This window comes from Mycobacterium sp. ELW1 (genome assembly GCF_008329905.1).
Lineage (GTDB): Bacteria > Actinomycetota > Actinomycetes > Mycobacteriales > Mycobacteriaceae > Mycobacterium.
The window spans coordinates 4685110-4742780 of record NZ_CP032155.1; the positions used below are offsets into that span (position 1 = coordinate 4685110).

54 protein-coding genes, 4 pseudogenes and 1 riboswitch (2 of these 59 only partly in view) are annotated in these 57671 nt (G+C 67.1%); of the genes and pseudogenes, 24 read left to right on the forward strand and 34 right to left on the reverse strand.

The window, feature by feature from the left end; all coding sequences use genetic code 11:
- The 7 genes in view from fadD1 to D3H54_RS22330 are tightly spaced (at most 1 nt apart) and all read right to left on the reverse strand, a layout consistent with a single transcriptional unit that may run on beyond the window.
- Positions 1–1403 carry the 5' portion of a fatty-acid--CoA ligase FadD1 gene (gene fadD1 / locus D3H54_RS22300; RefSeq protein WP_149381248.1) on the reverse strand. 190 nt of this gene lie to the left of the window's left edge, so the window shows 1403 of its 1593 coding nt (coding positions 1–1403); it begins with the start codon at positions 1401–1403; the stop codon falls past the left edge of the window.
- Positions 1400–1813: a Zn-ribbon domain-containing OB-fold protein gene (locus D3H54_RS22305; protein ID WP_149381250.1), complete on the reverse strand. Its 414-nt coding sequence runs from the start codon at positions 1811–1813 to the stop codon at positions 1400–1402. The genes fadD1 and D3H54_RS22305 overlap by 4 nt, the downstream gene beginning before the upstream one ends.
- Positions 1813–3015: a thiolase family protein gene (locus D3H54_RS22310; RefSeq protein ID WP_149381252.1), complete on the reverse strand. Its 1203-nt coding sequence runs from the start codon at positions 3013–3015 to the stop codon at positions 1813–1815. The genes D3H54_RS22305 and D3H54_RS22310 overlap by 1 nt, the downstream gene beginning before the upstream one ends.
- A complete protein-coding gene (locus D3H54_RS22315; protein WP_149381254.1) occupies positions 2996–3448 on the reverse strand; it encodes a MaoC family dehydratase in 453 nt (150 codons plus the stop codon). The genes D3H54_RS22310 and D3H54_RS22315 overlap by 20 nt, the downstream gene beginning before the upstream one ends.
- Positions 3445–3942 (reverse strand): MaoC family dehydratase, encoded by a 498-nt coding sequence (locus D3H54_RS22320; protein ID WP_286198972.1) that lies wholly within the window; start codon positions 3940–3942, stop codon positions 3445–3447. The genes D3H54_RS22315 and D3H54_RS22320 overlap by 4 nt, the downstream gene beginning before the upstream one ends.
- The gene (locus D3H54_RS22325; RefSeq protein ID WP_149381256.1) at positions 3939–5045 is read right to left on the reverse strand and encodes an acyl-CoA dehydrogenase family protein; all 1107 of its coding nucleotides are present in this window, start codon (positions 5043–5045) and stop codon (positions 3939–3941) included. Before D3H54_RS22325 ends, D3H54_RS22320 begins: the two co-directional genes overlap by 4 nt.
- Position 5046: 1 nt before the next feature.
- Positions 5047–6225 carry an acyl-CoA dehydrogenase family protein gene (locus tag D3H54_RS22330; RefSeq protein WP_115316768.1) on the reverse strand — a complete coding sequence of 393 codons (1179 nt, stop codon included), beginning with the start codon at positions 6223–6225 and terminating at the stop codon, positions 5047–5049.
- A 93-nt stretch (positions 6226–6318) separates the two neighbouring features.
- Here D3H54_RS22330 and D3H54_RS22335 point away from each other — a divergent pair, with 93 nt between their 5' ends.
- Entirely contained in the window at positions 6319–6897 is a 579-nt protein-coding gene (locus tag D3H54_RS22335) for a carboxymuconolactone decarboxylase family protein (RefSeq protein ID WP_149381258.1), read from the forward strand.
- 126 nt (positions 6898–7023) lie between these two features.
- The gene (locus D3H54_RS22340; RefSeq protein ID WP_149381260.1) at positions 7024–8763 is read left to right on the forward strand and encodes an APC family permease; all 1740 of its coding nucleotides are present in this window, start codon (positions 7024–7026) and stop codon (positions 8761–8763) included.
- Here D3H54_RS22340 and D3H54_RS22345 read toward each other — a convergent pair.
- From D3H54_RS22345 to D3H54_RS22365, 5 genes and pseudogenes are all read right to left on the reverse strand, one after another.
- Positions 8760–9440: a YoaK family protein gene (locus D3H54_RS22345; protein WP_286198973.1), complete on the reverse strand. Its 681-nt coding sequence runs from the start codon at positions 9438–9440 to the stop codon at positions 8760–8762. The genes D3H54_RS22340 and D3H54_RS22345 overlap by 4 nt on opposite strands.
- Complete coding sequence (locus D3H54_RS22350; protein ID WP_286198974.1) at positions 9437–10999, reverse strand: gamma-glutamyltransferase family protein; 1563 nt, start codon at positions 10997–10999, stop codon at positions 9437–9439. Before D3H54_RS22350 ends, D3H54_RS22345 begins: the two co-directional genes overlap by 4 nt.
- 16 nt (positions 11000–11015) lie before the next feature.
- Positions 11016–11528: pseudogene (locus D3H54_RS22355) on the reverse strand (amino acid ABC transporter ATP-binding protein); the annotation flags it as partial.
- Between the two features lie 92 nt (positions 11529–11620).
- On the reverse strand, positions 11621–12295 hold the full coding sequence (locus D3H54_RS22360; RefSeq protein WP_149381262.1) for a TetR/AcrR family transcriptional regulator: 675 nt from the start codon (positions 12293–12295) through the stop codon (positions 11621–11623).
- A 45-nt stretch (positions 12296–12340) separates the two neighbouring features.
- A complete protein-coding gene (locus D3H54_RS22365; protein WP_149381264.1) occupies positions 12341–13843 on the reverse strand; it encodes a gamma-aminobutyraldehyde dehydrogenase in 1503 nt (500 codons plus the stop codon).
- Positions 13844–14049: 206 nt separating this feature from the next.
- On the opposite strand from D3H54_RS22365, the gene D3H54_RS22370 reads away from it, so the two are divergent.
- The 4 genes from D3H54_RS22370 (at position 14050) to D3H54_RS22385 (ending at position 18149) form a co-directional block, all read left to right on the forward strand.
- The gene (locus D3H54_RS22370; RefSeq protein WP_109751181.1) at positions 14050–14481 is read left to right on the forward strand and encodes an Lrp/AsnC family transcriptional regulator; all 432 of its coding nucleotides are present in this window, start codon (positions 14050–14052) and stop codon (positions 14479–14481) included.
- Entirely contained in the window at positions 14478–15857 is a 1380-nt protein-coding gene (locus D3H54_RS22375) for an aspartate aminotransferase family protein (protein ID WP_149381266.1), read from the forward strand. The genes D3H54_RS22370 and D3H54_RS22375 overlap by 4 nt, the downstream gene beginning before the upstream one ends.
- Entirely contained in the window at positions 15854–16846 is a 993-nt protein-coding gene (locus D3H54_RS22380; RefSeq protein WP_149381268.1) for an SMP-30/gluconolactonase/LRE family protein, read from the forward strand. Before D3H54_RS22375 ends, D3H54_RS22380 begins: the two co-directional genes overlap by 4 nt.
- A gap of 67 nt (positions 16847–16913) precedes the next feature.
- On the forward strand, positions 16914–18149 hold the full coding sequence (locus tag D3H54_RS22385) for a D-alanyl-D-alanine carboxypeptidase family protein (protein WP_149381270.1): 1236 nt from the start codon (positions 16914–16916) through the stop codon (positions 18147–18149).
- An 8-nt stretch (positions 18150–18157) separates the two neighbouring features.
- Here D3H54_RS22385 and yhjD read toward each other — a convergent pair whose 3' ends face one another.
- The gene (yhjD, locus tag D3H54_RS22390) at positions 18158–19186 is read right to left on the reverse strand and encodes an inner membrane protein YhjD (protein WP_149381272.1); all 1029 of its coding nucleotides are present in this window, start codon (positions 19184–19186) and stop codon (positions 18158–18160) included.
- A gap of 18 nt (positions 19187–19204) precedes the next feature.
- Positions 19205–20221 carry a tryptophan--tRNA ligase gene (trpS, locus tag D3H54_RS22395; RefSeq protein ID WP_149381275.1) on the reverse strand — a complete coding sequence of 339 codons (1017 nt, stop codon included), beginning with the start codon at positions 20219–20221 and terminating at the stop codon, positions 19205–19207.
- Between the two features lie 62 nt (positions 20222–20283).
- On the opposite strand from trpS, the gene D3H54_RS22400 reads away from it, so the two are divergent.
- The 3 genes from D3H54_RS22400 (at position 20284) to D3H54_RS22410 (ending at position 22720) form a co-directional block, all read left to right on the forward strand.
- Positions 20284–21345 carry an alpha/beta hydrolase gene (locus D3H54_RS22400; protein ID WP_353620033.1) on the forward strand — a complete coding sequence of 354 codons (1062 nt, stop codon included), beginning with the start codon at positions 20284–20286 and terminating at the stop codon, positions 21343–21345.
- Entirely contained in the window at positions 21345–22370 is a 1026-nt protein-coding gene (locus D3H54_RS22405) for an esterase/lipase family protein (RefSeq protein WP_149381277.1), read from the forward strand. The genes D3H54_RS22400 and D3H54_RS22405 overlap by 1 nt, the downstream gene beginning before the upstream one ends.
- A 119-nt stretch (positions 22371–22489) precedes the next feature.
- Entirely contained in the window at positions 22490–22720 is a 231-nt protein-coding gene (locus D3H54_RS22410; RefSeq protein WP_149381278.1) for a hypothetical protein, read from the forward strand.
- Between the two features lie 62 nt (positions 22721–22782).
- On the opposite strand, the gene D3H54_RS22415 is transcribed toward D3H54_RS22410, so the two are convergent.
- A complete protein-coding gene (locus tag D3H54_RS22415; RefSeq protein ID WP_149381280.1) occupies positions 22783–23586 on the reverse strand; it encodes an exodeoxyribonuclease III in 804 nt (267 codons plus the stop codon).
- A 51-nt stretch (positions 23587–23637) separates the two neighbouring features.
- Between D3H54_RS22415 and ephH the strand changes: the two genes are divergently transcribed.
- Entirely contained in the window at positions 23638–24510 is an 873-nt protein-coding gene (gene ephH, locus D3H54_RS22420; protein WP_149381282.1) for an epoxide hydrolase EphH, read from the forward strand.
- Between the two features lie 86 nt (positions 24511–24596).
- Positions 24597–25586: an IS481 family transposase gene (locus D3H54_RS22425; protein ID WP_149381284.1), complete on the forward strand. Its 990-nt coding sequence runs from the start codon at positions 24597–24599 to the stop codon at positions 25584–25586.
- Here the strand turns inward: D3H54_RS22425 and D3H54_RS22430 are convergent.
- Positions 25583–27808 carry an NADP-dependent isocitrate dehydrogenase gene (locus D3H54_RS22430; RefSeq protein WP_149381286.1) on the reverse strand — a complete coding sequence of 742 codons (2226 nt, stop codon included), beginning with the start codon at positions 27806–27808 and terminating at the stop codon, positions 25583–25585. The genes D3H54_RS22425 and D3H54_RS22430 overlap by 4 nt on opposite strands.
- A gap of 177 nt (positions 27809–27985) precedes the next feature.
- A riboswitch (SAM riboswitch) is annotated at positions 27986–28105 on the forward strand.
- A gap of 44 nt (positions 28106–28149) precedes the next feature.
- Between D3H54_RS22430 and D3H54_RS22435 the strand changes: the two are divergent.
- From D3H54_RS22435 to D3H54_RS22455, 5 genes and pseudogenes are all read left to right on the forward strand, one after another.
- A pseudogene (locus tag D3H54_RS22435) lies at positions 28150–29500 on the forward strand (bifunctional o-acetylhomoserine/o-acetylserine sulfhydrylase).
- A gap of 11 nt (positions 29501–29511) precedes the next feature.
- Positions 29512–30651 (forward strand): homoserine O-acetyltransferase MetX, encoded by a 1140-nt coding sequence (metX, locus tag D3H54_RS22440; RefSeq protein WP_149381289.1) that lies wholly within the window; start codon positions 29512–29514, stop codon positions 30649–30651.
- Complete coding sequence (locus D3H54_RS22445; RefSeq protein ID WP_149381291.1) at positions 30648–31382, forward strand: class I SAM-dependent methyltransferase; 735 nt, start codon at positions 30648–30650, stop codon at positions 31380–31382. The genes metX and D3H54_RS22445 overlap by 4 nt, the downstream gene beginning before the upstream one ends.
- An 11-nt stretch (positions 31383–31393) precedes the next feature.
- Positions 31394–32563, forward strand: a complete 1170-nt coding sequence (locus tag D3H54_RS22450; protein WP_149381293.1) for a GGDEF domain-containing protein — start codon at positions 31394–31396, stop codon at positions 32561–32563.
- On the forward strand, positions 32556–33722 hold the full coding sequence (locus D3H54_RS22455) for a sensor domain-containing diguanylate cyclase (RefSeq protein ID WP_149381295.1): 1167 nt from the start codon (positions 32556–32558) through the stop codon (positions 33720–33722). Before D3H54_RS22450 ends, D3H54_RS22455 begins: the two co-directional genes overlap by 8 nt.
- Here the strand turns inward: D3H54_RS22455 and D3H54_RS22460 are convergent.
- From D3H54_RS22460 to D3H54_RS22475, 4 genes are read right to left on the reverse strand one after another with little or no spacing between them, the layout of a single operon-like run.
- Positions 33719–35230, reverse strand: coding sequence for an FAD-dependent monooxygenase (locus D3H54_RS22460; RefSeq protein ID WP_149381298.1), 1512 nt, complete (start codon positions 35228–35230; stop codon positions 33719–33721). The genes D3H54_RS22455 and D3H54_RS22460 overlap by 4 nt on opposite strands.
- Complete coding sequence (locus tag D3H54_RS22465) at positions 35223–35837, reverse strand: TetR/AcrR family transcriptional regulator (protein WP_286198975.1); 615 nt, start codon at positions 35835–35837, stop codon at positions 35223–35225. The genes D3H54_RS22460 and D3H54_RS22465 overlap by 8 nt, the downstream gene beginning before the upstream one ends.
- A 59-nt stretch (positions 35838–35896) precedes the next feature.
- Positions 35897–36202, reverse strand: coding sequence for a DUF3017 domain-containing protein (locus D3H54_RS22470; protein ID WP_149383685.1), 306 nt, complete (start codon positions 36200–36202; stop codon positions 35897–35899).
- A gap of 20 nt (positions 36203–36222) precedes the next feature.
- A complete protein-coding gene (locus D3H54_RS22475) occupies positions 36223–37071 on the reverse strand; it encodes a bifunctional methylenetetrahydrofolate dehydrogenase/methenyltetrahydrofolate cyclohydrolase (RefSeq protein ID WP_149381302.1) in 849 nt (282 codons plus the stop codon).
- A 68-nt stretch (positions 37072–37139) separates the two neighbouring features.
- On the opposite strand from D3H54_RS22475, the gene D3H54_RS22480 reads away from it, so the two are divergent.
- The 4 genes from D3H54_RS22480 to D3H54_RS22495 all read left to right on the forward strand — a co-directional run bounded on the left by D3H54_RS22480 (position 37140) and on the right by D3H54_RS22495 (position 42052).
- A complete protein-coding gene (locus D3H54_RS22480; protein ID WP_149381304.1) occupies positions 37140–38339 on the forward strand; it encodes an NADH:flavin oxidoreductase in 1200 nt (399 codons plus the stop codon).
- A 37-nt stretch (positions 38340–38376) separates the two neighbouring features.
- Positions 38377–40953, forward strand: a complete 2577-nt coding sequence (locus D3H54_RS22485) for an ATP-binding cassette domain-containing protein (protein ID WP_149381306.1) — start codon at positions 38377–38379, stop codon at positions 40951–40953.
- 93 nt (positions 40954–41046) lie between these two features.
- Positions 41047–41502, forward strand: coding sequence for an MPT63 family protein (locus tag D3H54_RS22490; protein ID WP_149381309.1), 456 nt, complete (start codon positions 41047–41049; stop codon positions 41500–41502).
- Positions 41503–41593: 91 nt separating this feature from the next.
- On the forward strand, positions 41594–42052 hold the full coding sequence (locus D3H54_RS22495; RefSeq protein ID WP_149381311.1) for a hypothetical protein: 459 nt from the start codon (positions 41594–41596) through the stop codon (positions 42050–42052).
- A gap of 20 nt (positions 42053–42072) precedes the next feature.
- Here the strand turns inward: D3H54_RS22495 and D3H54_RS22500 are convergent, their stop codons facing one another.
- From D3H54_RS22500 to D3H54_RS22550, 11 genes and pseudogenes are all read right to left on the reverse strand, one after another.
- Positions 42073–43392 (reverse strand): LLM class flavin-dependent oxidoreductase, encoded by a 1320-nt coding sequence (locus tag D3H54_RS22500; RefSeq protein WP_149381314.1) that lies wholly within the window; start codon positions 43390–43392, stop codon positions 42073–42075.
- Positions 43389–43730, reverse strand: coding sequence for a hypothetical protein (locus D3H54_RS22505; protein WP_149381316.1), 342 nt, complete (start codon positions 43728–43730; stop codon positions 43389–43391). The genes D3H54_RS22500 and D3H54_RS22505 overlap by 4 nt, the downstream gene beginning before the upstream one ends.
- 27 nt (positions 43731–43757) lie before the next feature.
- Positions 43758–45296 (reverse strand): sodium:solute symporter family protein, encoded by a 1539-nt coding sequence (locus tag D3H54_RS22510; RefSeq protein ID WP_149381317.1) that lies wholly within the window; start codon positions 45294–45296, stop codon positions 43758–43760.
- A gap of 35 nt (positions 45297–45331) precedes the next feature.
- The gene (locus D3H54_RS22515) at positions 45332–46495 is read right to left on the reverse strand and encodes an LLM class flavin-dependent oxidoreductase (RefSeq protein WP_168214945.1); all 1164 of its coding nucleotides are present in this window, start codon (positions 46493–46495) and stop codon (positions 45332–45334) included.
- Positions 46488–47468, reverse strand: coding sequence for a PLP-dependent cysteine synthase family protein (locus D3H54_RS22520; protein ID WP_149381322.1), 981 nt, complete (start codon positions 47466–47468; stop codon positions 46488–46490). Before D3H54_RS22520 ends, D3H54_RS22515 begins: the two co-directional genes overlap by 8 nt.
- Before the next feature lie 164 nt (positions 47469–47632).
- Positions 47633–48184 carry a pentapeptide repeat-containing protein gene (locus D3H54_RS22525; protein WP_149381324.1) on the reverse strand — a complete coding sequence of 184 codons (552 nt, stop codon included), beginning with the start codon at positions 48182–48184 and terminating at the stop codon, positions 47633–47635.
- Positions 48184–48750, reverse strand: coding sequence for a GTP-binding protein (locus D3H54_RS22530; protein WP_149381326.1), 567 nt, complete (start codon positions 48748–48750; stop codon positions 48184–48186). The genes D3H54_RS22525 and D3H54_RS22530 overlap by 1 nt, the downstream gene beginning before the upstream one ends.
- A complete protein-coding gene (locus tag D3H54_RS22535) occupies positions 48731–49087 on the reverse strand; it encodes a DUF742 domain-containing protein (RefSeq protein ID WP_149381328.1) in 357 nt (118 codons plus the stop codon). Before D3H54_RS22535 ends, D3H54_RS22530 begins: the two co-directional genes overlap by 20 nt.
- Positions 49084–49496: pseudogene (locus D3H54_RS22540) on the reverse strand (roadblock/LC7 domain-containing protein). Before D3H54_RS22540 ends, D3H54_RS22535 begins: the two are co-directional and overlap by 4 nt.
- Positions 49493–52048, reverse strand: a complete 2556-nt coding sequence (locus tag D3H54_RS22545; RefSeq protein ID WP_149381330.1) for an ATP-binding protein — start codon at positions 52046–52048, stop codon at positions 49493–49495. Before D3H54_RS22545 ends, D3H54_RS22540 begins: the two are co-directional and overlap by 4 nt.
- Before the next feature lie 210 nt (positions 52049–52258).
- On the reverse strand, positions 52259–52864 hold the full coding sequence (locus tag D3H54_RS22550) for a class I SAM-dependent methyltransferase (protein WP_149381332.1): 606 nt from the start codon (positions 52862–52864) through the stop codon (positions 52259–52261).
- A 120-nt stretch (positions 52865–52984) separates the two neighbouring features.
- Between D3H54_RS22550 and D3H54_RS22555 the strand changes: the two genes are divergently transcribed.
- On the forward strand, positions 52985–53437 hold the full coding sequence (locus tag D3H54_RS22555) for a nitroreductase/quinone reductase family protein (protein WP_149381334.1): 453 nt from the start codon (positions 52985–52987) through the stop codon (positions 53435–53437).
- A gap of 7 nt (positions 53438–53444) precedes the next feature.
- Positions 53445–53909: a tRNA (cytidine(34)-2'-O)-methyltransferase gene (locus D3H54_RS22560; RefSeq protein ID WP_149381336.1), complete on the forward strand. Its 465-nt coding sequence runs from the start codon at positions 53445–53447 to the stop codon at positions 53907–53909.
- On the opposite strand, the gene D3H54_RS22565 is transcribed toward D3H54_RS22560, so the two are convergent.
- Positions 53906–54892 (reverse strand): IS481 family transposase, encoded by a 987-nt coding sequence (locus tag D3H54_RS22565; RefSeq protein WP_149378248.1) that lies wholly within the window; start codon positions 54890–54892, stop codon positions 53906–53908. The genes D3H54_RS22560 and D3H54_RS22565 overlap by 4 nt on opposite strands.
- Positions 54893–55051: 159 nt before the next feature.
- A complete protein-coding gene (locus tag D3H54_RS22570; RefSeq protein WP_149381338.1) occupies positions 55052–55693 on the reverse strand; it encodes a nitroreductase family protein in 642 nt (213 codons plus the stop codon).
- A 23-nt stretch (positions 55694–55716) separates the two neighbouring features.
- Between D3H54_RS22570 and D3H54_RS22575 the strand changes: the two genes are divergently transcribed.
- Together D3H54_RS22575 and D3H54_RS22580 are read left to right on the forward strand one after the other, a co-directional pair.
- The gene (locus D3H54_RS22575; RefSeq protein WP_149381340.1) at positions 55717–56127 is read left to right on the forward strand and encodes a TIGR03667 family PPOX class F420-dependent oxidoreductase; all 411 of its coding nucleotides are present in this window, start codon (positions 55717–55719) and stop codon (positions 56125–56127) included.
- A 103-nt stretch (positions 56128–56230) separates the two neighbouring features.
- A pseudogene (locus tag D3H54_RS22580) lies at positions 56231–57531 on the forward strand (HNH endonuclease signature motif containing protein).
- Between the two features lies 1 nt (position 57532).
- Here the strand turns inward: D3H54_RS22580 and D3H54_RS22585 are convergent.
- A protein-coding gene (locus tag D3H54_RS22585) for an error-prone DNA polymerase (protein WP_149381341.1) crosses the window boundary here: on the reverse strand, positions 57533–57671 show its 3' end. Its footprint extends 3155 nt past the window's final position; 139 of the gene's 3294 nt are visible here — the last part of the coding sequence; the start codon falls outside the window, past its right edge — the gene reads right to left on this strand; its stop codon occupies positions 57533–57535.

Sequence of the window (57671 nt, forward strand, 5' to 3'; positions counted from 1 at the left end):
GGCTGGGCGGCCAGAAACTCCTCGAACCGCCCGGGCGTCAGTGATTCACCGTGGCGCAGAACAACTGCCGCCATCACCTGATCGCCCACCCGCTCGTCGGGCACGGCGTACACCGCCACCTGGTTGAGTTGCGGCAGCCGCAGCATGATCCGCTCGATAGGGGCGGCGGCCATGTTCTCCCCGTCGACCCGCATCCAGTCCGACGTCCGGCCGGCGAGATAGATCCAGCCGTCGGCGTCGCGGTAGGCGAGGTCACCGGTCCAGTACATGCCGTGCCGGAGCCGCTCGGAGGTGGCCGCCGGGTCGTTGTAGTAGCCGGTGAACGGCCCGGAGCCGGTGGTGTTGACCAATTCCCCCACCGCGTCGTCGGCATTGACCAGGGCGCCGTTGTCGTCGAAAACCGCGGTGGCGCACTCGGTCACGGTGTCGGGATCATAGATCGACACTCCACCCCAGCCTTTGCCGATCGAGCCGGGCGGGGTGCCGTCCTCGCGCACCACGACGACGGCGAACTCGCTGGAGCCGAAGCCGTCGATGATGCGGCAGCCGAAACGCCGTGAGAATTCCGCGATATCGCGTTCGGTGGCCTCGTTGCCGTACATGATGCGCAGCGGGTTGTCGGCGTCGTCGGGCTGCTCGGGGGTGGCCAGCACCAGCGCCAGCGGCTTACCCACGTAGTTCATGAATGTCACGCCGTAGCGGCGTAGGTCCGGCAGCAGCCGTGACACCGAGAACTTCACCGGCACCATCGCCGCTCCGGCGGTGACCGCCACCGAGAACCCGACGGCCACCCCGTTGGAGTGGAACAGCGGCATCGCGAGGTAGCACACGTCCTCGGCGGTGATGTCCATCTGAGCCACCAGACTCAGACCGCACATCACGCTCATCGTGTGGACGAAGGGCACCGCCTTGGGGTTGCCGCTCGTGCCGGAGGTGAAGATCATCATGAACGGGTCGGTACCGATGACCTCGTGCGGCACAAGCGGTTTCGCAGTCGCGACGGCTTCGGTGTAGCGCGGGCCTGCCACGTTCAGCACGGTGACGCCCGAGAGGTTCAGTCCTTCGATCAACGGCGCATGGTCGTCGTCGACCAGCAACAGCTGACAATCCGAGCGCGTGATGTCCGATATCAGGCCCTCGCCGCGGCGGGTGGTGTTGATGCCGCACAGCACATAGCCGCCGAGCGCGGCGGCTGCCATCGCCCGCACGTAGGCCGGCGAATTCGTCATCAGCGCACCGACGTGTCTCGGCCGTGCCGGATCCAGCCGAGCCAACAACGCGGAGGCTTCCGCTGTTGCCTCGGTAAGGTATTCACGCCAGGTCCAGGTACGTTCGGGTGAGATCACCGCGACGGACTCATCGTCCACGCGGGTGCGCAACAGCTTCTGGACGGTGTCGATCATGCGTCGGCCGGGCGGTAGCGCAGCAGGGTCATCCCGGTGCCGGGAAGGTCGCAGAACACCGGGGTGAGCCGCATCCCGATCCGGATGTTCTCGGGGTCGACATCCACCAGCTCGGTGGAGAACCGCGGCCCGGCATCCCACTGCACAACGGCGGGAAGCTGCGGCAGCGCCTCGGCCCACGGCGGGCCGGTCGGGCGGCGGGCCACCGTATAGGTGTACAGCGTTGCGGCGCCGTCGATCTCGCGCCACTCCAGGTCGTCGGCCAGGGTCCCCGGCGCAAGCGTCCGCGGATAGAACACGTAGCGGCCGGCCGACGGCGAGTACTGCACCAGGATCCGGTGCTGGGCCAGCGCATCCCAGAACGGCTGCGACACCGGCGTGGGTTCGGGAACAGGCATCGGCTCGGCCATCAGTCGCCCCCCAACACCAATGCCACCTGCTCGCTCATGATCCCGCCGGTCCCGGCGACGAACGCGGTGTTGGCGTCGCGAACCTGCGCCGCGGCCGAGCGGCCCATCAACTGGCGGGCGGCGTCGACCACGTGGTGCATGCCCCCGGACATCCCGGCCTGCCCGTAGGACAGCTGCCCGCCTGCGGTGTTGAGCGGAAAGTCACCGCGGAAGGTGAGATCACGGTCCTTGATCCAGCTCATACCCTGTCCCTTCGGGCAGAACCCGGCGTCCTCCAGGGTCATCAGCACCGTGATCGTGTAGCAGTCGTAGACGGAGGCGATGTCGACGTCGGCCGGTGTGAGCCCGGCCATCGCGAACGCCCGCCCGGCCGAGCGGGCAATCGGCGTGACCATCGGATCCTGTGCGTAGGTGGTGGTCTTGAAGGCGATGTGCTCACCGAAACCCTTGATCCAGACCGGACGATGGCGGCTCCTGCGGGCCACATCGGCATTGGCGATCAGCACGCCGGTGCCGCCGTGGACGGGCATGACGATCTCCAGCATGCGAATCGGGTCGGCGATCATCGGACTGGCGAGCACGTCCGCTTCGGTGATCGGCTTGCCGTGGAAGACCGCACCGGGATGCGCGCTGGCGTTGGTGCGCTGGTCCACCACGATCTTGGCCAGCGCCGACGGGTCGTAGCCGTACTGCGCGCCGTACCGTTGAGCGATCTGGGCGAACGGGGCGTTCTGCCCGACGTTGCCGTACGGGATCTCGTACTCGGCCTGCGGCGATCCGAAGTTGTTGCTCGACGCCCCAAACCAACTCGGTGCGACCGGCTCCCGCCGAGCCGACCGCGGCAGGGCCCGCGACCCGGGCAGCACGGCCAGCACCGCGTCGCACAGCCCGAGCTCGACGGCGACGGCCGCGCGCCACACCATGGCGGCCGAGGTCGCACCGCCCAGGTCCACCCGCTCACCGAAATCGATGGGCAACCCCAGGTATTCGGACAGCGTCGCCGGTACGAACATGTCCGATTCAGCCAGGCCGTGCGAGATCAGCCCGTTGACCACGCTCGCGTCCAGCCCGGCATCGTCGAGCACCAGCTTCGTCAACGCCGCGTACTGGTCGAGGGTGAACAGTCCGGGCCCGGTCGGCTTGCGTTCGGCGGGCAGCTCGGCGATCCCGACGATCGCCGCCTCACCGGCGAGCTTCATCAGAATCCTCCCGGCGTCGAGGCAATTCCACGGTGGCGGTGCCGGGCATCAGGATGTCGGCGTCGCGTCTGCCCGCGATCTCCAGGTCCACCAGTCCGCGGTCCGCCTCGATCCGCGTGGCGGTGACCGTGCCCCCGAAGGTCAGCGGCTGTCCGGGGAATGCCACCCCGCGGTTCTGCACCGAATAGTTCACCAGCCTGCCGCGGCCGCCGATCCAGTCGGTGATCGCGCGAGCCAGCAGCGCGGCCTGCAACGGTCCCTGCACCAGGACGTCGTCGTAACCCTCTCGGTCGCGGGCCCACTGCTTGTCGTAGTGGATTCGGTGGCCGTTGTAGGTGGCCGCGCTGAAGAAGAACATCTGCGTCTCGTCGACGGTGACGGTGAGCTCCGGTATCCGGTCGCCGGGCTCGACGTCGTCGAAGAACAACTGGCTCATGGGCGCGCGATCATCGAGGTGGACGCCTCGGCGACCAGCTCACCGTGCTGGTTGCGGTAGACGGTGTGCCAGGTGACCAGAACGAAACGTCCTGAGCGCCCTTCCTTTTCCACCACCGATTCGATGGTGCGGACCATCTCGATCTCGTCGCGGTGATAGGCGGGCAGGTGGAAGGTGGTGCTCTCGCCACCGGCCATCCGCCGCGGCGCCTTCGGAAAGGCGAGACTGCCCGACACGGCGCCCGACGACCCGTCCGGGCGAAGGCCGGCCAGCGGGCTGACGCCGAGAATGGCGTACTGCAGGTACAGCGGCGGGCAGATCACGTCGCGGTAGCCGTTAGCGCGGGCGTAGTCCGGGTCGAACCACAGCGGATTGTCATCGCCGACGGCGGCGGCCCAGCGTTGCCAATCCCGGCGGATGACGTCGCCGCGGGCGGTGGCCGCGACGGTGCCGACGCGCGCCGCCGTCTCGGGATCGATCAAACTCTCGATCACCGGCCGTCCTTGCGCCGCAATCGGTCACCGACGGCAGCACGGCTGACCTCGTCCTCGTCCAGCCAGCCTGCCGCGATGTCGGCACCGCCGCCCAGTGTCGAGAGCACCCGGGCCCGTTCCGACCACAGGTAGAGGTCGGTCTCCACGACGTATCCCATGCCGCCGTGCAACTGATGGGCATCCAGGGTGGCCCACTTTGCCGCCGTGGCGGACTGGATGCGGGCGATCGCGGTTTCCCGAACGGCGCTGCGGCCGTTGCTGATCGCGGCTATCGCGGACTGTGCGGCCAGCCGCGCCGCAGCCAGCCCGATGTGCATGTCCGCCACGATGTGCTGGGCGGCCTGGAACGAGGCGATCGGCCTGCCGAACTGGTGGCGCACGGTGGTGTAGCGCACGGTGCGCTCGAGCACCGCCTCGCCGACGCCGACGAGATCCAGCGCCGTCAAGGCCATCGCGGCGTTGGCTGTGCGACGGAGGTCGTCGCGGCCCAGCGCGGCGCCGTCGTTGAGGACATCGTCGACAGGCACATCATCGAAGCGCACCACCGACGCGCGGTGGCCGCCCATCAGTGCCAGCGGACGCAGCGTCACGCCGTCGTTGTGCAACCGGACGACGAAGCCGACGGTGTTGCCGGACCGGTCGAATCCGGACACCACAATGATGTCGGCGGTATCCGCGTCGTTGACGAAATCGGCTGTGCCGGTGAGTCGCCAACTGCCGTCACGATCCTGATCGGCGCGCATGGTGGCGGTCACATCGGCTGCGTCGTTCGGATTCCACAGCGCGGTGGTGGCGGCGGTCCGCCCGGCGGTCAGGTCGGGCAGCCAGGTCACGCAGGACTTCTCACCGCCGAGGATGTGCAGAGCGTGCGCGGCGATCGCGGTGCTGTGCACGCGCATCGGGCACAGGGCCCGGCCCGCTTCGCGGGCGAAGATTCCGAGATCTGACAGGGATCCGCCGGACCCGCCGTAGACTTCCGGCAACCCCAGCCCCATCACTCCGGCAGTGGCGAGGTCACCCCACAGATCGGCGCGCCCGGCGGCCAGCAGACCGCGCAGACTGGCTTCCAGGTCGCGATCGTCTTGCGAGGGAACGAGTTTCATCTCACCGTCCGTAGGAGGGCATGCTGTTGCCGCGCTGGGCGATGACGTCGCGGAGCACCTCGTTGGTGCCGCCGCCGAAGCGCATGAGCGGCGCGAACCGGTACAGCTTCTCGAACCGTCCGCCGGCCGGCGCCTCCGAATTACGATGCGCCAGTAGACCTTCCGCTCCGAGCAGATCGATACCGAGGTCGGCGATGCGCTGTCGCAGTTCGCTGCTGAAGACTTTCTCCACGCTGACCTCGACGGTGGGAATCACCCCGCCGGCCAACAACGACGACGCCTCGTAGCCCATCAGCCCGGCGACCTCGACGTCGGCCTCGGCCTGGGCCAGCCGGCGGCGGAAACCGGGATTGTCGATCGGGACGGTGCCGTCACGGCGCGGCATCCGCGCCAGCACCTGCAACTCGTCGAGTGCACGCCGCAGGTCCCCGGCGTTGGTCAGCGCGCCGCGCTCCAGATCGAGGGCACCGGTGATGTAGGACCAGCCGCGGTTCTCCTCGCCGATCAGGTTTGTCACCGGCACCCGCACGTCGTCGAAGAAGACCTCGTTGGTCCGGTAACCGGACCATGCGATCAGCGGGCGGATCCGGACACCGGGGCTGTCCACCGGGACGACGATCACCGAAATTCCCCGATGCCGCTGGGCTTGCGGATCTGTGCGTACGCACAGCCATTCGTGGGTGGACCGCTGGGCGCCGCTGTTCCAGATCTTGGATCCGTTGATCACCCACTCGTCGCCGTCGCGGACCGCCTTGGTCCGGAGCGATGCCAGGTCGGTACCGGCGTCCGGCTCGGAATACCCCAGCGCGCAGGTCATCTCGCCCCGGGCGATGAGCGGGAGGAACTCGCGCTTGTTCTGCTCGGTGCCGTGCCGCATGATCATCGGCGCGATCGAGGTGACGGTCAGATCCGGGCCCGGCGCACCCCAGTACTCGAACTCCGTCATCAGCAGGTGCAGATGCACCGGGCCCAGCCCGAGGCCGCCGTATTCCGCAGGCCAGTTCAGGCCGAACCAGCCCTTGGCGCCGAGCTTGCGGCGAAACGCCGCGACCTCGCCGCCCGGGTGCTCCAGATTGTGTTCGGCGATCTCGGCACGAAGGGCGTCAGTGACGTTCTCCCGCAGGAATTCCCGCACCTCCGCCAACCACGCGCGCTGTTCGGCGTCGAGGTCGAAATCCACAAGTCAGCACACTAGCCGAATAGTTAGTCCGTCAACTCAATATTGCCCGGTATCGGGGTGTCACATTTCCGGCCCGGAAAGCATCTTGAGGACATGACAACAACAACTCGACTGGAACCCCTCACCCCCGACAAGGCCCCGCTGCTGACCCGGCTGATGTACCGCTGGGCCAAACGACGCTTCGGCGAGGTCCCCGAACCGTTCGCCGTCTACGCCCATCACACCCGCCTGATGGTGGCCAACGCGGTCCACGAGGGGCTGCTGCAGAACGCCTCGACGACGCTGCCCGCCGCCATCCGTGAACTGGCGGTGTTCTGGACGGCCCGCACCGTCGGCTGTTCGTGGTGCGTGGACTTCGGACAGATGCTGATGCGCCTCGAAGGACTCGACCTCGAGCGGCTCTCCCACATCGACGACTATGCGACCTCACCGCTCTACACCGACGACGAGCGGGCCGCGCTCGCCTACGCCGACGCCATGACCAAGGACCCGCATACGATCACCGATGCGCAGGTCGACGACCTGCGCGGGCGCTTCGGCGCCGACGGGGTGATCGAGCTGACCTATCAGGTCGGGATCGAGAACATGCGGGCCCGGATGAACTCGGCGCTCGGCATCACCGAGCAGGGATTCGGGTCCGGCGACAGCTGCCGAGTCCCCTGGGCCACCTAGCTGCAGAAGCCACCGATTCCATTGCTCTGTTACCTCCAGGAAAACAATTCCGCAGAATCTCCGCACGCTGGCGACTGAAACCGTAGTCTCGTCTCGTTTCATTCAGGCGTTTAAGCAGGAGATGCCATGAGTAAAGGTGAGCTCACCCTCGAGCCCGGAGGCCCGGCCTCGTCCACCGTCGAGAGCAAAGGCCTCAAGGGCGGTGCGCTGGGGTTGGTGTCCAGCATCGTCGTCGGCATGGCCTCGACGGCGCCCGCGTATTCCCTGGCGGCGACGCTCGGGCTGATCGTCGCCAGCGGCGGTGCGCTGCTGGCCGGCGTGAAAGCCCCGGCGATCGTGCTGATCGCGTTCATCCCGATGTACATGATCGCCGTCGCCTACCAGGAACTGAACAAGGCCGAGCCGGACTGCGGGACCACGTTCACGTGGGCTTCACGGGCGTTCGGGCCGCTGATCGGCTGGCTCGGCGGCTGGGGCATCATCGCCGCCGACGTCATCGTGATGGCCAACCTGGCCCAGATCGCCGGCGCCTACTCGTTCACGTTCGTCGGCGACCTCGGCTGGCATTCGGCGGCCGATCTGGCCAACAGCACGCTGTGGTCGACGGTGGCCGGTGTCATCTGGATCATCGTGATGACCTACATCTGCTACCGCGGCATCGAGGTGTCGGCACGCATCCAGTACGGCCTGCTCGGCATCGAGCTCGTGGTGTTGGTGGTGTTCTCGATCATCGCGCTGTTCAAGGTGTACACCCATCAGGCCGAGAGCTATTCGCTGATACCGTCGCTGTCCTGGTTCTGGCCTGGCGGCCTCGACTTCGGGACCGTGATCGCCCCGGCCATCCTCACGGCGATCTTCATCTACTGGGGCTGGGACACCGCGGTGGCGTGCAACGAGGAGTCCGAGGACCCGGGCACCACGCCGGGTCGCGCCGCGGTCATCTCGACCTTCCTGCTGTTGGCGACCTACGCGCTCGTCAGCGTTGCGGCGATCGCGTTCGCGGGCACCGGATCCGACGGCATCGGGCTGGGCAACCCGGACAACGCGGCGGACACGTTCGCCGCAATCGGCCCGGACCTGTTCGGCGACAGCGTGCTCGGACACATCGGTCTGCTGCTGTTGTCCGCGTCGATCCTGACCTCGGCGTCGGCGTCCACCCAGACCACGATCCTGCCGACCGCGCGCACCACGCTGTCGATGGGTGTGTACAAAGCGCTGCCGCAGTCGTTCGCCAAGATCCACCGCACCTACCTGACCCCCACCACCTCGACCATCGTCATGGGCGCGGTGTCCATCGGGTTCTACGTGTTGTTCACCTTGATCAGCTCGAACCTGCTGTCGGCGCTGATCGGGTCGGTCGGCCTGATGATCGCCTTCTACTACGGCCTCACCGGTTTCGCCTGCGTGTGGTTCTACCGCAAGGACCTCACCGCCTCGACGCGCGACTTCGTCATGCGCGGATTGGTGCCACTGCTCGGCGGGCTGATCCTGCTGGTGGTGTTCGCCTACGGGCTTATGCAGTACGCCAAGCCGGACTGGCTGACCGACGAAGACGGCAACAACGTCACAATCTTCGGATTCGGCGCGGTGGCGGTCGTGGGCATCGGCGCGCTGGTGCTCGGCGTCATCCTGATGGGCGTCTGGTGGCTGATGTCGCCCGACTTCTTCCGGGGCCGCACCCTGTCGCGGCGCTCGAGTGCCGACCTGGTGCTCACGCCGGCGACCGCGGTGGAGGCGCACTTCGGCCTGCCCGACTCCGGGGACATGCCGACGGTCATCTCCCCGGACCTGTCGAACCTTCCGCCGGGCGAGACCGCCATCAACCCGGAGACCGGCGAGGAGTTCACCCGGGGGCCGCAGGCTTAGGGCAGCTCTGCGCGGGGCCACATCCGGTGGCCGGCCACTGCCACCACCGCGGTGATGACGGCGGCAAGGTAGACCGGGTAGCCGGCGTCGAACCGCAACAGCGAGGCACCGCAGAACGCCCCGGCGATGATCACCTTGACAGCCCACAACCGGCGGTGCGTCAGCCACAGCATGCCGGGGCCGAACAGCGTCTCACTGGCGTAGGCGGTGAGCGTGGAGGTGACCACGACGGTGGTGACGTCGGCGACGGCGAGCATCCGCGCGGTGGCGGCCTGGGCGCCCATCAGTGTCGCCAGGGTGGCGGCGATGCCGACGCCGACCGGGGACTCGCCGTGGACCCGAACGAGCGTCAGCACCGTGGCCGCGGCGGCGAGAACCACCGCGCTGGTGGCGAACACGGCGGTGACGACCGGCCGCCAGCCGCCGGGGTGGCGTTGCAACAGGCGGCCCACCACCGCGGCCCCGACCACGTATGCGCACAGCGCCACCAGCGGCCCTGCGACGGGAAGTTCGTCCTCACCTGCCATGCCCATCCCGAGGATCACCACATTGCCGGTCATGTTGCCGGTGAACACCCGGTCGAGCGCGAGATACCCCACCGCGTCCAGCAATCCGGTGACGAAGGTCAGCGCGAGCATCAGCCACAGCTGCAGATGCGCACGGATGAGGACGCTCACGGTTGCGGGCGCGGGTAGTGCGCCACCACCGCGGCGCCGTCCGAGCGGGGATCCGACGCTGCCGTCATCGAGCCACCCGAATCGACGAAGACCACGTTGGCCTGGCCGAGGGCTTCGGTCCGCGGCGGGACCTCGGTCGGGGTGAAGCCCGCCGCACGGATCGACGCCAGCGCGACCGGGTCCAGGTCGGCCTCGACGGTCACGCTGTCCGGGCCGCCGCCGCACTGGGGGCCGACGATGGCGCGGGGCGCGCCGACAGCGTCGACCGCCGTGGCGCCTCCCAGTGCCCGCAGGAGGATCTGGCCGAGGATCTGCGGCTGACCCTGCCCGCCCATGGTCGACAACACATGGCCGATCCTGCCCTGCCGCAACGTCATCGCCGGCATCAGCGTGTGCGCGGGGCGCTTTCGCGGCGCGATCACATTCGGTGACGCCGGGTCCAGACTGAACCCACAGCCGCGGTTGTGGAACAGCACACCGGTGACCGGATCGATCAGTCCGGACCCGAAGGCGTGATACACGCTCTGGATGAGTGACACCGCGTATCCCTCGCCGTCGGCGACGGCGATACCCACGGTGTCCCCGCGGGGGACGCCCGGCGGGCGACTGACCGGTCCGGAATGGGCCAGCATGGCGGCGACGTCGACGGCGGCGTACCGCGGGTCGGCGAGTTGGCTGTCGCGAATCCCGTTGCCGCGGTGGAAAGCCCGCAGCAACTGCCCCATGCCGTCCCCGACCGGGTCGTGCAGCCCGCCGGCGTGCACCACACCGAGCGCATGCAGCAGCAGAAAGCCCTGGCTGTTGGGCGGGCTCGTCAGCACGGTCAGGTCGCCGAACTCCGCTCTCAACGGCTCGACGACCTCGACCTGGAAGTCGGCGAAATCGGCGTCGGTCAGCCAGGATTGGTGGGTGCGCAGGTAACCGACGGCGCGTTGGGCGAGGCCTCCGCTGTAGAACTCGTCGGGTCCCTCGGAGCGAAGCGTCGCCAACGTGTCGGCCAGGGCCGGCTGACGGAACAGCTCACCGGCCGCCATCGGTGCACCGCGCGGGCGGAACACCCGGTCGAAGTCGACGGTGCCGATCAGATCGCGATTGTCGGGGTCGTCGAGGTGGCCGGCCAGCGACGGCGGCACCGGCACCCCATCGCGGGCCGCCGTCTCGGCGGCGTACAGCGTGGAGCTCCATGAGGCGCGGGAACCGAAGCGGCGCATCGCCTCCCACCCTCGCACCCCGCCCGGGACCGTCACCGCGGCCGCACCACGGGCGGGCAACCAGTCGCCGTGCTCGGCGCGCAGGCGGGCGGCATCCACGTCGGCACCGGCCCACCCGGAGGCGTTGAGGCAGCTCACGGTGCCGTCCGGAGTTCGGATCAGGGCGAACAGATCGCCGCCGAGGGCGACGTTGTGCGGGTAGACCACGGTCAGCACCGCGGCGGCGGCGATCGCGGCGTCGATGGCGGTGCCACCGTCGCGCAGCATCGCGATCCCGGCGTCGGTGGCCAGGGCGTGCGGGGTAGCCAGCGCTGCCACTACTGGCTGCCCGCCGAGGGCGGCAGACACGAGAAGATTCACTCCTTCAGCGGATGGTGGAAAGAAACGCCTTGGTGCGGTCGTGCTGCGGGTCGGCGAACAGCCGGTCCGGTGGCGCGTCCTCGATGATTCGGCCGCCGTCCATGACGACGATACGGTCCGCGGCGTCGCGGGCGAACCGCATCTCGTGTGTGACGACCACCATGGTCATGTGGTCGTTGACCAGCTCACGCATCACTGCCAAGACCTCGCCGACCATCTCGACGTCCAAGGCGCTGGTGGGCTCGTCGAACAGCATGACCTTGGGACGCATGGCCAGCGCGCGGGCGATCGCCACCCGCTGTTGCTGTCCTCCGGAGAGCTGGCTGGGGCGGGCATCGGCCTTGTCGGCCAGACCCACTCGGCTCAACAGTGCGGCGGCATCGCGACGCGCCTCGTCTTTGGCCACCCCGAGGACGCGAACCGGCCCGTTCCAGACGTTCTCGGCGGCGGTCATGTGGGGGAACAGGTTGAAATGCTGGAACACGAACCCGATCTCGCGCCGGCGTCGCGCCAACTCGCTGATGCTGTCGATAGCCCGCCAGGAGCGGGTCTATCGAACGATAGGGGACTATCGATTGATAGGCAACAGATAGCGAAGAGCCGGTCTCGCTAGCCCCGCCCGCGCGGAATCGCGGTCAGCCGCGCCGTGGTGGCGGCCTGCACATCCCGAAGAGCGCCATGGTCGACCAGCAGGGCACGCAGCACGAAGTCGGCGGCTTCGAGGGGCCGGCGCCCGCGCACCTGCCCGCCGGGTCCGCCCTGTTCGCGCAGCGTCTCGAACAGCACGCCGTTGATCGCGCGCTGGACGAACCCGGGCTCGAAGGCCACGAACTCCCCCGCCTCGCAGCCCGCGATGACGACCTGCTCGACCAATTCGTGGAACACCGCTATCCCGGCGCGTTCGTCGGCGAGCTCGGCGAGACCCAGCACGGCGTCCTGGTAGAGCCCGCGCGAATCGAACGGCTGATCCAGCGCCTGGCGCACGTCGCAGGCGATGGTCAGGTGCAGTTTCGCCGCCCAGCTGATGTCCTCGGCGAGGTACTGGCGGATCCGTGCCACCGACGGTCCGAGGTCCAGTTCCACCAAGGACTGATAGATGGCGTGCTTGGCCTCGAAGTGGTGGAACAGCGAGGGCTGCCGGATCTGCACGGCGTCGGCGATATCGCGGGTCGACGTACCGAAGAACCCGCGCTGAGCGAAAAGGCTGGCCGCGGCCAGCAGGATGCGACCCCTGGTCGACGTCCAGTCCACCTCGGGAGGCTCCCAGTCAGGCCCGTACTTCACCGCCAGATTGTGTCACCACCCCCGAAGGGGCCCGGCACCGGCCGCTTACCTCTTCTTGAAAATCGTGCGGTGCCAATCTTTTTCGGCCACACCTGTGATGTCGCTCATCACGTGCTTGATGGTCAGGTACTCCTCGAAGGAGTAGTCGCTCATGTCCTTGCCGAAGCCGGACGCCCCGACCCCGCCGTGCGGCATCTCACTGATGATCGGGATGTGGTCGTTGATCCACACGCAGCCGGCGTTGATCTCGCGCGAGGCGCGCTGGGCGCGGTAGACGTCGCGGGTCCACGCCGAGGCGGCCAGCCCGTAGTCGGTGTCGTTGGCCTGGCGCAGCGCGTCGTCGTCGCCGTCGTGGGTGCGCACAGTCAGCACCGGGCCGAAGATCTCGTCGCGATAGACCTCGGAGGTCTCGGCGACGTCGGCGATCAGTGTCGGCAGGTAGAACGACCCGGGCCGGTCCGGGGCCGCACCACCGGTGACGACGCGTCCGCCCTCGCCCGGCGCCCGGGACACCATCGCCGCGACCTTGTCGCGATGAGCCGCCGAGATCAGCGGGCCCAGGTCGGTGTCGGGGTCCTGCGGGTCACCGACGACCATCTTGCCCATCAGTTCGCCCACCCCGGCGACGAAGTCGTCGTAGAGATCGCGGGCGACGATCGCGCGGGTGGCTGCCGTGCAGTCCTGCCCCGAGTTGATCAGCGATCCGGCCACCGCGCCGTTGATCGCGGCATCCAGATCGGCGTCGTCGAACACCACGAACGGGGCCTTGCCGCCCAGTTCCAGTTGAGTGCGGTGACCGTGGACCGCCGCCGCGGCCATCACCCGACGCCCGACGGCCGTCGAGCCGGTGAACGTCACGACGTCGACATCGCGGTGGCCGGCCAGAGCCGAGCCGACATCCGCGCCGGCGCCGGTGATGACGTTGAGCACGCCGTCGGGCAGGCCGGCCTCGGTGGCGAGCCGGGCCAGGGTGAGCGTGGTCAGCGGGGTCAGCTCGGCGGGCTTGATGACCACCGAACAGCCGGCGGCCAACGCGGGCAGCACCTTCCACACCGCCATCTGCAGCGGGTAGTTCCACGGCGTGATCGTCGCGACCACGCCGACCGCTTCGCGCCGGATCGACGACGTGTGGTCGCCGCTGTACTCCCCGGTGGCCTTGCCCTCGAGGTGGCGGGCCGCTCCGGCGAAGAACGCGATGTTGTCGATGCTGCCGGGGACGTCGAACTCGGTGGCCAGCCGGATCGGTTTGCCGGTCTGGCTGACCTCTTCGGCGGCGATCTCCTCGGCGTGGGCGTCGACGAGCTCGGCCAGCTTGGCCAATACCGTGGCACGCTCGACGGGGGTGGCCCGCGACCAGCCGCCCAGCGCGGCTCGGGCGGCGGCCACCGCGGTGTCGACGTCGGCGGGCTGGGCGAGCGCCAGCTCCGCGACGACGCTGCCGTCGGCGGGGTTGATGACCTGGTGGAGGCTGCCGCCGGTCACCAGCGGGGCGCCATCGATCCAGCTACCGGGCACAATTCGGGTCTTGTCAGAGGTGAGTGCGGTCACCGATCCACGGTAACCGACCCGCTCAGCGAGTGCTACGCATTCCCGCAGTATGGGTGGGTTATCGCCACCAATTTCATCGATCTTGTTGCCTTAAACAACTGATTCCGTGCACAATCATGGGCATGCGTGACTCGGGTGTACCGGCCACTCGGTTTCCCGTCCGCGCCATTGGGGCGGGTGGAAACGGGCCCGTCCAGTTGGACGAGATGTCCAAAGCCATTATCGAGAAACTGCAGCAGGACGGCAGGCGTTCCTACGCCGCGATCGGCAAGGCCGTCGGGCTGTCGGAGGCGGCGGTGCGCCAGCGGGTGCAGCGCCTGGTCGACTCCGGGGTGATGCAGATCGTCGCGGTGACCGATCCCCTCCAGCTGGGATTCAGCAGGCAGGCGATGATCGGTATCCGCTGCACGGGCGATACCACCAAGGTCGCCGAGAAGCTCGCACAGATCGACGCCGTCGACTACGTGGTGCTCACCGCGGGCACCTTCGACGCGATCGCGGAGGTGGTGTGCGAGGACGACGCCGAGCTGCTGGAGCTGCTCAACACCGAGATCCGCGCTGTACCCGGGGTGACCTCGACAGAAACCTTGGTCTATCTCAAACTCGTTAAACAACAATACAATTGGGGAACACGATGAGTACCACCACGCTCGATCTCACAGCGGAGCTGTCGGCCAAGGCCGACCGCCACCTGTGGGGCCACTTTGCCCGGCACGGTGCGGGGCTGACGCCGCCGATCATCAGCCGCGGCGAAGGCGTGTACATCTACGACAGCCACGGCAAGCGCTACTTCGACGGCCTCTCAGGTCTTTTCGTGGTCCAGGCCGGGCACGGCCGCAAGGAACTGGCCGAGGCCGCCGCCAAGCAGGCCGAGACCCTCGAGTTCTTCCCGCTTTGGTCCTACGCCACCCCGCCGGCGATCGAATTGGCCGACCGGCTGGCGAATTACGCTCCCGGTGACCTGAATCGGGTGTTCTTCACCACCGGCGGCGGCGAAGCGGTCGAGAGTGCCTGGAAGCTGGCGAAGAACTTCTTCAAGCTGACCGGCAAGCCGGGCAAGTACAAGGTGATCTCGCGGGCCATCGCCTACCACGGCACCCCGCAGGGAGCGCTGGCCATCACCGGCCTGCCCGACTTCAAGAAGCCGTTCGAACCGCTGACGCCCGGTGGTTTCCGGGTGCCCAACACCAACTTCTACCGCGCGCCCGCGCCGTATGACACCGATCCCAAGGCGTGGGGCCGCTACTGTGCCGACCGGATCGCCGAGGCGATCGAGTTCGAGGGCCCCGATACGGTGTGCGCGGTCTTCTTGGAGCCGGTGCAGAATGCCGGCGGCTGCTTCCCGCCGCCGCCCGGATACTTCGAGCGGGTCCGCGAGATCTGCGACGAGTACGACGTGCTGCTGGTCTCCGACGAGGTGATCTGCGCGTTCGGCCGGATCGGTTCGATGTTCGCCTGCGAGGACATCGGCTACCAGCCCGACATCATCACCTGCGCCAAGGGCATGACCTCGGGCTACTCGCCGATCGGCGCGATGATCGCCAGCGACCGGCTGTTCGAGCCGTTCAACGACGGCAAGACCACCTTCGGTCACGGCTACACCTTCGGCGGGCACCCGGTGTCCTCGGCGGTGGCGCTGGCCAACCTCGACATCTTCGAGCGCGAGGGCATCAACGACCACGTCAAGACCAACGCCCCGATCTTCCGCGCCACGCTGGAGAAGCTCCTCGAGCTGCCGATCGTCGGCGACGTGCGCGGTGAAGGATTCTTCTACGGCATCGAGCTGGTCAAGGACAAGGCCACGCGGGAGACCTTCAACGACGACGAGAGCGAGCGGCTGCTGCGCGGCTTCCTGTCCTCGGCGTTGTTCGAAGCCGGCCTGTACTGCCGCGCCGACGACCGGGGCGACCCAGTCGTGCAGTTGGCGCCGCCGCTGATCAGCGGGCCGAAGGAGTTCGACGAGATCTACGACATCTTGCACCGGGTGCTCAGCGAGGCCAGCCGCCTGCTGTGACCGGGGCCGCCAAACCCCCGATCGATCCCGTGCGGTGGCAGCCGCCTCCCCTTCGGCTGCTGCCACCGCCGGATCTCTCCGGTTCGCTGCGGGTCATCGGCATCCCCGGGCATGCCCCTGAGGATGTCGTGGCCGACGCCGACGGCACGATCTGGACCGGAACCGACAATGGTGCGATCGTGCGGATCCGGAGAAGTCATGCCCCCGAGGTGGTTGCCAACACCGGCGGCCGACCACTCGGGCTCGCGGTGGCCCGCGACGGCCGGCTGCTGATCTGCGACAGCCACCGTGGGCTGCTGCGCCTCGATCCGGCCACCGGCTCATTCGAGACCCTGGTGAGCGAGGTAGCCGGACGGCCATTGACGTTCTGCAGCAATGTCGTCGAATCATCAGACGGCACAATCTTTTTCACCGAGTCGACGTCGCGCTTCCACTACGAGTACTACAAGGGCGCGGTGCTCGAGGCCCGGCCCAGCGGGTCACTGTTCCGCCGGGACGTCGACGGCACCGTGACGACCCTGGCCAGTGGGTTGCGGTTCGCCAACGGGGTGACGCTGACTGCCGACGAGTCGGCCCTGGTGGTCGCCGAGACGACGGCCTGCCGGGTGTCGAAGTACCCGCTGACGAGTTCGGGTATCGGCGAGCCGGTGCCGCTGATCGAGCACCTGCCCGGTTATCCGGACAACATCTCGACGGCCCCCGACGGACGTATCTGGGTTGCGCTGGTCAGCGAACGCAACGCGGTCGGCGAATGGCTGGCTCCACGCGCTCCGGTGGTGCGGCGGCTGATGTGGCGACTGCCCTACGGTTGGCTGCCCAGCCCCAAGCCGGTGGTGTGGGCGATATCGATCGATCCCGACGGCACGGTGACGTCGCAGCTGCGGACCGCCGATCCGCGGTTCGCGCTGGCCACCGGGCTCGTGGAGCACGATGGCACCCTGTGGCTGGGCTGCATCGGGGCCTCAGCCGTCGCGTGTCTCGATTTGTAACACCAACCACTCCTGTCACAGCGCGGCTCCCCGGTTTCCGGGCTCCAATCCCCTACTCTGCGAGTCGATGGCGAGCTCGAAACTCTTCGCGCGGTGTGCTGCCGCGGTGGCCGCGACGCTGTGCGTCGTCGGCACGTCGGCGACCGCGTGGGCCGACCCGGACCCCAACACGTGCCCCTACCGGGTGACCACCCCGCCTGCCGTCGACTCCTCTGAGGTGCCCCAGGCAGGCGACCCACCACAACCGCTTCCCGTTCCGGCCAAGCCGGTGGGCGGCGACGCGCTGGCGGGATGCGGAGTGATCGTCGCGGCGGGCACGCCGCCGGTCCCTGACGACATCTCGGCCGAATCGTGGGTGGTGGCCGACCTCGACACCGGCGACATCATCGCCGCGCGCGATCCGCATGCCCGGCACCGGCCCGCCAGCATCATCAAGGTGCTGATCGCGATGCAGGCCATGAACGAGCTGCCGCTCAACAAGCTCGTCGTAGGCACACAGGACGACGCCAACGCCGAAGGCACCAGGGTGGGCGTGGACGAGGGCGGCAAGTACACCGTCAACGACCTGTTGCACGGCCTGCTGATGCACTCCGGCAACGACGCGGCGCACGCGCTGGCCATGCAGGTCGGTGGCTGGGATACCGCGCTGCAGAAGATCAACACGCTGGCCCGCAAGCTCGGCGGGCAGGACACCCGCGCCGCCACGCCGTCCGGCCTGGACGGGCCGGGCATGAGCACATCGGCCTACGACATCGGCCTGTTCTACCGATATGCCTGGGAGAACCCCACTTTCGCGAGCATCGTCGCAACGCAGAAGTACGACTTCCCCGGCCACCCGGCCAAGCCCGGCGACGAGGGTGACCATCCGGGCTACGAGCTGGAGAACGACAACCAGCTGCTCTACAACTATCCGGGCGCGCTCGGCGGCAAGACAGGGTACACCGACGATGCCGGGCAGACGTTCGTCGGCGCCGCCAACCGCGACGGCCGCAGGCTGGTGGCGGTGCTGCTGCGCGGCACCCGCCAGCCCATCCCGCCGTGGCAACAGGCCGCGCACCTGCTCGACTACGGCTTCGCCACCCCACCCGGAACCCGGATCGGGAACCTGATCGACCCGGATCCCTCCCTGCTGCCGCCCAAGCCGGATGCCGCCGCCGCCGTCAAAGCCAGTGGTACCCAGCTGCTTCCCGAGGCCGACGCGGTGCCGGTGCGGGTGGGTGTCGGGGTGGTCGGCACGCTGGTGGTGTTCTCGCTCATCATGATGGCGCGGGCGATCAACCGCAGACCGGTGCGCGGGCGCTAGACCCGGCGCTAGTCGCGTTCGCGCCGCCAGAGCCGCGAAACACCCAGTGCACCAACCGCACCCACCGCCATCGCGGCGACCGCCTGCCGGGTGCTCAGACCGTCATCCGGCCCCACCCGCGGCGAGATGACCGCCGGGCCCGGCGCCGGAACCGGGGCGGGACGCTCATTGTCCTTCGACGTGGCCGCCCACGCGGTGGCGAACAGCACCAGCCGAGCGGTGATGTAGGCGAACACCATCAGACCCAACACCGGGCCGAACGTCGCGCCGGCCGGACCGTGCACCACCGACCTCAGGTAGATCGAGCCGACCAGCTTGAAGATCTCGAACGCCACCGCGGCCATCAGCCCGGCGCGCACACTGCTGCGGAAGCTCACCGGCACGCGGGGCAAGCGCGCGATCATCCAGCTGAACAACAGCCACGACACCGCCCACGACATCACCAGCGAGAGGATCCTCAGCGCGCCGCCAAGCCCGGCCAGGTGGGGCACACCGACCCACTCCAGCACCGTCGTCATCAGCGATGGGTCCGCCAGCGCGGTCAGCGCGACAGTCGCGATGATCGCCACGAAGACCGACAGGAGCACCGCCAAGTCCGACAGCTTCGTGCGCAGAAAACCCTGTTCGTCGACGCGCTGCTCCCACATCTGGCTCAGCGCCTCGCGCAGATTCGCGGTCCAGCCCAGTCCCGCCCACGCCGCGGTCGCCAGACCGATCACGCCCACCGACGTCCGGGAGTCGATCGCCGAATCGATCAGTCCGATCAGCTGCTGGCCGAAGTCCCCGGAAACCGTTGTCCGGATTCGATTTTCGATATCGGCAAGCAGGTGCGGGCGGCTGGCAAGCACGAACCCGCCGGCCGCGAAGCCGACCATCAGCAGGGGGAACAGCGCGAAGATCGTGTAATAGGTGATGCCCGCGGCGTAGAAGTCGCCCTTGACGTTCTGATAGCGCATCCCGGCACGGATCGCGTGGTCGATCCAGTGGTAGCGGGCCCGCAGCCGGTCCAGGCGACCCGGTTCGGCCGGTTCAGACATGCCCAGCCCCTCGTCGTGTCACGAACTCGTCGGCAGAAACCCTAACCGGTCGTATACCCGTCCGATGGTCTTCGCAGACACCTCGCGAGCACGGTCGGCCCCCTTGGCCAGGATCGCCTGCAGTTCGCCCGGATCGGCGAGCAGTTCGTCGACCCGCTGCTGCAACGGGGTGACGTAGGAGACGACGGCGTCGGCGGTGTCCTTCTTCAGATCGCCATAGCCGCGGCCGGAATAACCGGCCACCAACGTGTCGATGTCGGTGCCGGTGACCGCCGACTGGATCGACAGCAGGTTGGACACCCCTGGCTTGGCGTCCACGTCATAGCGGATCTCCCGCTCGCTGTCGGTGACGGCCGAGCGGATCTTCTTCGCCGTGACCTTCGGGTCATCGAGCAGGCTGATCAGTCCGGCCTCGGTGGCCGCGGACTTGCTCATCTTGGCCGTCGGTTCCTGCAGGTCGTAGATCTTGGCCGTCACCTTGGGGATCATCGGCTCCGGGATGACGAAGGTGTCGGGGAAGCGGACGTTGAACCGCTGCGCGACGTCGCGGGCCAGCTCCAGATGCTGGCGCTGATCCTCACCGACGGGCACCAGGTCGGTGTCGTAGAGCAGCACGTCGGCGGCCATCAGCACCGGATAGGTGAACAGACCCACCGTCGTCGCCTCCGCGCCCTGCTTCTGCGACTTGTCCTTGAACTGCGTCATCCGCGAGGCCTGGCCGAATCCGGTGAAACAGCCCAGCGCCCAGGCCAGCTCGGTGTGCGCGGGCACGTGGCTCTGCACGAAGATCGTCGCGCGGTCGGGGTCGATACCCAGCGCCAGGTACTGGGCGGCGGTCACCAGGGTGCGGTGGCGCAGTGTGGCGGGGTCCTGCGGCACGGTGATCGCATGCAGGTCCACCACGCAGAAGAACGCGTCGTAATCGTCCTGCAGCCCGACCCACTGCCTGATCGCGCCAAGGGCATTGCCCAGGTGCAGCGAATCTGACGTCGGCTGGACGCCGGAGAAAACGACACGACGAGATGAGCTGTTCATGGTGCGTCAATCCTGTCACGAGTCCCATCCAGGACCGTCGAGTGGCATTAGCATCCTGCTTCGTGCGAGGAAGACTGGCGCTGGCCGCCGCTATGACGATGATCTGCGCGCTGGCAGGGTGCGGCAGCAACGCGGGTGACGAGAAGCGCCCGGCGTCGACGGCGGTGGTGATCGTGTCCGGCGGGGATGCGACGACGCCGTTCACCGGCCCCGAGCAGGCCTGCAAGACCGGGCTGGCCGCCGGCAACACCGACACCGCGCTGCGGGAGTATCTGCTCGGCAAGGGCTACACCGTCTACACCTCCCCCGCGATGGCGGGCCGCGGCCAGGTGGTCGACCAGACCGGTTTCGGACCGTTCGGCGTCTGCCCGATCACCTTGCCGGAGAACATGACCGTCGACTCGACGGGCAGCATCGACACCGCGGGCGAACACCTGGCCCGGTTCCTCACCTGGTTGCACACCGACAAGGGCGTCACCGAGGTCGACTTCGTCGGCCACTCGATGGGCGGGCTGTACTCCCGCGCGGCCATCCGGGTGCTGGCGTCGACGAACTCGCCGCTGAAGGTGCGGTCGCTGACTACCATCGGGACCCCGTGGCAGGGCTCCTACCTGTCGGATTTCGCCAACGGGCTGATCCCGCTGAGCGATTGCAAGGGCGACACCTTCTGCGAGACGTCGATGAAAGGCATGTCCGACGAGGTGAAGCGGCTCATGGCCGGTTCGGGCCGCGAGGTCAACCAGGCGTTCCTGATGGGCAAGAACGGCTGGAACGAATACCAGTCCGGGGTGCTCGACAAGATCCCGGTGGTGTTGATCGGCGGCAAGAAGTTCAACCCCAAAAATTCCGGCAGCGACGGGCCGGTGAACCCGGCGGTGTGGCCCAACGACGGCATCGTCGCACTGCAGAGCGCGCTCGCCAAGAACATCAGCGACCCGGTGCTGCCGCACCGGCGCTGTTCGACCTTCGACGACACCCACAGCATTTTCGTCTCCAATCTTGCTGGGCTGGAACAGAAAACCGCGCTGACGTGGGATCCGCAGGTGCTCGAAGTCGTGCACAAGGCCATCGACGATGCACCCAAGGCGCTTGACGGGCCCAACCGGGAAGGCTGCCCGTCGTAGTGCGCCGCATCCTGGCGCTGGCTGCCGTGGTGTTGCTGGCGGGCTGCTCGCACAGCGGCACCGGCGCCCGCCCACCTGCGCAGGCGGTGGTCCTGGTGTCCGGACTGGCCGGCACCGCCCCCTACACCGCGCCCGACGCTTCGTGTGCGATCGGTCTGCCGGCCGGCACCGATCACACCGCGTTGCGCGAACACCTTGCGGGGAAGGGGTATTCGGTGTTCACCGCCCCGGCGATGGCCGGCCCCGGCCAGGTGCACGACACACGCGGCTACGGCGCATTCGCCGCCTGCCCCGCGCCGCTGCCCGCGTCGATGACCCTCGACAGCACCGGCAGCATCGACCTCGCCGGCGAGCACCTGGCCCGGTTCATCGACTGGCTGCACACCGAGAGACACATCGACGAGGTGGATCTGGTGGGCCATTCGATGGGTGGACTGTTCGCCCGGGCGGCGATCCGCACCCTTGCGGCCGAGCAGTCACCGGTCACCGTCCGATCTCTGACGACGATCGGAACACCTTGGCAGGGTTCCTATCTGGCGAATTTTGTCGAGGGAACAGTAAAGCTGGGCGACTGCCTGGGCGACCAGTTCTGTGAAAGCCAGATGCAAGGCTATTCCAGAGATATTGCGGCCGTTCATGTTTCCGGTTCGGCGCGTGAGCTCGGGCAGTCGTATCTGATGGGCGCCAAGGGCTGGAACAGCTTTCAGGCGGGCGTGCTCGACAGGGTGCCCGTCACACTGATCGGCGGCAACCGATTCGACCGTGCGGGCGGCGGCCCGGCGGTATGGCCGAACGACGGCGTGGTGGAGTTACGCAGTGCCCTGGGCCGCGACATCGACGACGCCGTGGTGCCGCACCGGCGCTGCCGCGTCGTCGACGACACCCACAGCGACTACGTCTCGACGATCAGCAGGCTGCCCCGCGATACCGCCCTGACCTGGGACCCGCGGGTGCTGGACGCGGTGACCCAGGCGATCGACGGCGCAGCCGAGGCACTGAACGGCCGTACCCGACAAGGGTGCTGATGCCGACGTGTCCCCCAATCGGTGGACACGGAAAACGGCTGGTCAGCCGATCGACCTAAGGGTGGTGAACGCGAATGATTGTTCTCAGACCGAACGACATTCGAGAAAGAGGCACCACGATGACCACGAACCGCATCAAGGCTCTGATCGCAGCCCCCGCCCTCGCCGCTGCCGTCATCGGTGGTGCAGCGCTCACGTTCGCCGGACCGGCCAGCGCGACCACCACCTTGAACGACTACTCCCCGTACACCGACAGCTCCACGACCGGCAACTTCTACGCCCCGACCACCTACGCCACCCCGGCCACGACGTACGTCCCGTGGGGCGCCTGGATCAACGGAAACTACTAGACCAGGAAGACATGGGCCGGTTGCCTCCTCCCCCCCGAGGCGACCGGCCCATTTTTGTCGGCTCAGCCGAACTCGACGGTCACCGGTGCGTGATCCGACCAGCGCAGCGCGTAGGCCGCGGGCTTTTCGACCCGCGCCGACACTGTTCGTGCCGCCAGGCTCTCGCTGGCCAGGTGGTAGTCGATGCGCCAGCCCGCGTCGTTGTCGAACGCTTTACCGCGCCACGACCACCAGCTGTACGGGCCTGCGACATCAGGGTGCATCTGGCGCACGACGTCCACCCAGCCGGAGTCCAGCAGGTCAGTGAGCCACTGCCGCTCGCTGGGCAGGAACCCGGCCTTCTTGACGTTGGCCTTCCACGCCTTGATGTCGTTCTCGGTGTGGGCGATGTTCCAGTCGCCGCAGATCACCGCGTCGCGCCCGTCGGCCGTCAGCTCCGCCATCCGCTTGGCCAGTGCGGCCATGAACCGTTCCTTCTCCAGCTGGCGGTCGGTGCCGGCTTCACCGGTGTGCACATACACGCTGGCGACCGTGTGGCCACTCGCCAGATCAGCCTCGACATAGCGGCCGTGTAGCTCGAACTCGGTTGCCGCCAAGCCGATTCGGACCGCCTCGAACGGGGTGCGGGACAGGATCGCCACCCCGCTGCGGCCCTTGAGATGCGGGCTGGCCGAGGCCAGGTGCCAGCCGTCGGCCACCGCCGGCGCCAGCGCCTCGGCGATCTGCTCGTCGTCGGAACGGGTTTCCTGCAGGCACACCACGTCGGAGGTGGTCTGCGACAGCCAGGCCAACAGTCCGAGGTTCTCGGCCGAACGCTGGCGGACAGCGGCGCGGACGCCGTTGACATTGATGGTGGTCACGATCACGGGAGAAAACCTATCTTGCGGTACCGGCGGTATCACCTTTACGGTCTGGTTGTGGCGACCCGCGAATCAATCCATCTAGGTGCCGGCGAACCGATCCTGCTCCTGCACCCGTTCATGATGTCCTCCTACGTCTGGTCCGACGTTGCGCCCCGGCTTGCCGACACCGGCCGCTTCGAGGTGTTCGCACCGTCGATGGCCGGTCACAACGGTGGCCCGCGCAGCCGGTCGTTGATCCTGGACTCCTCGACCCTGGCCGACCACGTCGAGCGCCAGCTGGACGAGATGGGCTGGGACACCGCCCACGTCGTCGGCAACTCGCTGGGCGGCTGGGTGGCCTTCGAGCTCGAGCGACGTGGCCGGGCCAGGACGCTGACCGGGATCGCCCCGGCCGGCGGCTGGCACCGCTGGTCACCGGTGAAATACGAGATCGTCGGCAAGTTCATCGCCGGCCTGCCGGTGTGGCTGACCGCCCGGCTGCTGGGCGAACGCGCGCTGCGGCTGCCCGGCGTCAAAGCCGCAGCCACGGTGCCGATCAGCGCCACCCCGCAGGGCGTCACCGAGGTGCAGCTGCAGGAGATCCTCGATGACGTCACGCATTGTCCGGCCTACTACCAGCTGCTCATCAAGGCGTTGCTGATGCCGGGACTGATGGAGCTGACCGAGTTGTCGGTCCCGACGCACCTGGTGGTCTGCGAACGCGACCGGGTGCTGCCCCATCCAAGGTTCACCAAGCACTTCCACAAGCACATTCCGGAGATCACCAAGGTGACGCATCTCGACGGCGTCGGGCACATCCCGATGTTCGAGGCGCCGGATCGCGTCACGAACCTGATCGCCGACTGGGTCGACGCCCACGTACCGCCGGTGCGGCAGCCCAGCCCAATCAGTGAGGCGGGAGCTAGCTGTACTGACCACGGACGTTAGGGACGGCGTGGCGTGGTGACATGACGAAGACCTCCGAGTGAAGTGCGAGCTGTCTAGGAACGCACCAACTCATCTCGGAGGTCTTCGTGTCCCACCGTAACGCCCCGTTGTCTGAAACCGGACGCCTGCGACTGGCCCGTTGCGTCGTCGAGGACGGTTGGAGTCTTCGACGCGCTGCTGACCGATTCCAGGTAGCAGTGACTACCGCCAGTCGCTGGGCGAGCCGCTACCGCGAATATGGTCCGGCCGGCATGGTCGACCGCAGCTCACGGCCTCACCGCTGCCCCAATCAGACTCCAACACGTACCGAGCGGCGCATCATCAAGGTGCGTGTCATTCGCCGTTGGGGACCGGCGCGCATCGGTTATCTGCTGGGCCTGCACCCCTCGACGGTGCACCGGGTCCTCACTCGTTACGGCATGGCCAAACTGCGCTGGCTGGACCGCGGCACTGGCTGCGTGATCCGACGCATGCAACCCGCCGAGTGCGGCGAAATGGTCCACATCGACGTCAAGAAGCTGGGCAAAATTCCTGCCGGCGGCGGCTGGCGGATGCTGGGTCGCTCGGTGGGTAACCGCAATCACCAAGCCGACAAAAGCAGTGGACAGACCAACAAACGTCGACAACCGGTACGCGGCTATCACTTCCTGCACACCGCAATCGACGGCTATTCCCGGCTGGCCTACAGCGAGATACTCAGCGATGAACGCAAAGACACGGCCGCCGCCTTCTGGCTACGAGCCAACACCTGGTTCGCCCAACATGGCATCAACGTTCGAAAAGTGTTGACCGACAATGGATCATGCTATCGATCACATCCCTTCCGGGACGCACTGGGCACCATCGAGCATCGCCGAACCCGGCCCTATCGGCCACAGACAAATGGCAAAGTAGAGCGGTTCCACCGCACGCTGGCCGAAGAATGGGCCTACGCCCGGCTCTACCGCAGCGACACCGAACGCTGCGACGAGTTCATCACCTGGCTGCACACCTACAATTACCACCGCGGCCACACCGCACTCGGCGGCCAACCACCCGCCGCCCGCGTACCTAACCTCTCAGGTCAGTACAGCTAGCTGAGCGCCGAGTTGAAGGTCTTGCTCGGCCGCATCACCGAAGTGGTCTTGTCCCGGTCCGGGTAGTAGTAGCCGCCGATGTCGACGGCTTGGCCCTGCACCTCGGCCAGTTCGGCGATGATGGTGTCCTCGTTCTCGGCGAGGGTCTTGGCGAGCGGCGCGAAATGCTCGGCCAGTTCCTTGTCCTCGGTCTGCTCGGCAAGTGCCTGCGCCCAGTACAGCGCGAGGTAGAACTGGCTACCACGGTTGTCCAGTTCGCCTGCCTTGCGCGACGGATTCTTGTTGGCGTCCAACAACTCTCCGACCGCGGTGTCCAGCGTGGTCGCCAGCACCTTGGCCTTGGCGTTGCCGAACTTGTTGCCCAGATCCTCGAGGCTGGCGCCGATCGCCAGGAACTCACCGAGCGAATCCCAGCGCAGGTGGTTCTCCTCCACCAGCTGGCTGACGTGCTTGGGAGCCGACCCACCGGCACCGGTCTCGTACAGCCCGCCGCCGGCCATCAGCGGCACGATCGACAGCATCTTGGCGCTGGTGCCGAGCTCCAGGATCGGGAACAGGTCGGTGAGGTAGTCACGCAGGATGTTGCCGGTGGCAGCGATGGTGTCCTGCCCACGGATCACCCGCTCGAGGGTGTACCGCATGGCCCACACCTGCGGCAGGATCGTGATGTCCAGGCCCTCGGTGTCCTCCTCCTTGAGGTAGGCCTTCACCTTCTTGCGCAGCTCGTTCTCGTGCGGACGTTCGTCGTCCAGCCAGAACACCGTCGTCATCCCGGACAGCCTGGCCCGGTTCACGGCCAGCTTGACCCAGTCGCGGATGGGCGCGTCCTTGACGATCGGCATGCGCCAGATGTCGCCCTCTTCGACGTCCCACGACAGCAGAACCTCGCCGGTGTCGACGTCGACGATGTCGGCGACGCCGTCGACCGGGATCTCGAAGGTCTTGTCGTGGCTGCCGTACTCCTCGGCCTTCTGCGCCATCAGACCGACGTTGGGAACGGTGCCCATCGTGGTCGGATCGAACTGGCCGTGGGTCTTACAGAAGTTGATCATCTCCTGGTACATCCGGGAGAACGTCGACTCCGGGTTGACGGCCTTGGTGTCCTTGGTGCGGCCGTCGGCGCCGTACATCTTGCCGCCGAGCCGGATCATCGCGGGCATCGAGGCGTCGACGATCACGTCGGACGGCGAGTGGAAGTTCGAGATGCCCTTCGCCGAGTCCACCATCGCCAGCTCCGGCCGGTGCTCGTGGCACTTGTGCAGGTCTTCGATGATCTCTTCGCGCTGCGAAGCGGGCAGGGATTCGATCTTGTCGTAAAGGTCGGAGAGCCCGTTGTTGACGTTGACGCCGAGCTCGTCGAACAGCTTGCCGTGCTTGGCGAATGCGTCCTTGTAGAAGACCTTCACCGCGTGGCCGAACACGATGGGGTGCGACACCTTCATCATGGTGGCCTTGACGTGCAGCGAGAACATCACGCCCGTCTTGTACGCGTCCTCGATCTCCTTCTCGTAGAAGTCGATCAGCGCCTTCTTGCTCATGAACATGCTGTCGATGACGTCGCCCTCGTCGAGCTTGACCTCGGGCTTGAGCACGATCGGGTCACCGGTCTTGGGCGTCAGCACCATCTTCACGGTGCGGTCCTTGTCCAGCGTCATCGACTTCTCGCCGTGGTAGAAGTCGCCGGTCTTCATGGTCGCCACGTGGGTGCGCGACGCCTGCGACCACTGGCCCATGCTGTGCGGGTGCTTCTTGGCGTACTCCTTGACCGCCTTGGGCGCGCGACGGTCTGAGTTGCCTTCGCGCAGAACCGGATTCACTGCGCTACCGAGGATCTTGCCGTAGCGCTGGCGGATCTCTTTTTCCTCGTCGGTCTTCGGATCGCCCGGGAAGTCGGGGAGGTCGTAGCCCTTGGACTTGAGCTCTTTGATCGCGGCGATCAGCTGCGGTACCGAGGCGCTGATGTTGGGCAGCTTGATGATGTTGGCGCTCGGGTCCTGGGTCAGCTCGCCGAGTTCGGCCAGATTGTCCGGCACCTTCTGCTCGTCGGTCAGCCGGTCGCTGAACTCGGCCAGGATGCGCGCGGCCACCGAGATGTCGCTGGTCTTGACGTCGATGCCGGCCGCCTCGACGAACGTGCGCAACACCGGCAAGAACGCGTACGTCGCCAGCAGCGGCGCCTCATCGGTGAGCGTGTAGATGATGGTCGGGTTCTCGGCGCTCATTGCTGTTGTCTCCCGGGCGGTCAGTCAGGTGCTTTGGCGGCTATCAGTATCGCGTCGCTTCTGAACCTACGTGACCGCCGTCGTCGTATCTGTTGAGAGGTCTGCGTCACAGTCGTACCCGACGGCGCCAATAATCCCGCTGGCCTCCCGTTACGAAGGTCCGCTATGCTTTGACTCGGTCATGAGCGCCAGCGTCAAGCCCCGGCTCGCTGGCCGGCAACCCTCCAACCGCGGTGGGGTGCTCCGGGTGAAGACCAGGTTGAGCAGCTGCACGTAGCTGCACGGCAAGCGCGGGTCCGCTCAGAACGGGCCCCCAGAACAGATGGAGGTTCGTTTTTCATATGAGCACGTCAGACACCGAGGATCCGACCGCGAACTGGTCCTTCGAGACCAAGCAGATCCACGCCGGCCAAACCCCCGACGCCGCGACGCACGCCCGGGCACTGCCGATCTACGCCACCACGTCGTACACGTTCGACAACACCGACCACGCCGCCGCGCTGTTCGGGCTGGCCGAGCCGGGCAACATCTACACCCGGATCATGAATCCGACCCAGGACACCGTCGAGCAGCGCATCGCCGCCCTCGAAGGTGGCGTGGCCGCCCTGTTCCTGTCGTCCGGGCAGGCGGCGGAGACGTTCGCGATCCTGAATATCGCCGGCGCCGGCGATCACGTCGTCTCCTCCCCGAGGCTCTACGGCGGCACCTACAACCTGCTGCACTACACGCTGCCGAAGCTGGGCATCGAAACCACGTTCGTGACCGACCCCGACGACCCGGAGTCCTGGCAGGCGGCGATCCGGCCCAACACGAAGGCCTTCTTCGGCGAGACGATCTCCAACCCTCAAATAGATGTGCTCGACATCCCGGCGGTGTCGAAGGTGGCGCACGACAACGGCGTTCCGCTGATCGTGGACAACACCATCGCCACGCCTTACCTGATTCAGCCGATCGCCCACGGCGCCGACATCGTCGTGCACTCGGCGACCAAATACCTCGGCGGCCACGGCACGGCCATCGCCGGGGTGATCGTCGACAGCGGCAAGTTCGACTGGACCAGCGGTAAGTTCCCCGGCTTCACCACCCCGGATCCGAGCTATCACGGCGTGGTGTTCGCCGAGCTCGGACCGCCCGCCTACGCACTGAAGGCGCGCGTTCAGCTGCTGCGCGACCTCGGCTCGGCGGGGTCGCCGTTCAATGCCTTCCTGATCGCGCAGGGCCTGGAGACGCTCAGCCTGCGGATCGAACGCCACGTGTCCAACGCGCTGAAGGTGGCCGAATACCTGGCCGGGCACTCCGACGTGGTGTCGGTCAACTACGCCGGGCTGCCGACCTCCCCCGTGGTACGAGCGCGCAAAGAAGCTGGCGCCCAAGGGGACCGGCGCGGTGCTGGCCTTCGAGCTGGCCGGCGGCGTCGAGGCCGGGAAGGCGTTCGTCAACGCCCTGACGCTGCACAGCCACGTCGCCAATATCGGCGACGTGCGTTCGCTGGTGATCCACCCGGCGTCGACCACTCATCAGCAGCTGTCCGCCGAGGAGCAGTTGGCCACCGGCGTCACCCCTGGTCTGGTGCGACTGGCCGTCGGCCTCGAGGGCATCGACGACATCCTGGCCGACCTGGAGCGCGGCTTCGCCGCCGCCAAGTCCGTGTCGGCGGATGCCTCGGACCCGCGGGCCGTGGCGGCCCTTTGAGTGAGCCCGACATGACCCTCTCTGATGAGCGCACAGTGACGCTGCCCGCCGAAGGTGAGATCGGCGTCGTCGACATCGGCCCGCTGACGCTGGAAAGCGGCGAGGTGCTCGAGCACGTGTCGATCGCGGTGCAGCGCTGGGGCGAGCTCTCCCCCGACCGGGACAACGTCGTCGTCGCGCTGCATGCGCTGACCGGCGACTCGCATCTGACCGGGCCTGCCGGCCCCGGCCACCCCACCCCCGGCTGGTGGGACGGTGTTGCGGGCCCCGGCGCCCCGATCGACACCACCCGCTGGTGCGCGGTGGCCACCAATGTCCTGGGCGGCTGCCGCGGATCGACCGGGCCCAGCTCGCTGGCCCGCGACGGCAAACCGTGGGGTTCGCGATTCCCGATCATCACGGTCCGCGACCAGGTCAATGCCGATGTGGCCGCGTTGGCCGCACTCGGCATCACCGAGGTCGCGGCGCTGGTCGGCGGGTCGATGGGCGGCGCCAGAGCGCTGGAATGGATGGTCGGCTATCCCGACCGGGTGCGGGCGGCGCTGGTGCTGGCCGTCGGGGCCCGGGCGACCGCCGACCAGATCGGCACGCAGAGCACGCAGATTGCGGCGATCAAGGCCGATCCGAACTGGCAGGGCGGCGACTATCACGGCACCGGCCGCCACCCCGACGTCGGGCTGCAACTGGCCCGCCGGTTCGCCCACCTCACCTACCGCGGTGAGGTGGAGTTGGACAACCGGTTCGGCAATGCCGCCCAGGACGACGAGGACACGCTGGCCGGCGGCCGGTACGCCGTGCAGAGCTACCTGGAGTACCAGGGGGCCAAGCTGGTCAACCGGTTCGACGCGGGCAGCTACGTGACGCTGACCGAGACGCTGTCGAATCACGATGTCGGGCGCGGACGCGGTGGTGTGGCCGCGGCGCTGGGCTCGTGCCCGGTGCCGACGGTGGTCGGCGGGATCACCTCGGACCGGCTCTACCCGCTGCGGCTGCAGCAGGAGCTGGCCGGATTGCTGCCGAACTGCTCGGGGCTCAACGTCGTCGAGTCGATGTACGGGCACGACGGCTTCCTCGTCGAGACGGACGCGGTGGGCGAGCTCATCCGCCGGACCCTCGACCTGGCCGACGGCAACAGTTTCCGCACGCCGTGACGGAGTCGCAGCGCGAACGCTCCCTGTCCTTCGGGTCCGAGGCCGCCGCCTACGAGCGGGGCCGCCCGTCGTATCCGCCGGAGGCCATCGACTGGCTGCTGCCACCCGGTGCGAGCGATGTGCTGGACCTGGGTGCCGGCACCGGCAAGCTGACCACCCGACTGGTCGAGCGCGGCCTGAATGTGGTGGCCGTCGATCCGTTGGCCGAGATGCTCGAGTTGCTCAGCTCGGCACTGCCCGACACCCCGGCGCTGCTGGGCACTGCCGAGCAGATCCCGTTGCCGGACAATAGCGTCGACGCGGTTCTGGTTGCGCAGGCCTGGCATTGGTTCGACCCGGAGCAGGCCGTCGCCGAAGTGGCCCGGGTACTGCGGCCGGGCGGGCGGCTCGGGTTGGTGTGGAACGCCCGCGACGAACGCCTGGGCTGGGTCAAAGACCTCGGGCGCATCATCGGCCACGAGAACGCCCAGTTCAACGACACCACCACAGTGCCCGAGCCATTCGTCGACGTCGAGCATCATCGCGTCGAGTGGACGAGTTATCTGACACCGCAGGCCCTGATCGACCTGGTGGCATCGCGCAGCTACTGCATCACGCAGCCTGCGGCGGTGCGCAGCCAGACGCTCGCGGAGGTTCGCGAGTTGCTGGCCACCCACCCCGCGCTGGCGAACTCGACCGGGCTGGCACTTCCGTACATCACTGTGTGCTTGCGGGCGACGCTCGGCGATTAAGGTTGGCGGCCATGGGGGTGTCCGCCGACCAATGGCTGTCCACGCTGGGCGCAGCGGGGTTGGCGGCGTTCCACTGTCGGCGCGACGCGGACGGGATCGTCATCGTCTCGCGCACACCGGAATTCGTCGGCACCATGCAGACACTCAGCGGCACCCTCGACGAACGAACCCTGCTGTCCCAACTGACTGCGCGGTGGCCGACGGTGCCGGGCAGCGAACCGTTCGAGGTGGCGGCCGACGCCTCGACCTGGCGGTGCGTCCTGCAGCCGACCGACGGCGCGGACGACGACTATCTCGCAATTCTGCGGCTGTCGGACACGCTCCGCCCGCCCAACAACGCGTTCTCGACGATCGTGGAGAACCTGCCCGACATCGTCACCCGCTACACGCGCGAATATCGATGTCTGTACGCCAATCCCGCGTTGGGTGCGGCCACCGGCGTTCCGGCCGAGGCGCGATTCGGCAGGACCCTGGCCGAGATGGTTGCACCGGCCGAACTCGCAGCGGAATTCGAGGCGTGGTACTCCCGAGTGGTGGACACCGGCGCGCCGGTGGAGCTTGAATTCGCCTACACCGGGCCCGCCGGTCTGTGCCACTACCTCGGCCGGGCGACCCCCGAGTTCGATCACAGTGGTGAGGTCAGCGCCATCATGGCGGTGATCCGCGATGTCAGCGAAGTGAGACGGCTCCAGCATCAGCTCGAACACCTCGCCCGCACCGACCCGCTCACGTCGCTGCTGAACCGTCGCAGTTTCACCGACCGGCTGGACGTCGAACTGGCTCGCGTCCGCACGGGGCAGGCGGGCTTCAGCCTGCTCATGCTCGACCTCGATCACTTCAAGGACATCAACGACAGGTTCGGGCATGTCGCCGGCGACCGGGTGCTGGAGGCCGTCGGGCGAATCTTGCTGGCGGAAACCCGTCCGCACGACGTGGTCGCGCGACTGGGCGGCGACGAGTTCTGCATCGCGCTGATCGATACCTGTGCCGAGGATGCGCGTGCGGCGGCAGATCGGATTCGCCGACAGATCAGCGGTATCGAGGGTCAGGACGGCACGCCGATCGGGGTGAGCGTGAGCATCGGTGTCGCCGTCGCAGACGACGACGTCACGGCGCTGGACCTGCTCTCCCAGGTCGATGCATTGATGTATCAGTCGAAGCTCGGCGGTCGCCGTGGGTGATGACGCGCTGGCATGGCTGACCGCGGCGGATGTACCCGCCTTCCTCTGTCACCGTGCCGGAGAACGGATCGAGATCGTAGACCGCACAACGGCGTTCACAGCCGCAGTCGACTCGCGCACCGGATCGCTCGACGAACCCGGGATGCTGGCGCAATTGCCGGCGGCATGGCCCGGATCCCGCAGCTCGCATGCGGTGGCACCCCTTGCCGGCCTGCCCGACGTGCACTGCGTACTACAGGCACTCGACGAGCCGCCGACCCGCTGCGTGGGGATCCTGCGTTTCTCGACGGTCGCGCAGCGCGACAACGACACCTTCTTCACCACGGTCGAGGCGTTGCCCGATATCGTTGCGCGACTTGATCGCAACCATCGACACGTGTACATCAATCCGACGATCGAAAGCTTCACCGGGCTCTCCCCTCAGCAGATGATCGGCAGGAGCAAGCGCGAGATCGGCTTGCCCCAGCAGTTGGTCGAGGTCTGGGAACCGTTGGTCGACAAGGTATTCGACACCGGGGAGCCCGCCGAACAGGAGGACGTGCTGCCCACCATGCACGGACCCCGCCACTTCCTGACCCGGGTCGTTCCCGAGTTCAGGCCCGACGGCGCATTCCACACCGTGCTCAGCACATCGCACGACATCACCGGACTCAAAGAACTGCAATGGCAGCTCGAGCTCCTGGCCCGAACCGACCCCCTGACATCGTTGATGAACCGGCGCGGCCTCATGGAGCGTGCCGAAACCGAACTGCTGCGTGTGGGTCGACGCGAAGGACGTCTGAGCCTGCTCGTGCTCGACGTCAACGATTTCAAAACCATCAACGACTCGTTCGGACACGCCGCCGGCGACAGCGTGCTGATCGCGATCGGCCACGCGCTTCAGGAGGAAACCCGGGACGACGACTTCGCCGCCCGTCTCGGCGGCGACGAGTTCTGCGTTGGACTGGTCGACGTCGACGATTCCCATGCGGCATCCGTGGTCGAGCGAATTCGATTACGTGTCAACGCCCTTGGCGTCGGCGACGGGTGCCCGTGTGCGGTGAGCCTGAGCATCGGATTGGCGAGCGCCGGCGAACACGACCACAGCGTTTCCGATCTGCTCAACCGGGTGGATCAGCTGATGTACCGGGAGAAGTCCCGCGGCCGCGACCCGTTTTAGCCGGCCGCCCCGAACCAGCGCCCCAACGCCGCCTGGAGTTTCTTCCCATCGGCGAGCTCGAAATCGTCTGCGGCCCAGGCTACATAACCGTCCGGCCGGATGAGAAGAGCGGCGGGGCCGCCGGTGAGTTGCGTTTCAACGATGTCGACGCGGTCAGCCCAGCTTTGCGCGGCCGCTGCGGCGGCACCACCGCACAGATCCAGCAGCACCGGTCGCGCCTCGTGCAGCAGGCCCGCCACCGGCCGCCCGTCGTCGAGCGTCAGGTCCGGCACGAGGTGACCGGACAGCGGGTGGTCGTCACCGACGTCGTAACGCACGTCCGAGCCGGCGAGCAGCCGCCCCAGGTGTTGGGTGACCTCGGGAATGGCGATCAGCTCGGTGAAAAGCGCACGCAGTTCGGCCACTTCGGGGCCCGAGGCCATCAGCGCGCTCTGAGCCATCGAATGCATCATGACGCGGCGGCCCACCGGATGGCGCTCGGTTTCATAGCTGTCGAGCAGTCCGGGCGGCGCCCAGCCGTTGACGTCGGCGGCCAGCTTCCAGCCGAGGTTCACCGCGTCCTGCAGACCGAGGTTCAGCCCGGGACCACCCATCGCCGAGTGCACGTGGGCGGCGTCGCCGAGCAGCAGGACGCGTCCGGCCCGGTAATGCTCGGCCTGCCTGGTGTTCTGGCCGTCGATCCGGCGCTTCGCGTGCGGGCCCGGACCGCGTGGCTCCTCCAGTGGCACATCGACGCCCAAGATCCGCTGAAGGCTGGCCCTCAGTTCGGCCAATGTCAGCGGACCATCCTCGTCGGCGCGGCCCTCCTCCCGGGTTCCCACCAGCAGCACACCCGGCTGAAGGCTGCCGGCCAGTACCATACCTCTGTCAAACCTGTTGTGCCCGAACGGGATGTGCCCTATCCCGGGAATGTTCAAGCCACCGTCGGGTGCGCGAAGCTCGTCGGGCACGTCTACCTGGGCCAGCCGCGCGACGGTCTCCGACGTGGTGCCGGGGAAGTCGATGCCGACGCTCTTGCGCACCAGACTTCGGCCGCCGTCGGCCCCCACGAGGTAACCGGCGCTCAGGTCGTAGACACCGTCGGCGGTGGCGACGCTCAGCGCGACACCGTCCTCACCCGGCCGGAGCCCGGTCAGTTCGTGCCCCCACCGCAGATCGACACCGAGGTCGCGGGCACGCTTCTCCAGCAGCCGGACCAGCCGGGGCTGCGGCATCATCATCGCGTACATGGGGCTGGTGGACGGGTCGGGATAGGTCAGCTGCATCCCGGAGAACATCCATCCCGGCAGCGCCTGCGGCCTGTCCTCACCGGTGAACGCGGAGTACAGCCCGCGCATATCGAGCATCCGGACCACCTGTCCGACAAGGCCGTTGGCCTTGGGCTCGTCGCCGGCAGCGGGCAGGGCGTCGAGGACGACGGGGGTGATGCCGGCCAGGGCCAGTTCACACGCCAACATCAGGCCGTTGGGTCCGGCGCCGGAGATGACGACGTCGTGGTTTTCAGTCATGATGATTCCTCTTCGGTTCGGGAAGGCCCGCAACGACATCGGCGAAGCCCCGGCGCATCAGGCCGACGATCGGAACGGGCGGGTCGGCGGCGATGTAGGTGTCCATGGCGGCTTCGGCGACGGCACGGATGCTGGCGGCCACGAGGCGCGGATACATGTCGCGCACCGGGTCGGTCCCGGTGCGCTCGGCGATCGCCTCGATCCATTCGGCCATCAGGTTGTCGGCCAGCGCATTACGCACCTCGTTGGCCATGGTCAGCTCGACGAGCTGATCCAGTTGTGCACGCGTAGGCGCGAAGTCCTCGCCCATCTCGGCGAGCAACGGCTCGAGCACCGACTCGGCGATCGCCGTCCACAGCGGCTCGTCGACGGGCCACGAACGAAAGGTGCTCAGGCTGCGGCGCATTCGCTCGATCTGGCGGTAGGCGATCGCCTCGTATTTACCGGCGAAGTAATTGTTGAACGTGCGCAGGGACACCCCGGCGCGCTCCGCGATGGCCTCGCGGGTGACGTTGTCCAGCCCGCGCTCGAAGACCAGGTGCAGCGCGGCGTCGCTGAGCGCCCTGCGGGTGTCGGCCTTCTTGCGTTCGCGCAGTCCTTCGGTCACACCGCTACCGTACGCCCAAACTTGCATACCGTGCAAGATTGCCTGTCAGGCAAGTTTGTCTACGACGTCCCCAGCGGGTCGATCGTCGAGGCCACGTACACCATGATCACGCACACCGTCGTCATCGTCGCGAAGTCGACGCCGCGGGAGCGCACCACCAACAGGCCCGCCCGCTCCTCGGACAGCACCAACCGCAGCGCGGCCGCCACCCCCACCGCGATGCCGATCAGCAGTGAGCCTCGGCGCCAGAATCCGGCCGCCACCAGCACGAAGGCGACCACGAAGATCAGCCCCACACCGAGGATCGGCCACTGCGAGCGCACGACCCGCCCGGTGAAGGCGACGGCCTCCGCACGGGTCGGCAGTCGGCGCCTCGCGCGAGCCGTCACGGGGCCGCTTCGGCCAGTTCGACGACGTTGGTCAGCAGAAATGCCCGGGTCAGCGGACCGACCCCGCCGGGATTGGGCGACACATGGCCGGCCACCTCCCAGACGTCGGGATGGACGTCTCCGGTGAGCTTGCCCTCCACCCGGCTCACGCCCACGTCGACGACGGCTGCACCCGGCCGCACCATGTCGGCGGTCAGCATGTGCGGCACACCGACCGCGGCGATGATGATGTCGGCCTGCCGGGTCAACTCAGGAAGATCACGAGTTCCGGTGTGGCACAACGTCACTGTCGCGTTCTCGCTACGACGGGTGAGGAGTAGGCCCAGCGGGCGACCGACCGTCACACCACGGCCGATGACCACCACGTGCGCGCCGGCGATCGGCACGTCGAAGCGGCGCAGCAGGTGCACGATGCCGCGCGGCGTGCAGGGCAGCGGCGCGGCCTTGCCGAGCACCAGGCGGCCCAGGTTGGTCGGGTGCAGGCCGTCGGCGTCCTTGTCCGGGTCGACCCGTTCCAGCGCGGCGTTCTCGTCGAGATGGCGCGGCAGCGGCAGCTGCACGATGTAGCCGGTGCACTCGGGGTTGGCGTTGAGCTCGTCGAGGGTGTCGTCGAGCTGGGCCTGGCTCACGTCGGCGGGCAGATCCCGGCGGATCGAGGTGATGCCGACCTTCGCGCAGTCGGAGTGCTTGCCCTTCACATACGCGTGCGAACCGGGGTCGTCGCCGACCAGGACGGTGCCCAGTCCCGGGGTACGTCCCGCGGCGGTCAGCGCCGCCACACGGTCTTTGAGATCGACGAAGATCTCGTCACGGGTGAGCTTGCCGTCCAGGCTGATAGCGACCACGACCGTATTGTTCCATTGACCGAACGCCATCGTTGACAGCACTGTTCAGGGCGTGGTCAGCTGCGGTTATGAACGATGCGCCCGATGTGTTCAGCCCGGCCACGCTCGGCCCCATCACGCTGCGCAACCGGACCATCAAGTCGGCCACGTTCGAGGCGCGAACCCCCGACGACGTCGTCTCCGATGACCTGATCGCGTTCCACCGGGCGATCGCCGCCGGCGGCATCGGCATGACGACCGTCGCCTACACCGCGGTGAGCCAGGGCGGGCGCACCAACGGCGGACAGATCTGGATGCGTCCGGAAGCGGTGCCCGGCCTGCGCAGGCTCGCCGACGCCGTGCACGCCGAGGGTGCGGCGATCAGCGCGCAGATCGGGCACGCCGGCCCGGTCGCTAATGCCCGCTCGAACAAGGCCGCGGCGCTGGCCCCGGTTCGGTTCTTCAACCCGCTGTCGATGAAGTTCGCCAAGCACGCCACCCGTGACGACATCAACAACGTCATCGCCGCGCACGCCTCGGCAGCCCGGTTCGCCATCGACTCCGGATTCGACGCCGTCGAGATCCACCTCGGCCACAACTATCTGGCCAGCTCGTTCCTGTCCCCGATGATCAACCGGCGCACCGACGAGTTCGGCGGGTCGCTGGAGAACCGGGCCAAGGTCGCCCGCGGCATCGTGATGGCCGTGCGCCGTGAGGTCGAGCGCCTGGGCCCGGCCCCGATTGCGGTGACCGCCAAGCTCAACATGGCCGACGGAGTGCGCGGCTCGATCCAGATCGAGGAGTCGCTGCAGACCGCCAAGTGGCTGGAGGAAGACGGCGGCCTGGACGCGATCGAACTCACCGCGGGCAGCTCACTGCTCAACCCCATGTACCTGTTCCGCGGCGACGCCCCGGTCAAGGAGTTCGCCGCAGCGCAGAAATGGCCGCTGAACTGGGGCATGCGGATGACCGGCAAGAAGTTCATGCGGGAATACCCCTACCGGGAGACGTACCTGCTGCGCGATGCCGAGCAGTTCCGCAAAGAGCTGACCATGCCGCTGATCCTGCTCGGCGGCATCACCAACCGCGAGAGCATGGACCGCGCGATGGCCGCGGGTTTCGAGTTCGTGGCGATGGGCCGCGCGTTGCTGGCCGAGCCCGATCTGCTCAATCGCATCCAGGCCGACGGGGACGCGCACTCGGTGAAGTCGCTGTGCACGCACTGCAACAAATGCATGCCGACCATCTACTCGCGGACCCTTTGTGTCGTGACGGGCGGTCCGGCATGACGGGAAGACGGCGCCACTACCGATAGAGTTGGTCTCGATGACTCGACCAGCCGCGCCCGATCTGACAGTTCGGTACGACGGGTCGGAGCGTACTTTCGCCGCAGGGCACGATGTCGTGGTTGGCCGCGACCTCCGTGCTGACGTGCGAATCGCCCACCCCTTGATCTCCCGCGCCCATCTGGTGCTCCGTTTCGACCACGGCCGATGGATGGCCATCGACAACGGCTCCCTGAACGGCATGTTCGTCAACGGCCGCCGGGTGCCGTCGGTCGACATCAGTGACGGCCTGACCGTCAACGTCGGCAATCCCGATGGGCCACCGATGAGCTTCGGCCTCGGCCGCCATCAGGGCTCGGTGGGACGCCCGCCGCAGACGTCGTCGGTGCGCATGTCGGTCCCGCCGTCGTCGCCGTCGTGGCCGGCCAACCCGAGCCGGGGTGTGCCGACCGCCGGGCAGTGGCAGCCTCCGCCGTCGCAAGCCCAGCCGACCCACCAGCCGCCGGTGTATCCGACCAGCGGCTCGCGGGCGCAGCCGACCTACCACCCGCCTGCCGCGACGGGGCCGGTCGGCCATCAGCAGGCGGCGGCACCCACCCAGATGCGTCCCGCCGTCGGCAAGCCCGCGCAGCCGTCGTCGAATCTCGCGACGTCGATGCTGAAGATCCTGCGCCCGGGCGCACCCAGCGAGGTGCCGCCGGGCGGGATCAAGATCGGTCGCGCGACCGACAACGACATCGTCATCCCCGACGTACTGGCGTCGCGCCATCACGCCACGCTGATCCCGACACCGGGCGGCACGGAGATCGTCGACAACCGCAGCATCAACGGCACGTTCGTCAACGGCAGCCGGGTCGACACCGCGATGCTGAACGAGGGCGACACCGTCACGATCGGCAACATCGACCTCGTCTTTGCCGGCGGCACGCTGGCCCGGCGCACCGAGACGTCGGCGGCCACCGCCACCGGCGGTCTGGACGTCCGCGCGGTGACATGGACGATCGAGCACAACAAGACGTTGCTGGACAACATCTCGCTGACCGCGCGCCCCGGCACACTGACCGCGGTGATCGGCCCGTCCGGCGCGGGCAAGTCGACGTTCGCGCGACTGGTCGCCGGCTACACCCATCCGACAAGTGGCACAGTCACTTTCGAGGGTCACAACATTCACGCCGAGTATGCCTCGCTGCGATCCCGGATCGGCATGGTGCCGCAGGACGACGTGGTGCACGGCCAGCTGACCGTGAACCAGGCGCTGATGTACGCCGCGGAACTGCGGCTGCCGCCGGACACCACCAAGGAAGACCGCCAGCAGGTGGTGGCCCAGGTGCTCGCCGAGCTGGAGATGACCCAGCACCAGAACACCCGGGTGGACAAGCTCTCCGGCGGTCAGCGCAAGCGCGCCTCGGTGGCGCTCGAGCTGCTGACCGGCCCGTCGCTGCTGATCCTCGACGAGCCGACGTCCGGCCTGGACCCGGCGCTGGACCGCCAGGTCATGACGATGCTGCGCCAGCTGGCCGACGCCGGCCGCGTGGTGTTGGTGGTCACCCACTCGCTGACCTACCTCGACGTGTGCGACCAGGTGCTGCTGCTGGCGCCCGGCGGCAAGACGGCGTTCTGCGGTCCGCCCAGCCAGATCGGACCGGCGATGGGCACCACCAACTGGGCCGACATCTTCAGCTCGGTCGCCGGCGATCCCGACGGCGCCTATCAGCGCTACCTCCAGCAGACCGGGCCTACTCCCCCACCGCCGCCGGTCGAGACGCCGTCGAACATGGGCGAGCCGACGCACACCAGCTTGCTGCGCCAGTTCTCCACGATCGCGCGTCGCCAGATGCGGCTGATCATCTCGGACCGGGGCTACTTCGCGTTCCTGGCGCTGCTGCCGTTCATCATGGGTGTGCTGTCGCTGTCGGTGCCCGGCACCGTCGGCTTCGGCGTACCCAATCCGATGGGTGATGCGCCCAACGAACCCGGCCAGATCCTGGTGCTGCTCAATGTCGGCGCGATCTTCATGGGCACCGCGCTGACGGTGCGCGACCTGATCGGTGAACGCCCGATCTTCCGAAGAGAGCAAGCCGTCGGGCTGTCGACGACGGCGTACCTGCTGGCGAAGGTCTGCATCTACGCGGTGTTCGCGATCGTGCAGTCGACCATCGTCACGGCGATCACGATTGCCGGCAAGGGCGGTCCGACGCAGGGATCGCTGACGTTCCTGAGCCCGACGCTGGAACTGTTCGTGGTGATGGCGGCGACGACGGTGACCGCGGCGATGGTGGGCCTCGCACTGTCGGCGCTGGCCAAGTCCAACGAGCAGATCATGCCGCTGCTGGTGGTCGCGGTCATGAGCCAGCTGGTGTTCTCCGGCGGCATGATCCCGGTGACCGGACGCCTGGTGCTCGATCAGCTGTCCTGGTTCACCCCGGCGCGCTGGGGCTTCGCGGCGTCGGCCTCCACGGTCGACCTGATCAAGTTGGTGCCGGGACCGCTGACGCCGAAGGACCGGCACTGGGAGCACACCGCGTCGGCGTGGTGGTTCGACATGGGGATGCTCGGCGTGCTGTGCATCGGGTATCTGTCGCTGGTGCGGTGGAAGATCCGGCTGAAGGGCGCGTGACGTCCGGTAGGCCAGCTTCCGTTGAGATGCAGCGCAACTGAAGTTCGTGTCGCGGTTGACTGCTGTTCATCCAGCGTCCATAGCGTGCCGCGCATGAGGATGAAAGCGGCGGCGCTGGCCGCAGCAGTGAGCCTGTCGGTCGTGCTGGCCCCCGTCGCGGCGGCCGACCCCAGTGTCGACAAGTTCGGCGGGTGGAACCACCTCGTCGACAACGGCGGCCAGGTGATCACGATCTGGAAGATCACCGACCTGAAGCCCAGCACAGACACCATCCCCGGCTATCCACTGGCGGGCAAGCTGTGGGAGGCGACGGCCAAGGTGCGCGCCGCCAAGGGCACCGTCACGCCGATCATCCCGGACTTCAACGCGCGCGCCAATGGCGCCAACTACCCCGTGCTGTGGCAGGCCGCCACGCCGCAGGGAATCAGCGGCGCGACACTGCAGCAGGGTGACACATCGTGGGGCAAGCTGTATTTCGACGTCACCGGGCCCGCGCCGACCTCGGTGGTCTACAACAACGGGGTCGAGGATCTGCTGGTCTGGAAGTAGCCCGGCGCGAATCACTCACCCACGTAATCGAGTTGATCGATAGTTGGCGGCGGGTCTGCAGTCCCTGACGGCTGTCCGTAGACTCCGGTGCATGCTGCGCATCTCGTCGACCCTGGTGGCGGGTGTCGCATCTCTCGTGCTCACATCGTGCAGCGGGTCCCAGCCCGAGGCGCCGTCACCGAGCCCGGTGGCCACGCCGAGCGCGGTTGTGCAAACGACGCCCGGCGCGCCGGGCTCCGGACAGCCATGCCATTTCGCGCCCGTGCGCAACCTCATCGAGTGGCACAAAACCAGCCACCCGCCCAGTGCCGATGGCTCGACCGGGCCACCTGCCTCGGCCGTCAAATTCGGTGACGTGAACCTCGTGGGCTGCAAGAGTTCGCTCGACGGATGGGTGGAAAGACACTCAGACAGCGCGGCCGACACCGCTGCCGGGTTTCGCGACTGCTCCGAAATCGCCTGGGCTGACGACAATCCCGGCTACAACGTCCACGCCGTGCCGGCACCACGCTTGAAGAATGTTCTCTTGCGAGCAGGCAACGACTGTTGACCGGGCCGGCAGGAGGACGCTCAGTACTCCTGAAGGCTCTCTCGCAGGGTGGTCCCGGGGTAACGGGTGCGGAAGCGGCCGCGACGCTGCAGCTCCGGCACCAGCAGCTCGGTCATGTCGTTGAAGCATCCCGGGGTGTCGGTGGCCAGCATCATGAAGCCGTTGCAGCCGCCCTCGTCGAGGTACTGCTCCATCTGATCGGCGACGTCGGACGGCGTGCCGACCGCCACCGGCGCACCCATCGAGACGCCGTAGATCTGCGCGGCTTCGCGCACCGTCACCGGGGCGCCGTCCTTTGCTTCCAGGATCGCGTCGAACAACCCGCGGATGCCCTGCACGTCGGCGTCGACCACGTTGTCGTCGAGGCCGAGTGTGGAGAAGTCGAAACCGGTGTGGCCAGAGAGGATTCCGAGCGCACTCTCGATCTGGACCTTCTCGACGAACTCGGCGTAGCGGTCGTTCGCGCGGCCCTTGGCCCGGTCGATGATGGTCTGCAGACCGTAGATCAGCTTCACCGACTCGGGGTCGCGACCCGCATCACTGGCCCGGGTGCGGATGTCGTCGGCGTAGGCCCGCATGCTCTTGGGCGTCGGGAAGATGCCGAACACGGATTCGGCATGTTTGGCCGCGAATTCGCGACCCTGGTCCGAGGATCCGGCCTGCCACAGCACCGGCCGCTTCTGCGGCGATGGCGCGACGAAGTGGCGGCCCTTGGATTGGAAGAACTCACCCCGGAAGTCGACTTCGCGGACTTTGGCCGGGTCGGCGAAGATGCCGTTCTCCCGGTCGTAGACGATCGCGTCGTCGTCCCAGGAATCCCACAGCTGATACAGCAGCTGCATGTACTCCTCGACCACCTCGTAGCGCTTGTCACGCGGCGTCAGGTTCTCTTTGCCCATCGCCTGGAACTCGCTCTTGGAGTAGGACGTCACGATGTTCCAGCCGACCCGGCCACCGGTCAGGTGATCCAGCGTCGAGAGCTGACGGGCCATCATGTACGGCGGCACAAAGGATGTCGACAGGGTGATACCGATGCCGAGGTTCTTGGTGAACGCCCCGACAATCGGGACGACGCTGGCGGGCTCGTGCACCGGACACTGACCCGCGAACTTCACCACCGGATCCGAGTTGCCCTTGTAGGTGGTGTACGGCGCGAGTTCGTCGGCGATGAACATCGCGTCGAAAAGGCCACGCTCCATGGTCCTTCCGAGATCGCGCCAGTACTCCGGCCGCGACCAGTGGTAGCCGACCTTGTCGCGCGGGTGCGCCCACATCGTGGAGGCGTGGTTCATCACGCCGTGCTGCACAAACCCGAGCAGATGCGCTTTCTTCTTCGTCACAAGGCCGCCCCCGCACGGTCACCGCGCAACTCGAGGATGAACGCCACGATCACCGCGGCGGCGGTGCCGAGGCCGCTGAAGGCGAGCACGTACCAGAACGCACCGCTGTAGGACGCGATGATCAACAAGACCAGCGATGTGAGGACCGCGACGGTGGCTTTCCACGTGAAGCCGGGAACCAGTGCGACTTCCGAGGAGTCGAGCTCCTCATCGAATGCGTCGACGCTCGTCCCGGCTGCCAGCTCCCGCCGGATCCGCAGGAAGCTCAAGGTACCGACGATCAGATAGATGACGGCGAGCACCAAGCCGATGCCGGCGCCGAGGTAAAAAAGAGTCACTGCAATGCCTTTCGGGTGCTTCGGTGGTTACTGCTGGCCGGCGATGACGGGGTCACCGGGCTTCTCGGTGGCCGCGGGTGCGGTGTCGCGCTCCAGCAGGGCCCCCTTGCCTTCGGCGAGGCTGCCGAAGTCGAAGCGGGTGTTGGCGCGCAAGCTCACCACCACCGAAACGATGGCCGACGCGGCGATCAACCCGATGATTCCGAACAGCGGTCCGTAGGTCGGCCCGAGGGTCTCCCGCAGCGGACCGCCGACCGCGATGCCCGCGAGCACACCCGCGACGTAGCCACTGCCGGTCATGCGGGACCAGAAGATGCTGAGCGTCACCGGGATGAGCAGGCTGGTGCCGTAGAAGTACACCGTGGTAACGAGATTCACGTAGTCGATACCGGTCAGCACCACGCCACCGGCGATCGCCGCCGCGACGATCATGCTGGTCTTGGTGATCGTGAGCAGCCTGCGCTCGGACACCTTCGGCCAGTACCGGTGGACGATGTCGACCGCGACCAGTGACGTCACGCCCGAGAGGGCACCGTCGATGGCCGCGAAGCATGCGTTGACGACCACGAGCGTGTACAGCGCGACGATGAACACCGGCAGGCCGAGGCTGGCGATGACGTGCGGGCCGACCGCTCCCGCACCCAGTGAACCCAGCTGGTCCGGTGTGACGCCGTAGGCGACACCGATGAAGCCGAGCAGACCCAGCGCCAGCGGAATCGGGTAGAACCACACGCCCGCCCACAGGAAGCTCCGGCCGAGGTCCTTCGGCCGGATCGCCCACACACGTTGCCAGAATGACTGATCGGCAATGACGTTCGTCAAGAGTCCGAGCGCCAGCGCCAGACCGAAGCTCGCCGCCGTGACCGGATTGAAGGGGTTCAGGTGCTGGTCGCCGAGCGCCTCCACCTTGGTGAAGATGAGCTCGGCGCTGCCGGCCTTGGCCAAGGCGAACAGCACCACCACCGACGAGCCGACGCCGAGCAGCAGCGTGTTCAATGTTCCCGTGACCGCGGACGTGGTCAGCCCGCCGAAGTACGAATACACGGTGACGACGACGATGCCGGTGATGACGATGCCGATCGGGGTGAGACCGAAGATCTTGTTCATCACGAGCACCAGCCCGGCGAGGTTGATCATGATGACGCCGAGCAGTGCACCGATCAGGAACACCAGGGTCGCCACACTGCTGACCGTGTTCTGGAACCGCGCGCGGATGAATTCCGCGAGTGTGTATCCGGACGGCATCTTCTGACGCAGCTTCAACGCGAAGGGCACCATGATGATCACGGCGAGGCCGTTGGGCACGATGAACCACACCAGGCCCGAGGTACCCCAGGTGTAGGCCTGGGCTGACGACAGCATCACCGCCATCGACCATGTCCACACCGAGATGAGCGACGCCACCCCGAATCCGAAGCCGAGCAGCCGGCCGGAGATGACGAAGTTGTGCGTGGTTTTGACGGCGCCCTTCACGGCGAGGGCGATGAGCAACAGGACGATGCCCGGGCCCAACAGCAGCGCATATCCCAATGCGCCTGACTGCTGGATGAATTCGAGGTGCGGCACGGCCGGTCTCCTTGTGTGGGTGAGATAGTGGTGAGCTAGGGGTTTGCCGCGGGCTTCCACCCGAGTTCCGGGGCGATCTCCTCGGCGAAGAACCGCAATCGTTCGACGTTGAGATCCGCTCCGGCAGTGCCTGTTCTGACCGACGGAAACAGCCCGGTGGTCGGGAAGAAGTCGGTGACGAAGCCCAACAGGGCGGGGTCATCCCGAAGTTGGGCAACGATGTCCGCCGCGGTGCCGGTCCGTGTCACGGTCCGCAGGTAGTCCTTCGGCGACAGCGCCCCCAGTTGCGGGAAGCGGGCATCCAGGGTGCGTTGTGTGGACGCCACGTGCGGTCCGAGTTCGTCTGCGATCGCGTCCACGCTGTCACCGTGAAAGACGAAGCGCTGGGCGCCCACCCGCGCGTCATCGAGGTTCCCGTGCAGCGTCACCCATTCTTCGAGGTACCCGACGATGAACCGAAGCTGGTGGAAGATGACGTGATCGTGGAATGCGCCGATCATCAGTCCGTTGCCATTGCGGGCGATCTTGCGTGCCCTGTCCTCGCTGCTGGCCGTCTGCCACAGCCTGCCTCGCAGACCCGCAACGCCAGGGAAGAGCCGCTTGGGCTCGATGTCCGCCGAGGCCTGTTGTCCGGCAACCGAATCGGAAGAGGATAGCTGCGAGGGCGTCGACGCCACGACACGGGTATGGGTGAACTCCGTGCACTCTCGCCCCTCCAGCAGATGGTGGAGGATGTCCAGATTGCGGTCGAACAGTTCATGCCTCGCCGAGAAGTCGACTCCGAACGTGTTGAAGGCCTGCAGATCTCCCCGGGCGCCACCCAGTCCGACCTGGACTCGGCCGCCCGATATCTCGTCGAGCACCGAGAGGTCCTCGGCGAGCCGGATCGGGTGCTCGAAGGGCAGTGCGATGACCGCTGTGCCGAGCTGGATCCGGGTGGTCCGTGCCGCGGCAGCGGCGAGCACGACGAGCGGTGACGGGACACCGCCATCCTCGGGGCTGAAGTGGTGTTGCCCGATCCAGACGCTGTCGTAGCCGATGTCCTCGGCGGCGACGATGCTGTCGATGAGCTCGTCGTAGGTACGTCGCGCCGGCCGGTCGGCGGCGCTGGGGACCTGTGTGAAGAATCCCAGGGTGAATTGCTTGCCCGGTTGACGCAGACGCGCTGCGCGCTCTTCGAGCTGAACCTGTTCAGACACCGACATGTTCGCGGAGCGCTCCGGTCTCGTCGAATGCGTCCTGGAACAGGAAGCTCGATATGTAGCGATCCGCGGAATCCGGCACGAGCGTGACGATCGTGCGGATGGACGGGTCGCCGCGTCCGGCAATTTGCCTGGCGGCGGCCACCGCGGCTCCCCCACTGAGCCCGGCGGGAATTCCGGCGTACCTGGCGAGTTCGCGAGCCGTCGCGGCGGCGTCGTGTTCGGTGACTCGCAGGATCTCGTCGACGACCTCGTCGGCAAAATTCGGACTCTTGAAGTTCGGGCCCAAGCCGTAGATCTTGTGCGGATTAAATTCTTCGCCGCTGAGCACCGCGGAGTTGTCGGGTTCCACCGCGAAGATCTTGATGCCCGGGTTCTTGTCCTTGAGGTAAGCGCCGACCCCACTGATCGTTCCGCCGGAGCCGACTCCGATGATCACCGCATCGACGTCGCCGGCGGTGTCCGCCCAGATCTCCGGTCCGGTGGTCGTTCGGTGAATCTCGCGGTTGATGGGAATGATGAACTGGTTGACGAAGAATGCGCCGGGTGTGGTGTTGGCGATTCTCCCGGCTTCCTCCACCGAGCCGCGCACTCCGTCTTCCTTCGGCGTCAAAACCAGTTCGGCACCGAGGTTCTGGACGACGACCTTCCGCTCGTAACTCGTGTCTTCATAGATCACGATGACAACGCGATAGCCGCGGGCCGCTCCCGCCGCAGCGAGTCCGATGCCGAGGTTTCCGCTGCTGGCCGCGACGATCGTCCCGCCTGGCCGTAGTTGTCCGCTGCGCTCGGCGAAATCGATCGCACCGACCGAAAGCCGGTCCTTCACGCTGGCCGTCGGGTTGTAGTACTCGAGCTTCACCAGCAGCTCTGTGTCGGCAGGAGCGAAAGGGCTGCTGAGGCGAACGAGTGGGGTGCTGCCCACCGTTCGTGTGACGTCGTCGAAGATTCGTTTCTGGCCGATTGCCACGTTGTCTCGTATCCATTAGGCGTTGTCCCGCAACACTATTCGACCCTCCCAGTCCGGCGCTGGCGTGGGAGAAGGGGACATGGGGTCGAATGCAAACTAGCAACGGGTGGCAGCGGTGCGAAACGGATAAAAGCAGGGTGAATCGAAGTCGCCGAGGTCGAGCCTCAGCCGCCGCTGACGTCGAGACCGTGCGCAGCGGAGAACGCCAGCGCCTGCGCCACGTCGATGCGCGCGCCCCGGCACGCGGCGGTGGTCCACAGCGTGGGGTCGATGCGCGCGCCCCGTAGGTCGGCCTGCTCGAGTCGCAGCCCGTTGGTGCGCGCCCCGGTCAGATCCGCGCCGCGCAACACGGCCTTACGCAGATCGGCCTGCACCAGGCTCGCCTCCCGCAGCCGGCACCCGGACAGATCCACCCCGCGAAGGTCCGCGCCGCCAAGCACGGCGAGGGTGAAATCGACTTCATCGCAGACAAGCGGACGCAGGCGGCAGTTCTCGAATGTCGATCCGAGCATGCTGCAGTTTCGGAACGTGCTGTGCCACAGGGTTGTCCGCAGGAACCGGCAGTTGCGGAATGCCGAGCCCTGATGCACCGATTCGGACAGGTTGGCGCCACCGAAATCACATTCGGTGAAGACCACCTGCTCGGTCTGCAAGCCGGAGAGGTCCTCATCGCGAAAGTCGTGGCCGACGAATTCGCGATCGGTCCACTGCTCCACTAGAGCTTCGCCAGCGCGTACTCGCTGATCACGATCAGCGCATCGGTGGCCGACTTGCGGTCCCTGGCGTCGACGGTGAGCACCGGAGTGGTGTCGGGCACGGCGAGCGCCCGCCGCACCTCGTCGGTGGGATACCGTGGCGCGCCATCGAATTCATTGACCGCGATCAGGAACGGCATCTTGCGGTGCTCGAAGAAGTCGACGGCGGCGAAACTGTCCTGCAGACGGCGCACATCGACCAGGATGATCGCCCCGATCGCTCCGTGCACCAGGTCGTCCCACATGAACCAGAACCGGCGCTGCCCGGGCGTGCCGAACAGGTAGAGCACCAGATCCTGGTCCAAGGTGATGCGCCCGAAGTCCATCGCCACCGTCGTCGTCGACTTACCCGGTGTGGCGTCGAGCACATCCACGGCGGTCGACGCGTCGGTCACCATCGCCTCGGTGCGCAACGGCATGATCTCCGACACCGCCCCCACGAAGGTGGTCTTGCCTGCGCCGAACCCACCCGCGACGACGATCTTCGTCGAGGCGGATGATCGCCCCTCAGAGGGCTCGTAGGCCACGGAGGGTCCTTCCTATCAGGTCGCGGCGCTCGTCCGGTGTCGAGCGGTCGGTCAACGTCGTCCGTACCCGAAGATAACCCGCCGTCACGAGGTCACCGACCAGGACGCGCGCGACGCCGAGCGGAAGATCCAGTAAGGCCGAGATCTCGGCCACCGACGGGCTGTCGGCGCACAGGTCGCAGATGCGCCCGCGGACATCGCCTGACGGCCAGTGGTGCTGCTTCGCCGACGGCACCGCCTGGATCGGCGCCTCGACCGGAAGCTCGACGGAGGTGTCGGTGCGCCCCGCGGTCAGCGTGTAGGGGCGCACCAGATTCGCCTCGGCGTCACCGGTCACGACGGTTGGCTGGCCCGCCGCGACGATGAGACGACATTGCCCACCCGTTCGACCAAAACCGCCATCTCGTAACCGATTTGGCCAATATCGCAGCTGGGCGCGGCCAGCGTGGCCAGGTGCGATCCGTCCCCACCCGCATCACCAGCAGGTAGCCGCCGGCCATCTCCACAACTGATTGCAGAACCTGGCCGGCCTCGAAGAGCTGCGCGGCGCCCGCGGCCAGGCTGGCCAGCCCGGAGGTCACCGCAGCCAGCTGCTCGGCCCGATCACGAGGCAGCTGCTCGCTCGCCGCGATGAGCAGGCCGTCGACCGAGACGAGCACCGCGTGCGAGACCCCGGGCACGTCGCGGGCGAAGTTGGACACCAGCCAGTCGAGTGAATTGTGCTGCGGCCGTTGCGGCAAGGTCATGAGTGGTCTTTTCCGTTCTCTGCGGAGCCAGCCTGGAGGTCCGACCGCGCCGCGCGGACGCCGCCGAAGTGGCTGCTGAACGAGGCGCGGACCGCGTCGGGATCGCGTTGCGGGAGAACAGGGGCCGGTGACTCGGCGGCCCCTGGCACCAACCGGGCGCCGGGATCGCGGACCGGCAGACCGTGTTCGGTGTGGTCCTGCACGGGCACGTTGTCCACCTCGGCCGCGGTCTCCCAGCCGTTGTCCCACACCGACTTCCAGTCTTGGGGCACGGCAATGGAGTGCGGGTCGACCATCAGCTCGTTGAGCATCTTCTGGTAGATGAAATCGGTGTCGGTGTCCTCGAAATCGGGCGCCGACAGCCCGGCCGCCAGCACATCCATATCGCTGATGTCGAGGTGTTCGTCACGCGTCTCCTCGGCGCGGGCACGGGCGGCGAAGAACCCTGAGGTGTCCGATGCGTGCACGTTCTCGGCAGCGGACTGCTCCGCCCCGCCGAACCACGGCGACGGCTGCGGTTCGGGCTCGGGCGCTCCGGTGATTCCGCTGGAACCCGGGGAACGTCGCGGCAAACCACTCGGATCGACCGCGGCGGGCTCGGCCGTCACCGAGACCGGTTCTTCGCGACTGTCGTGCCCGGCAGGCCTTTCGGAGGGGGCGTCGTAGCGCTGTGCGTCGGTGCCGACCGGTTCGCCGTGCTCCAGCAGTTTGGCCGGGATGTAGAGCTCGGCCGTGGTTCCCGACGACGGCTCGCCCTCGACGGCGTTACGCAGCCGCACCTCCATACCGTGCATGTGCGCCAGCCGCCCCACCACGAACAGCCCCATGTGCCGGGTGTTGTCCGGGCTGACCTCACCGCCGGAATGCAGGCGCATGTTGGCGATCCGCAGGTCGCTGTCGGTCATGCCGATGCCGTCGTCGTGCACCTCGACCAGCACCCCGGCGTTGCCGGTGTGCACCGCGCTGACCCGCACCGGCGAGATCGGCGGCGAGTACCGCAGCGCGTTGTCGATCAGCTCGGCGAGCATGTGTACCGCGTCTGCGGAGACTCGCCCGATCAGGGCCGAGTCGCACACCTCGGCGATCTCCACCCGCTTGTAGTCCTCGACCTCGGAGACCGCGCCGTTGACAGCGCTGGCCAACGGCAACGACTCGCGGTGGTCGCGCGACACCTGCGCGCCCGCGAGCACCAACAGGTTGGAGCCGATGCGCCGCATCCTCGTCGCCAGATGGTCGAGCCGGAAGAGGTTGTCGAGCCGTTCGGGGTCTTTCTCGTTGCGTTCCAGCTGGTCGATGAGCGAGAGCTGTTGATCGACGAGCGACCGGTTGCGCCGCGACATCGTCTCGAACATCTCGTTGATCACCAGCCGCAGCCGCGCCTCGTCACCGGCCAGCAGCAGCGCCTGGGTGTGCAACTCGTCGACCGCGTGGGCGACCTGGCCGATCTCCTCGGTGGTGTAGACCGGCAGCGGCTGGGGTTCGCGTTCGTCGCCGGCCCGGACCCGGGCGATGCCCTGCTCGAGGTCGGTGTGCGCGACGCGCAGGGCGCCGTCGCGCAGGATGCGCAGCGGCCGGACCAGGGACCGGGCAACAAGGAACACCACCAGCAGCGCGGCGATGAAGGTGGCCAGCGCCAGCAAGCCGTCGCGGATGACGGCGTGGCGGCGGTCGCTGGCCAGCTGTTGCACCGCGGTGGTGACCTCGTCGGTGGTGCTCGTGACGACCTTCTCCGCGATGGCGTCGGTGGCCTGCAGCGATTGACGCAGCTCGGCGTTGCCCGCTAGCGCGGCGTCCGGGCTGGACATGATGCCCATCCGGCGGACCATCTCGCTCTGCAGGGTCTTGGCCTCGGTAGAGCCGACGCCGAGGACCTGGCTCATGCCGAACAACGTCGACGGCTCGGTGCCGGCCAGCGTGATCATCGACGTGCGGAGTTCGGGCTCGGGCAGGTCGCCGCCCTGCTCGACGAGCAACTCCTGCATCAGCATCTGGCCACGGGCGCCGATCGCGCGACTCAATCCCTGGGTCTGGACGCGCAATTTCTCGTCGTCGAGGCGAACCGAGCCGTTGATCGCGTCCTCGGCGGTCAGCAGGATCGGCGCGTAGGTGGTGATGCGCTCGCGCAGCCCAATCGTGTTCGCCGACACCGCCGCCACCAGTTGCTGACCCCCGGTGAGCAGGTTGGTCACGCCGGTGCGGACGTCGGGAGCGACGTCGGTGGAATTGAGCTTGTTCTGCAGGGTGGCTGTGCTCTTGTCGAATGTATTGGCCGCGGTCTGGGTGTCCCCGTTCGACGAATAGGCCAGCAGCACTCCCTGTAGGGCGCCGACGTAGCCCTCGATCACCGGAATCATCTGAGCGCGATCGGCGGCGACCTGCAGATCCCGGGCCGATTCGACGCCGTCCCAGATGCGGGCGCCTGCGAAGGCGAGCGCGAGCGCGAGCGGAACCGCCACGATCGCAAACACTTTGCCCCGCACCGGCCAGTTGCGCAGCGACCATCGCGACGGCCGCTTCGGCGGCACGGCTGTCGGCTGTTGAATCTGATTCATCGAAGACTTCCTGGTCATCGCTGCCCGTGTTGACCACAACGGAGCTGCGCATAACCCCTGGCAATTCGTCGAGTATGACAGCGATTGCCCAGCACTTCCAGAGTCGTTACTGAACAGAGAGATACCGGTGACGCCCGCCCATTTCGCGTATTGGGGAGTCGAGCAAATTGCGCTGCGGCACAACTGAGATCATCAACTCACGCGAATTACCTACGCTGGTTTGAGCAGCGCGACGAGAAAGTCGGAGTCATCGGAAAACGGCCGCACATCCCACGTGGACAGCAGCAGATCGGGCGTGAGTCCGGCGTGGGCGGCGTCGTCCAGGAACTGGCTGTACTCGTAGTCGCGCCCGGCGCCGAAGCCGATCGCCGCGCGTCCGTCGGCTTTGAGGTGGGCACGCAGCCGGGTCAGCACCTGCACGCGGGTGCTGGGCGCGACGAAGGTCATGACGTTGCCGGCCGAAACGATGATGTCGAACGGCTCGGTGATACCGCGCGCCGGCAGGTCGAGTTCGGCGAGGTCGCCGACGAGCCAGCGTGGGCCGGGATGGTCCTGTTCGGCCGCCTCGATCAGTGCCGGGTCGACGTCGACGCCGACCACCCGATGACCGACCGACGCCAGATATCCGCCCACCCGCCCGGGGCCGCAGCCGGCGTCGAGAATGTGGGAGCCGCGCCGGGCCATCGCGTCCACGAAGCGGGCCTCACCGACGACGTCGTCACCGGCGCGGGCCATCGCACGGAACCGCTCGATGTACCACCGCGAGTGCCCGGGATCGGCCGCGACTTTCTGCATCCAGAGACTGGTCTCGACCATGCCGCCATTATCCCCGCGTCCGGAGCGTGGCTGTGTTCAGGCCTGAGATGAGAGGCATCCCGCTCTCTGCCCAACATCAGGATCAGGGTCTGCCGAAATCGCCTACTAGGCTCTGAGACCATGCGCTATTCCGGCGCCGGCGGATCGCTCGGTGCGAGCCAACCCGCGGTGTGGGCCATCAGGAATGTGGTCGCACCCGTGCACCGGTGGATTTATCGCTGCTCGCGCGGACGAGTGTTGGCGCGCAACATTCTCTTGTTATCCACTCAGGGCTGCAGGACGGGAAAAGTCCACACCAACCCGGTTTTCTTCCTTCGGGATTCAGATCAGTTCGTCATATGCAACGTGCGGCCGCGTAATGAACGAACGAATCCCTGGGTTCTGAACCTGCGCGCCCACCCGACCGCAACGGTTCAAATCGGTGCCGACCGCATCACCTGTGATGCGCGTGAACTCGAGGATGCACAGGTTGATCGGTACTGGCCACGACTCGTCGCGCTCTGGCCCGCCTACCGAGAGCATTACGAACGGAGCGGGGACCGGACAGTCTTCGTCCTCGAGCCGCGCGTCTGAGATCCGCGTGTTCAGAATCCTCTTCTACTCACCACGGATCGCGCCGAACACCGGTAATGCGATCCGGATGGTGGCCGCGACCGGATGCGAATTGCATTTGGTGGAGCCGCTGGGCTTCGACCTGTCCGAACCGAAGCTGCGCCGCGCCGGATTGGACTATCACGACCTGGCGTCGGTGACGGTGCACGCCAGCCTGGATCAGGCCTGGGCGGCGATGGCCGGCGCGCGGGTGTTCGCGTTCACGGCGCACGCCACGCGATCATCGTTCGATATCGCCTACCAACCTGGCGACGTGATGCTGTTCGGGCCCGAACCGACGGGTCTGGACGCCGCCACGCTGGCCGACCCGCACATCACCGAGCAGGTGCGCATCCCGATGCTGTCCGGGCGGCGGTCACTGAATCTGGCCAACGCTGCCGCGGTGGTGGCCTATGAGGCGTGGCGGCAGCATGGCTTCGACGGTGGGGTCTAGCTGTACTGACCTGAGAGGTTAGGTACGCGGGTGGCGGGTGGTTGGCCGCCGAGTGCGGTGTGGCCGCGATGGTGATTGTAGGTATGCAGCCAGCGAGGGAACTCCGCGCACCGTTCGGCGTCGCTGGTGTAGAGCCGCGCATATGCCCATTCATCGGCAAGGGTTCGGTGGAATCGCTCCACCTTGCCGTTCGTCTGGGGTCGATAGGGTTTGGTTCGACGATGTTCGATCTGCCCGAGTGCATCTCGGAATGAGTGGGATCGGTAACAGGAGCCGTTGTCTGTCAACACTTTCCGTACGGTGAAGCCGCATGCGTTGAACCATTCGTTAGCCCTTTGCCAGAAGTCAGCAGCTGTGTCTTTGCGTTCGTCGATTAGCAGTTCGGAGTAGGCCAGCCGGGAGTGAGCGTCGATGGCGGTGTGCAAGAAGTGATAACCACGCCGCCCGGAACGGTCGCTGCCAGTTCCTATGCTTCTGTCCTTGCGGGAGTGATGATTTCCTGCGCTGCGGCCCAACATGCGCCATCCGCCGCCAGCCGGGATCTTGCCTACCTTCTTGACATCGACATGCACCAGGTCGCCGGGGCTGGCTGACTCCATCCGCCGGATAACTCGCCCGGTGGGCCGGTCCAGCCACCGCAGCTTGGCTAGGCCGTAGCGCCTCAACACGTTGTGGACAGTCGAGACATTCAGTCCCAGCAGATAAGCAATGCGAGCCGGTCCCCAACGTCGAAGTACTCGGACTTTAATGATGCGCCGCTCGGTGCGTGTGGGGGTTTGATTAGGGCTGTGATGTGGGCGTGAGCTGCGGTCGGCCATGCCGGCTTCGCCTAGTTCGCGGTAGCGGCGGGCCCAGCGCGCAGCGGTAGTGACCGCAACCTGGAACCGCTCGGCCGCCCGTCGCAGCGTCCAGCCATCCTCGACAACGCAACGTGCCAGCCGCAGACGACCGGTTTCGGACAAGGGGGCATTACGGTGGACCATGAAGACCTCCGGAGTGAGTTGGTGCGTTCCTTAAGCAGCTCGCACTTCACTCGGAGGTCTTCGTCATGTCACTACGCCACGCCGTACTTAACGTCCGTGGTCAGTACATCTAGCTCGGCGGGCAGGAGCGTAGCGACCCGGGGAATCATCTCGGCCGGGTCACCAGGTGTCCCAGTGGGTGAGCTGCTCTGCGGGCAGCCGCTTGGCGGGCTTGAAGTCCGTGCCCTTGGTGTAGGCGATCGGCCAGAGGCCGCCCTGGGTGTACTGGTCGAACGGGATGCCGAGCAATTCGGCGGCCTGCTTTTCGCCATCCCCGATCAGGTGCAGCGTCGTGTACGCCGAGCCCAGCCCGCGTGACCGCAGGGCCAGCATGAAACTCCAGACGGCGGGAATGAGGGAACCCCAGTAGGACGCCTGCATGCCGGCGGGGGCACCGTCCGGGCGCCCCTCCAGGCACGGGATCAGGAACACCGGAGCCTTCTCCAGGTTCTCGTTGAGGTACTTGGCCGAGCTGAGCACCGAGTCCATCTGTGCATCGCGCATATCGCCGCGAACCGGGGCGGGCATGTCGAGGTAGGGCGTGCCGGTGGCCCGATAGATATCGGCCAGCGCCTTCTTCTTGGCGGGGTCCTCGACGAACAAGAATTGCCAGCCTTGGGCATTGGAACCTGTCGGCGCCTGCAAGGCCAGATCCAGACACTCCATCAGTACCTCGCGCGGCACCGGCCGGTCGAAGTCGAGCCGCTTACGCACCGATCGGGTGGAAGTAAGGAGTTCATCAACGGTCAGATCGAGTGTCATGAGCCGAGACTACATTCGGCGCTATGGCAACTGAACTGAGTCAAGAGGTGCGCGATCGGCTTGTCGGCGACAACTTCGGCTGGTTGACCACAGTCGCCAAATCCGGCCAGCCGGTGCCCAAGTTGGTGTGGTTTTACTTCGACGGCACCGACGTCATCATCTACACGGCGCCCGGCTCGGCCAAGGTGCGCCACATCGGCTCGCATCCGCGGGTCAGCCTGAATCTGGACTCCAGCGGCGATGGCGGAGGCATCATCGTCGTGGGCGGTCCCGCCACCATCGACAACGAGGATGCCGACCCGCGTGACGACGCGGCGTTCTGGGCGAAATACGGTGCGCTGTCAGACCAAGCCGGGTTGACCGACTCGATGGGAAACTACAACCTGCGGCTTCGGATCAGCATCGACAAGGTGTGGACGACGCCGACGGAGTGATGCTGGAAGCGTAGCGGCGCAACGTTTTCCACAGATCCGTATCCATCCACAGGCCCGGTTTGAGGCCGACGCTTTTGTCGGTGGGGTGCCATAGAATTCGAACATGAGTTCGATCCGAGCGGCGCTGGATGCGCTTGACGCGGCGGTCGAGCTCGTGGGTGCCGCCGATATCGAGGAACTGCCCGCGCCGGAACGCTTCGCGGCTATCGAGCGGCTAGAAAGTGCGATGCGTCGCCAAGTCGCGGTCTCGCACGAGCAGATCACCCATCTGGAGCGCTACGAGGGCTGCCCGCCGGTTTCGATCGTGTTGGCCGACGTGTTGCGGATCAGCCGCTCGGCGGCCAAGCGTCGGGTCCGTGATGCCGAGCAGTTGACGCCGCGGACCACGCTGACCGGTGAGGCGCTGGCGCCACTCTTGCCTGCGACGGGGAAGGCCTGGGAGGCCGGCTATCTCGACGGTGAGCACGTGCGGGTGATTCAGAAGTTCCTCCGCGAGCTACCCGATCATGTCGGGCCGGTCGAGATCGAGAAGGCTGAACGCACCCTGGCCGAGCACGCCCAGACCATGCGACCCGATCAGCTGGAGAAGGTGGCCGACCGGCTGGCCACCCACCTCAATCCCGACGGCAGGTTCTCCGAGGAGGACCGGGCCCGCAAGCGTGGCTTCGTGTCGTGTGGTGCGGCGGGCAGCGCGCCGACGGCATGAGTGCCGGGAAGTTGGTGGCCGATCCGCAGCTGCGGGCGATGCTGGATGCGTGGATGGCGAAATTCGCCGCACCCAAACCCGACGGTGACGAACCCGACCTACGTAGCCATGCCCAACGCCAGCACGATGCGTTGGCGGAATTGGTTCGCGGGCGGCTGGGAGACCCCAAACTCGGCCGGCACAACGGCCTTCCGGTCACCGTGATCGTGTCGACGACACTGCAGGACCTGCAGGCCGGCGCCGGGCACGCCGTGACCGCAGGCGGCACACTGCTCCCGATCAGCGACCTGATCCGGATGGCCACCCCCGCCAACCACTACCTGGCGGTGTTCGACGGCGTCACCGGGCAGTCACTGTGGCTCGGTCGCAGCAAGCGACTGGCGTCGGCAGACCAGCGCATCATGTTGCTGGCCAAATACCGTGGCTGCACCGCACCAGGCTGCACCGTCAACGGCTACAACAGCCACGTCCACCACGCCGCCAAAGACTGGAAACACGGCGGCAGCACCGACATCGACGACCTCACCCTGGCCTGCAAATGCGACAACCTCTTGGTCGAAAACGACGGCTGGACCACCCGCCAACTCCCTGACGGCCACACCGAATGGATACCGCCGCAGGATGTTCCGCTGATCGGCGGCACGAACACCTACCACCACCCCGAACGCCTGCTCCCCAAAGACGACGAAAAGGACTAGCTCACCTGAAGTCGCGCGAACGCGAACTCACTTTCAACGTGATGCGGCCCATCCGTTCGGCCATCACGGTCACCGCCCCCGTGGCGTTCTGCACCTGCCCGCGGATCAGCAGCGCCGAAGCGGTCTGGGCCAGTTTCCGA

Bases quoted from the DNA above. Each gene is read 5' to 3' on its own strand.
- D3H54_RS22325 (WP_149381256.1), bottom strand. From the start codon at position 5,045: ATGAAACTCGTTCCCTCGCAAGACGATCGCGACCTGGAAGCCAGTCTG.
- D3H54_RS22410 (WP_149381278.1), top strand. From the start codon at position 22,490: ATGACCACGAACCGCATCAAGGCTCTGATCGCAGCCCCCGCCCTCGCC.
- D3H54_RS22460 (WP_149381298.1), bottom strand. From the start codon at position 35,230: ATGACTGAAAACCACGACGTCGTCATCTCCGGCGCCGGACCCAACGGC.
- D3H54_RS22575 (WP_149381340.1), top strand. From the start codon at position 55,717: ATGGCAACTGAACTGAGTCAAGAGGTGCGCGATCGGCTTGTCGGCGAC.
- D3H54_RS22315 (WP_149381254.1), bottom strand. From the start codon at position 3,448: ATGAGCCAGTTGTTCTTCGACGACGTCGAGCCCGGCGACCGGATACCG.
- D3H54_RS22565 (WP_149378248.1), bottom strand. From the start codon at position 54,892: ATGGTCCACCGTAATGCCCCCTTGTCCGAAACCGGTCGTCTGCGGCTG.
- D3H54_RS22335 (WP_149381258.1), top strand. From the start codon at position 6,319: ATGACAACAACAACTCGACTGGAACCCCTCACCCCCGACAAGGCCCCG.
- D3H54_RS22485 (WP_149381306.1), top strand. From the start codon at position 38,377: ATGACTCGACCAGCCGCGCCCGATCTGACAGTTCGGTACGACGGGTCG.
- D3H54_RS22490 (WP_149381309.1), top strand. From the start codon at position 41,047: ATGAGGATGAAAGCGGCGGCGCTGGCCGCAGCAGTGAGCCTGTCGGTC.
- D3H54_RS22340 (WP_149381260.1), top strand. From the start codon at position 7,024: ATGAGTAAAGGTGAGCTCACCCTCGAGCCCGGAGGCCCGGCCTCGTCC.
- D3H54_RS22550 (WP_149381332.1), bottom strand. From the start codon at position 52,864: ATGGTCGAGACCAGTCTCTGGATGCAGAAAGTCGCGGCCGATCCCGGG.
- trpS (WP_149381275.1), bottom strand. From the start codon at position 20,221: ATGAACAGCTCATCTCGTCGTGTCGTTTTCTCCGGCGTCCAGCCGACG.
- D3H54_RS22430 (WP_149381286.1), bottom strand. From the start codon at position 27,808: ATGAGCGCCGAGAACCCGACCATCATCTACACGCTCACCGATGAGGCG.
- yhjD (WP_149381272.1), bottom strand. From the start codon at position 19,186: ATGTCTGAACCGGCCGAACCGGGTCGCCTGGACCGGCTGCGGGCCCGC.
- D3H54_RS22555 (WP_149381334.1), top strand. From the start codon at position 52,985: ATGCGCTATTCCGGCGCCGGCGGATCGCTCGGTGCGAGCCAACCCGCG.
- D3H54_RS22545 (WP_149381330.1), bottom strand. From the start codon at position 52,048: ATGAATCAGATTCAACAGCCGACAGCCGTGCCGCCGAAGCGGCCGTCG.
- D3H54_RS22305 (WP_149381250.1), bottom strand. From the start codon at position 1,813: ATGGCCGAGCCGATGCCTGTTCCCGAACCCACGCCGGTGTCGCAGCCG.
- D3H54_RS22385 (WP_149381270.1), top strand. From the start codon at position 16,914: ATGGCGAGCTCGAAACTCTTCGCGCGGTGTGCTGCCGCGGTGGCCGCG.
- D3H54_RS22370 (WP_109751181.1), top strand. From the start codon at position 14,050: ATGTCCAAAGCCATTATCGAGAAACTGCAGCAGGACGGCAGGCGTTCC.
- D3H54_RS22570 (WP_149381338.1), bottom strand. From the start codon at position 55,693: ATGACACTCGATCTGACCGTTGATGAACTCCTTACTTCCACCCGATCG.
- metX (WP_149381289.1), top strand. From the start codon at position 29,512: ATGACCCTCTCTGATGAGCGCACAGTGACGCTGCCCGCCGAAGGTGAG.
- D3H54_RS22495 (WP_149381311.1), top strand. From the start codon at position 41,594: ATGCTGCGCATCTCGTCGACCCTGGTGGCGGGTGTCGCATCTCTCGTG.
- D3H54_RS22480 (WP_149381304.1), top strand. From the start codon at position 37,140: ATGAACGATGCGCCCGATGTGTTCAGCCCGGCCACGCTCGGCCCCATC.
- D3H54_RS22375 (WP_149381266.1), top strand. From the start codon at position 14,478: ATGAGTACCACCACGCTCGATCTCACAGCGGAGCTGTCGGCCAAGGCC.
- D3H54_RS22450 (WP_149381293.1), top strand. From the start codon at position 31,394: ATGGGGGTGTCCGCCGACCAATGGCTGTCCACGCTGGGCGCAGCGGGG.